The sequence below is a fragment of the Amycolatopsis sp. SB7-3 genome (assembly GCF_041021335.1).
Lineage (GTDB): Bacteria > Actinomycetota > Actinomycetes > Mycobacteriales > Pseudonocardiaceae > Amycolatopsis > Amycolatopsis japonica.
The window spans coordinates 1-56,645 of record NZ_JBFPJQ010000005.1; the positions used below are offsets into that span (position 1 = coordinate 1).

General features: G+C 68.1%; 48 protein-coding genes, 1 tRNA gene and 2 pseudogenes (1 of these 51 running past the window's edge). 28 read left to right on the plus strand and 23 right to left on the minus strand.

The genetic code is table 11. From position 1 onward, the window contains the following. On the plus strand, positions 1 to 859 hold an 859-nt coding region (locus AB8M46_RS30420), incomplete at its 5' end, for a DUF222 domain-containing protein (RefSeq protein ID WP_394362437.1). Between the two features lie 357 nt (positions 860 to 1,216). Here the strand turns inward: AB8M46_RS30420 and AB8M46_RS30425 are convergent. The 3 genes from AB8M46_RS30425 to AB8M46_RS30435 form a co-directional block, all read right to left on the minus strand. Continuing rightward, a complete protein-coding gene (locus tag AB8M46_RS30425) occupies positions 1,217 to 2,290 on the minus strand; it encodes a SagB/ThcOx family dehydrogenase (protein ID WP_394362438.1) in 1,074 nt (357 codons plus the stop codon). 54 nt (positions 2,291 to 2,344) lie between these two features. Then, complete coding sequence (locus tag AB8M46_RS30430; protein ID WP_005155025.1) at positions 2,345 to 2,467, minus strand: hypothetical protein; 123 nt, start codon at positions 2,465 to 2,467, stop codon at positions 2,345 to 2,347. A gap of 87 nt (positions 2,468 to 2,554) precedes the next feature. Next, the gene (locus AB8M46_RS30435; RefSeq protein ID WP_394362439.1) at positions 2,555 to 5,461 is read right to left on the minus strand and encodes a BTAD domain-containing putative transcriptional regulator; all 2,907 of its coding nucleotides are present in this window, start codon (positions 5,459 to 5,461) and stop codon (positions 2,555 to 2,557) included. 440 nt (positions 5,462 to 5,901) lie between these two features. On the opposite strand from AB8M46_RS30435, the gene AB8M46_RS30440 reads away from it, so the two are divergent. After that, the gene (locus AB8M46_RS30440) at positions 5,902 to 6,831 is read left to right on the plus strand and encodes a Ku protein (RefSeq protein ID WP_037344992.1); all 930 of its coding nucleotides are present in this window, start codon (positions 5,902 to 5,904) and stop codon (positions 6,829 to 6,831) included. Here AB8M46_RS30440 and AB8M46_RS30445 read toward each other — a convergent pair. Both AB8M46_RS30445 and AB8M46_RS30450 read right to left on the minus strand, forming a co-directional pair. After that, complete coding sequence (locus AB8M46_RS30445; protein WP_394362440.1) at positions 6,818 to 7,465, minus strand: B3/4 domain-containing protein; 648 nt, start codon at positions 7,463 to 7,465, stop codon at positions 6,818 to 6,820. The genes AB8M46_RS30440 and AB8M46_RS30445 overlap by 14 nt on opposite strands. A gap of 11 nt (positions 7,466 to 7,476) precedes the next feature. Beyond that, positions 7,477 to 8,088 (minus strand): LysE family translocator, encoded by a 612-nt coding sequence (locus tag AB8M46_RS30450; RefSeq protein WP_037344995.1) that lies wholly within the window; start codon positions 8,086 to 8,088, stop codon positions 7,477 to 7,479. A gap of 138 nt (positions 8,089 to 8,226) precedes the next feature. On the opposite strand from AB8M46_RS30450, the gene AB8M46_RS30455 reads away from it, so the two are divergent. The 4 genes from AB8M46_RS30455 (at position 8,227) to AB8M46_RS30470 (ending at position 10,358) form a co-directional block, all read left to right on the plus strand. Continuing rightward, positions 8,227 to 8,727, plus strand: a complete 501-nt coding sequence (locus tag AB8M46_RS30455) for a hypothetical protein (protein WP_037344996.1) — start codon at positions 8,227 to 8,229, stop codon at positions 8,725 to 8,727. After that, positions 8,727 to 9,608 (plus strand): alpha/beta fold hydrolase, encoded by an 882-nt coding sequence (locus tag AB8M46_RS30460; RefSeq protein ID WP_394362441.1) that lies wholly within the window; start codon positions 8,727 to 8,729, stop codon positions 9,606 to 9,608. The genes AB8M46_RS30455 and AB8M46_RS30460 overlap by 1 nt, the downstream gene beginning before the upstream one ends. A gap of 28 nt (positions 9,609 to 9,636) precedes the next feature. Continuing rightward, on the plus strand, positions 9,637 to 10,053 hold the full coding sequence (locus tag AB8M46_RS30465; RefSeq protein ID WP_394362442.1) for a VOC family protein: 417 nt from the start codon (positions 9,637 to 9,639) through the stop codon (positions 10,051 to 10,053). Positions 10,054 to 10,151: 98 nt separating this feature from the next. Beyond that, positions 10,152 to 10,358: a CsbD family protein gene (locus tag AB8M46_RS30470; RefSeq protein WP_016335858.1), complete on the plus strand. Its 207-nt coding sequence runs from the start codon at positions 10,152 to 10,154 to the stop codon at positions 10,356 to 10,358. 45 nt (positions 10,359 to 10,403) lie between these two features. Here AB8M46_RS30470 and AB8M46_RS30475 read toward each other — a convergent pair whose 3' ends face one another. Continuing rightward, complete coding sequence (locus AB8M46_RS30475; RefSeq protein ID WP_394362443.1) at positions 10,404 to 11,510, minus strand: cytochrome P450; 1,107 nt, start codon at positions 11,508 to 11,510, stop codon at positions 10,404 to 10,406. Positions 11,511 to 11,596: 86 nt separating this feature from the next. Here AB8M46_RS30475 and AB8M46_RS30480 point away from each other — a divergent pair, with 86 nt between their 5' ends. The 3 genes from AB8M46_RS30480 (at position 11,597) to AB8M46_RS30490 (ending at position 13,460) form a co-directional block, all read left to right on the plus strand. Next, entirely contained in the window at positions 11,597 to 12,064 is a 468-nt protein-coding gene (locus AB8M46_RS30480; protein WP_394362444.1) for a MarR family winged helix-turn-helix transcriptional regulator, read from the plus strand. A gap of 95 nt (positions 12,065 to 12,159) precedes the next feature. Then, a complete protein-coding gene (gene sigK, locus AB8M46_RS30485; RefSeq protein ID WP_016335855.1) occupies positions 12,160 to 12,756 on the plus strand; it encodes an ECF RNA polymerase sigma factor SigK in 597 nt (198 codons plus the stop codon). Continuing rightward, complete coding sequence (locus tag AB8M46_RS30490; RefSeq protein WP_394362445.1) at positions 12,753 to 13,460, plus strand: anti-sigma factor domain-containing protein; 708 nt, start codon at positions 12,753 to 12,755, stop codon at positions 13,458 to 13,460. The genes sigK and AB8M46_RS30490 overlap by 4 nt, the downstream gene beginning before the upstream one ends. On the opposite strand, the gene AB8M46_RS30495 is transcribed toward AB8M46_RS30490, so the two are convergent. Genes AB8M46_RS30495 through AB8M46_RS30520 form a run of 6 tightly spaced genes read right to left on the minus strand, consistent with a single transcriptional unit; the run spans position 13,447 to position 16,613 of the window. Further along, complete coding sequence (locus tag AB8M46_RS30495; RefSeq protein WP_394362446.1) at positions 13,447 to 14,391, minus strand: SDR family NAD(P)-dependent oxidoreductase; 945 nt, start codon at positions 14,389 to 14,391, stop codon at positions 13,447 to 13,449. The two genes, AB8M46_RS30490 and AB8M46_RS30495, sit on opposite strands and share 14 nt — an antisense overlap. 60 nt (positions 14,392 to 14,451) lie before the next feature. Then, positions 14,452 to 15,018, minus strand: a complete 567-nt coding sequence (locus tag AB8M46_RS30500) for an alkaline shock response membrane anchor protein AmaP (RefSeq protein ID WP_394362447.1) — start codon at positions 15,016 to 15,018, stop codon at positions 14,452 to 14,454. Then, positions 15,015 to 15,542, minus strand: a complete 528-nt coding sequence (locus AB8M46_RS30505; protein WP_394362448.1) for a DUF6286 domain-containing protein — start codon at positions 15,540 to 15,542, stop codon at positions 15,015 to 15,017. Before AB8M46_RS30505 ends, AB8M46_RS30500 begins: the two co-directional genes overlap by 4 nt. After that, complete coding sequence (locus tag AB8M46_RS30510; RefSeq protein ID WP_016335850.1) at positions 15,539 to 15,925, minus strand: Asp23/Gls24 family envelope stress response protein; 387 nt, start codon at positions 15,923 to 15,925, stop codon at positions 15,539 to 15,541. Before AB8M46_RS30510 ends, AB8M46_RS30505 begins: the two co-directional genes overlap by 4 nt. 5 nt (positions 15,926 to 15,930) lie before the next feature. Further along, a complete protein-coding gene (locus tag AB8M46_RS30515) occupies positions 15,931 to 16,107 on the minus strand; it encodes a hypothetical protein (RefSeq protein WP_016335849.1) in 177 nt (58 codons plus the stop codon). Between the two features lie 41 nt (positions 16,108 to 16,148). After that, the gene (locus AB8M46_RS30520) at positions 16,149 to 16,613 is read right to left on the minus strand and encodes an Asp23/Gls24 family envelope stress response protein (protein WP_037345013.1); all 465 of its coding nucleotides are present in this window, start codon (positions 16,611 to 16,613) and stop codon (positions 16,149 to 16,151) included. Positions 16,614 to 16,858: 245 nt separating this feature from the next. Between AB8M46_RS30520 and AB8M46_RS30525 the strand changes: the two genes are divergently transcribed. Genes AB8M46_RS30525 through AB8M46_RS30540 form a run of 4 tightly spaced genes read left to right on the plus strand, consistent with a single transcriptional unit; the run spans position 16,859 to position 21,741 of the window. Further along, positions 16,859 to 18,304 carry an alpha/beta hydrolase gene (locus AB8M46_RS30525; RefSeq protein ID WP_394362449.1) on the plus strand — a complete coding sequence of 482 codons (1,446 nt, stop codon included), beginning with the start codon at positions 16,859 to 16,861 and terminating at the stop codon, positions 18,302 to 18,304. Between the two features lie 16 nt (positions 18,305 to 18,320). Next, positions 18,321 to 19,823: a sensor histidine kinase gene (locus AB8M46_RS30530; protein WP_394362711.1), complete on the plus strand. Its 1,503-nt coding sequence runs from the start codon at positions 18,321 to 18,323 to the stop codon at positions 19,821 to 19,823. Continuing rightward, on the plus strand, positions 19,820 to 20,473 hold the full coding sequence (locus tag AB8M46_RS30535) for a response regulator transcription factor (RefSeq protein WP_037345015.1): 654 nt from the start codon (positions 19,820 to 19,822) through the stop codon (positions 20,471 to 20,473). The genes AB8M46_RS30530 and AB8M46_RS30535 overlap by 4 nt, the downstream gene beginning before the upstream one ends. A gap of 50 nt (positions 20,474 to 20,523) precedes the next feature. Beyond that, entirely contained in the window at positions 20,524 to 21,741 is a 1,218-nt protein-coding gene (locus AB8M46_RS30540) for an alkaline phosphatase (RefSeq protein ID WP_394362450.1), read from the plus strand. A 52-nt stretch (positions 21,742 to 21,793) separates the two neighbouring features. On the opposite strand, the gene AB8M46_RS30545 is transcribed toward AB8M46_RS30540, so the two are convergent. Beyond that, positions 21,794 to 22,405: an ANTAR domain-containing response regulator gene (locus AB8M46_RS30545; RefSeq protein ID WP_005157321.1), complete on the minus strand. Its 612-nt coding sequence runs from the start codon at positions 22,403 to 22,405 to the stop codon at positions 21,794 to 21,796. 173 nt (positions 22,406 to 22,578) lie between these two features. Here AB8M46_RS30545 and AB8M46_RS30550 point away from each other — a divergent pair. Continuing rightward, positions 22,579 to 22,655: transfer RNA gene (locus AB8M46_RS30550), tRNA-Leu, on the plus strand. Positions 22,656 to 22,964: 309 nt separating this feature from the next. Here the strand turns inward: AB8M46_RS30550 and AB8M46_RS30555 are convergent. After that, positions 22,965 to 23,894, minus strand: coding sequence for a helix-turn-helix domain-containing protein (locus AB8M46_RS30555; protein ID WP_394362451.1), 930 nt, complete (start codon positions 23,892 to 23,894; stop codon positions 22,965 to 22,967). Positions 23,895 to 24,272: 378 nt separating this feature from the next. On the opposite strand from AB8M46_RS30555, the gene AB8M46_RS30560 reads away from it, so the two are divergent. Together AB8M46_RS30560 and AB8M46_RS30565 are read left to right on the plus strand one after the other, a co-directional pair. Further along, positions 24,273 to 28,901: a LamG-like jellyroll fold domain-containing protein gene (locus AB8M46_RS30560; RefSeq protein WP_394362452.1), complete on the plus strand. Its 4,629-nt coding sequence runs from the start codon at positions 24,273 to 24,275 to the stop codon at positions 28,899 to 28,901. Positions 28,902 to 28,927: 26 nt separating this feature from the next. Next, complete coding sequence (locus tag AB8M46_RS30565) at positions 28,928 to 34,705, plus strand: RHS repeat-associated core domain-containing protein (protein WP_394362453.1); 5,778 nt, start codon at positions 28,928 to 28,930, stop codon at positions 34,703 to 34,705. A gap of 154 nt (positions 34,706 to 34,859) precedes the next feature. On the opposite strand, the gene AB8M46_RS30570 is transcribed toward AB8M46_RS30565, so the two are convergent. The 3 genes from AB8M46_RS30570 to AB8M46_RS30580 form a co-directional block, all read right to left on the minus strand. After that, entirely contained in the window at positions 34,860 to 38,537 is a 3,678-nt protein-coding gene (locus AB8M46_RS30570) for a CARDB domain-containing protein (RefSeq protein ID WP_394362454.1), read from the minus strand. An 11-nt stretch (positions 38,538 to 38,548) separates the two neighbouring features. Continuing rightward, complete coding sequence (locus AB8M46_RS30575; RefSeq protein WP_394362455.1) at positions 38,549 to 39,535, minus strand: hypothetical protein; 987 nt, start codon at positions 39,533 to 39,535, stop codon at positions 38,549 to 38,551. 303 nt (positions 39,536 to 39,838) lie between these two features. Further along, positions 39,839 to 40,537 (minus strand): alpha/beta hydrolase, encoded by a 699-nt coding sequence (locus tag AB8M46_RS30580; RefSeq protein WP_394362456.1) that lies wholly within the window; start codon positions 40,535 to 40,537, stop codon positions 39,839 to 39,841. Here AB8M46_RS30580 and AB8M46_RS30585 point away from each other — a divergent pair. The 3 genes and pseudogenes from AB8M46_RS30585 to AB8M46_RS30595 form a co-directional block, all read left to right on the plus strand. After that, a pseudogene (locus tag AB8M46_RS30585) lies at positions 40,536 to 40,985 on the plus strand (cupin domain-containing protein); the annotation flags it as partial. The gene AB8M46_RS30580 and the pseudogene AB8M46_RS30585 sit on opposite strands and share 2 nt — an antisense overlap. 50 nt (positions 40,986 to 41,035) lie before the next feature. Further along, entirely contained in the window at positions 41,036 to 41,740 is a 705-nt protein-coding gene (locus AB8M46_RS30590) for a hypothetical protein (protein ID WP_378421105.1), read from the plus strand. A gap of 250 nt (positions 41,741 to 41,990) precedes the next feature. After that, the gene (locus AB8M46_RS30595; RefSeq protein WP_394362457.1) at positions 41,991 to 42,812 is read left to right on the plus strand and encodes a tetratricopeptide repeat protein; all 822 of its coding nucleotides are present in this window, start codon (positions 41,991 to 41,993) and stop codon (positions 42,810 to 42,812) included. 261 nt (positions 42,813 to 43,073) lie between these two features. On the opposite strand, the gene AB8M46_RS30600 is transcribed toward AB8M46_RS30595, so the two are convergent. Further along, a complete protein-coding gene (locus AB8M46_RS30600; RefSeq protein WP_394362458.1) occupies positions 43,074 to 44,012 on the minus strand; it encodes a helix-turn-helix domain-containing protein in 939 nt (312 codons plus the stop codon). A 142-nt stretch (positions 44,013 to 44,154) separates the two neighbouring features. On the opposite strand from AB8M46_RS30600, the gene AB8M46_RS30605 reads away from it, so the two are divergent. Both AB8M46_RS30605 and AB8M46_RS30610 read left to right on the plus strand, forming a co-directional pair. Beyond that, positions 44,155 to 44,955 (plus strand): hypothetical protein, encoded by an 801-nt coding sequence (locus tag AB8M46_RS30605; RefSeq protein WP_394362459.1) that lies wholly within the window; start codon positions 44,155 to 44,157, stop codon positions 44,953 to 44,955. A gap of 13 nt (positions 44,956 to 44,968) precedes the next feature. Further along, entirely contained in the window at positions 44,969 to 45,193 is a 225-nt protein-coding gene (locus AB8M46_RS30610) for a hypothetical protein (protein WP_394362725.1), read from the plus strand. Here AB8M46_RS30610 and AB8M46_RS30615 read toward each other — a convergent pair. Further along, positions 45,169 to 45,357, minus strand: a pseudogene (locus tag AB8M46_RS30615) (hypothetical protein); the annotation flags it as partial. The gene AB8M46_RS30610 and the pseudogene AB8M46_RS30615 overlap by 25 nt on opposite strands. Before the next feature lie 724 nt (positions 45,358 to 46,081). On the opposite strand from AB8M46_RS30615, the gene AB8M46_RS30620 reads away from it, so the two are divergent. From AB8M46_RS30620 to AB8M46_RS30630, 3 genes are read left to right on the plus strand one after another with little or no spacing between them, the layout of a single operon-like run. Beyond that, a complete protein-coding gene (locus AB8M46_RS30620) occupies positions 46,082 to 47,272 on the plus strand; it encodes an NAD(P)/FAD-dependent oxidoreductase (protein WP_394362460.1) in 1,191 nt (396 codons plus the stop codon). Continuing rightward, on the plus strand, positions 47,269 to 48,165 hold the full coding sequence (gene sigJ / locus AB8M46_RS30625; protein WP_037345024.1) for an RNA polymerase sigma factor SigJ: 897 nt from the start codon (positions 47,269 to 47,271) through the stop codon (positions 48,163 to 48,165). Before AB8M46_RS30620 ends, sigJ begins: the two co-directional genes overlap by 4 nt. Positions 48,166 to 48,186: 21 nt before the next feature. Beyond that, positions 48,187 to 49,704, plus strand: coding sequence for an FAD-dependent monooxygenase (locus AB8M46_RS30630; RefSeq protein WP_394362461.1), 1,518 nt, complete (start codon positions 48,187 to 48,189; stop codon positions 49,702 to 49,704). Between the two features lie 57 nt (positions 49,705 to 49,761). On the opposite strand, the gene AB8M46_RS30635 is transcribed toward AB8M46_RS30630, so the two are convergent. Continuing rightward, positions 49,762 to 50,529 carry an SDR family NAD(P)-dependent oxidoreductase gene (locus tag AB8M46_RS30635; RefSeq protein WP_394362462.1) on the minus strand — a complete coding sequence of 256 codons (768 nt, stop codon included), beginning with the start codon at positions 50,527 to 50,529 and terminating at the stop codon, positions 49,762 to 49,764. Positions 50,530 to 50,589: 60 nt separating this feature from the next. On the opposite strand from AB8M46_RS30635, the gene AB8M46_RS30640 reads away from it, so the two are divergent. Then, on the plus strand, positions 50,590 to 51,537 hold the full coding sequence (locus tag AB8M46_RS30640; RefSeq protein WP_063777635.1) for a LysR family transcriptional regulator: 948 nt from the start codon (positions 50,590 to 50,592) through the stop codon (positions 51,535 to 51,537). Between the two features lie 67 nt (positions 51,538 to 51,604). Here AB8M46_RS30640 and AB8M46_RS30645 read toward each other — a convergent pair whose 3' ends face one another. From AB8M46_RS30645 to AB8M46_RS30655, 3 genes are all read right to left on the minus strand, one after another. Next, positions 51,605 to 52,315, minus strand: coding sequence for a type 1 glutamine amidotransferase domain-containing protein (locus AB8M46_RS30645; RefSeq protein ID WP_350592442.1), 711 nt, complete (start codon positions 52,313 to 52,315; stop codon positions 51,605 to 51,607). 59 nt (positions 52,316 to 52,374) lie between these two features. After that, complete coding sequence (locus AB8M46_RS30650; protein WP_394362463.1) at positions 52,375 to 53,304, minus strand: acetoacetate decarboxylase family protein; 930 nt, start codon at positions 53,302 to 53,304, stop codon at positions 52,375 to 52,377. A 105-nt stretch (positions 53,305 to 53,409) separates the two neighbouring features. Further along, positions 53,410 to 53,919: a TetR/AcrR family transcriptional regulator gene (locus AB8M46_RS30655; protein ID WP_394362464.1), complete on the minus strand. Its 510-nt coding sequence runs from the start codon at positions 53,917 to 53,919 to the stop codon at positions 53,410 to 53,412. A 134-nt stretch (positions 53,920 to 54,053) separates the two neighbouring features. On the opposite strand from AB8M46_RS30655, the gene AB8M46_RS30660 reads away from it, so the two are divergent. The 3 genes from AB8M46_RS30660 to AB8M46_RS30670 form a co-directional block, all read left to right on the plus strand. Beyond that, positions 54,054 to 55,235: a saccharopine dehydrogenase family protein gene (locus tag AB8M46_RS30660; protein ID WP_394362465.1), complete on the plus strand. Its 1,182-nt coding sequence runs from the start codon at positions 54,054 to 54,056 to the stop codon at positions 55,233 to 55,235. Between the two features lie 32 nt (positions 55,236 to 55,267). Then, complete coding sequence (locus AB8M46_RS30665; RefSeq protein ID WP_394362466.1) at positions 55,268 to 56,227, plus strand: NAD-dependent epimerase/dehydratase family protein; 960 nt, start codon at positions 55,268 to 55,270, stop codon at positions 56,225 to 56,227. Between the two features lie 88 nt (positions 56,228 to 56,315). Continuing rightward, positions 56,316 to 56,645, plus strand: the 5' portion of a protein-coding gene (locus tag AB8M46_RS30670; protein WP_037345033.1) for an RIP homotypic interaction motif-containing protein. 72 nt of this gene lie beyond the right edge of the window; 330 of the gene's 402 nt are visible here — the first part of the coding sequence; the start codon lies at positions 56,316 to 56,318; its stop codon lies off the right edge, out of view.

Sequence of the window (56,645 nt, forward strand, 5' to 3'; positions counted from 1 at the left end):
CTCGGACGAGGACGCCCGTGCGGTGGACGCGGTCCTGGAGGATCGGATCCCGAATCGGAACTCCGATCAGATCCGGAAAGCGGCCAACCATGCGGCGATGATGGCCGACCGCGAGGGCGCCTCCCGCCGGGCCGAACGCAACCGCGGCGGACGTCGTTTGACCGTACGACAAGGTGACACCGGCGTGGCGTCCATCGAAGTCGAAGACGGGCCCGTCGAGAAGGTGGCCGCCGCCTACACGCGGATCGACCGCGAAGCCCGCGCCCTGCGCGCCGGCGGGGAGACCCGCACCCTGGATCAGTTGCGTGCGGATGTCGCCCTTGATCTTCTGCTGGGTGGTCAGGGTGGGAAGAGTGAACGGTCGGAGGTGTTCCTCTATATGGACCTTCAGACGTATTTGGGGTTGAACGATGATCCCGCCGAGATGGCCGGGCATGGGCATATCCCCGCCTCGCTGGCCCGGGAGATCGCGTCCGGGGCGAATACGGTGCTGCGGCGGATCATCACCGACCCGCTCTCGGGACAGGTTCTCGACCTCGGCCGGGATCGGTATCGGCCCACGGCGGGATTGGGCGAGTTCGTGCGGGTGCGGGACCGTGAGTGCCGAAGACCCGGGTGTCATCGTGTGGCCCAGGCTTGCGACCTCGACCATTCCCTGCCCTGGCAACACGGCGGCCACACCTCCGATACCGAGCTGATCGATCTGTGCCGCCGCGACCATCGGTTGAAGGACGAGCCTGGGTGGAACTACCGGTTGGGTTCCGATGGGACTCTCACGATCACCACACCCACCGGGCAGAGCTACGACAGCACCCCACCCCCACTGCACGAACCCCGCGACGAAGCACCACCGTTCTGAGCCCTCGCCGGAAAACGGCAACGGCGCCTGACATCAGGCCTCACTGTGACCGGTCGCCAGAAAATGGCCACGGCTCGCGAGCGTGAGCCACCCGAGGTCCCGATTGCTTGGCTAGACCCGACCAGGCGGGACTGCCTTGGGAACCACTTCTGGCTTCGTCGCCGAAATCCGGCCACGGCTTGAGTGAAGATCACCAGCAGGCATTCGGCGCCGTGCTTGGCGGTGCCGTGGATCCGCTACGTCGCCGGGAATCGGCGATCGCTCAACGATGCTCGCGCGGGGACCGCGTCCCCCGGCCGGCTGGCCGCCGCGGTGAAGCCGTCGCCGAAATCCGGCCACACCCCATCACCGAAGCCATCACAAGCGATTGCCCACCACCGACATACCGAGCACCAGCTCGTTCGCCGGATCACACCCGATGAGGTCCTCGACCAGTTCGTCGCGGAGCGCGGCGGTGAACGTGACGTTCAGGCCCAGCGCGGTCGCCAGCAGGTACACGGTTTGGCTGAGGTGGCCGACGTCCATCAGCAGCACGCGATACGTGCGGCTCACCGGGTACTTCCACTGGTTCCGCTCGATGACGCTCGTGTAGATCAGCAGCGCGCCGGCGTTCCCGGTCCACTGCTGGTCGCCGGCGAGCGCGATCAGCTGGTCGTCGTCGATCTTGCCGTCCAGCGGCGTGAGGCCGTGCCGGAAGCCGTCGTAGTGGTAGACGCCCCGGGGCAGATCCTCGACGTTCCTCGCGTAGACGTACACCTCTGTCGGATGCCGCGCCCCGCCGGACGGGCTCGTCTTGAAAACGTTCCCGGTGGCGGGGATGTCGGGATGCGTTTCCGGCCTCGTCGGCCTGGCCGCGGTGAGAAGCGCGCTCAAATCGCGCAGCCGCAAGGGTTCTTCACCGAACTCGCGGACACTTCTGCGCCGGCTCAGCGCCTCGCCGAGCCCGATGGTGTTCAGTGGTTCCGGTGACGGTTCGGGCAACGCGATCGTGTCGTGCTCACCCGCCGGCCTCACCGGAGAAGGCGGAGGGCTGACCTTCGCCTTCTCCAGCAAGGTTTTCGCCGTCGTTTCGCTGGTGGTGAACTCGGTCTCGCGCAACGAACGCGTGCCGAAGTGAAACGCCCGCGCGGACGTTCCCCAAGGGCCCCAATCCCGAAGGATCTCTTCTTCACGTTGTTGCCGGTGAGAACCTTTGACCACCAGTACTTCGTACCGGATCATCGCTCGCGCGATACGGACGAGCCTTTCCCCGATCTCGGGATTCTCATCCGCTTCGCGGACCGATTCCGGTTCTCGCCAAGAACTGAACCAGCGCAGGACGCGTTCGGTTCCATCGGCGAGTTTGAGCTGGCGATGTCCGAGGTGATCGTCCCAGACGACGTCACCATCGGACCAATAGAGCGTTCCGCAAGAGGAAACCCTGACCAGCATCGAATGTCTTGTGCCCCAGTCCCCAGTAAATACTTTCCGAATACTTCAGGTGATTCAGTGTCGCGAGCGGAAAGGAGGCCCGCCGTTCGGCGGCGGCTCGAACCCGCCCCAGGTGCTCTGCGCCTTGTACTCCGCTTCGAGCTCGTACAAGAACTCGTCGTCGTCCTCATCGTGCATGCCGTCGATCCTCTCCGTGAACGGTTACTCCGGTCAAGCGAATATACCTACGCCAACAGAGTACCGGAGCAGAACGGCTAATTACGCCTAGTAATCGTTCAGGCGCTGTTTGAGTTCGCGAACCTCTGGCGACTCCGAAATGCCGAGATCGGTGTAGAGGCGCAATGCGAACCGGCGATGACGGTCCGCATTCAGTCGCTCACCGAGAATGTCGAACGCGAACGCCATCTCCTTGTGGGCGATGGGCAGCATGCTGCGATTCCCGGTCGATTCCAGCACTTCCACCGCGGTCGTCAACTGACTGACCGCGAGCGCGCCGTCACCGAGTCCGCGCGAATTGATACCGAGGGCGAGAAAGCATTCCGCCTCGAGATCGGGCGATTCGTTCTCCTGCGCCAGCCGCAGTGCCTGGTCGAGTTCCTCGGCGGCTTCGGGATAGCGCCTGCTCTCGGTGTGGATCAGTCCGATCCGGTGCCTGGCGCGGGCTTCGATGAGCACGCTGCCGTGCGCGTGGGCGGTCTCCCGGACCCAGCCGAGGTGCTCGATCGCCTCGTCCGACTCGCCCTTGAGCCAGTGGGTGACCCCCGAATTGCCCCTGGCCCGGCACTGCATCCGGATGTCGCCGGTGGTCGCGGCCAGTTCGAACACCTCGTTGAACAGCCGGTTCGCCTCGGTGAACTCGTTGAGCCGCCACAGGGTCAGCGCGTACATGTGCAGGGCCTGGTACTCGAGGACCACGTTCCCGGTGACCCGCGCGGCGGACAGGGCGAGGGTCTCCAGCTCCCTGGCCTGCCGGTAGTAGCCGCGGTTGTCGAAGTAGCGCCACACCGCCGAACAGAAGGGCACGAGGTCGGAGTACTGCTGATGGTTGTTCATCGCGACGGCCACCGGCAGCACGTTCTGCCATTGCGCGTCCATCCAGTGCGCGGCCTGGTCGTAGTCGGCGAAGGACTGTCCGAACTCGCTCTTCGGCACCTCGAGGCCGCCCGGTTCCTCCTCGGAATCCGGGTCGATGAACTCCATCGCGGCCGCGACGGTGCTGCGGTAGTAGTCGAACAGCCGCCGCATCATCGCCTCGCGCTGGTGCTCGGGCTCCTCGGCGAGCAGGAGCTCGCGACCGTAGCTGCGGAGGAGGTCGTGCATCTCGTAGCGGTCCATCGACGGCTGACGCAGGAGGTTCACGTCGACGAGACGTTCGGCGAGCCGTCGGGCCTCGGCGAGGTCGACTTCCGCCAAGGCCGCCGTCGAGTGCAGATCGAACGCCGCACCGGGATGGTGGCTCAACCGGCGGAACACCCGCCGTTCGGTCTCGGTCAAGTTCAGATAGGACACTCGGAACGCGCCCGCGACGTCGCGTTCGCCGGCGGTGAGCTCGCCGAACCGGTTCCGCTCGTCACGCAACTGCCTGGCGACGAAGTCGAGCGTCCACGACGCCCGCGCGCGCAGCCTGCTCGCCGTGACGGCCAGCGCGAGCGGGAGATCACCGCACAGGCTCGCGACCTGATCGGCCGCGTCGGGCGATTCCCGCTTCAACCGGGAGGGCCCGACGATCCGGCCGAGCAGATCCACCGCGTCGGCCCGGCTGAACGGTTCCAGCGAGAGCAGTTCGGCGCCGTCGAGGTCCACGAGCCGGGTACGGCTGGTGATCAGCACGCAGCAGCTCGCCGCACCGGGCAGCAGCGGGTTCACCTGCGCCGCCCCGATGGCGTTGTCCAGCACCAGGAGCACCCGTTTGCCGGCGAGGCAGCTGCGGAACAGCGCCGCGCGCTGCTCGGTCCCGGCGGGGATGTCCGAACCCTGGATGCCGAGCGACCGCAGCAGCGCCTCGAGCGCGGTCCCCGGATCGACGGGGTCTCCGGCGGGCGAGAACCCTTCGAGGTTCACGAACAGCTGCCCGTCCGGGAACAACGGGGCGAGCCGGTGCGCGGCGTGGACGGCCAGCGCGGTCTTCCCGACCCCGGGCATGCCGTCGATCGCGATCAGCCGCGGCCCCGCCGAGGAGTCGTCCTGGCCGATTTCGAGGACGGTCCGCAGTTCCGCGGCGCGGCCGCCGAACGCGGGGAGGTCCGCGGGAAGCTGCGCGGGACGGGGGAAGAGCGCCTTCTGCGCGTCCGCGTCCTCGCGTCGCCCGCCGGTGTCCATCCCGGCCCGGAGCCCGCCGACGCCGTACCGGACGAGCGCGCCGTCCTCCATCAGTTCGGCGTCGGCGCGCAGGATCTGCTGGTGGAGCGCGCTCAGCTCGGCGCTCGGGTCGACGCCGAGTTCCTCGGCGAGCGCGATCCTGGTCCGGTCGAACGTCCGGAGCGCGTCGGCGGCGCGGCCTGCCCGGTAGAGCGCCAGCATGGTGAGGCATTGCAGGGTCTCGCGGGTGGGATGCCAGGCGGCGAGGTCGAAGGCCTCGCGAGCCGCCGCCTCGGTCTCGCCGAGCCGGAGCCTGGCGCCGATGAGGAGCTCACTGGCGGCGAGGCGTTCTTCGTCGAGGCGTCGCGCCGTCTGCTCGATGGCGTCGCCCTCGAGACCGTCGAACGCGGGGCCGCGCCAGAGCGCGAGCGCGTCGGCCAGTTTGGCGGCCGCCTGGGAGATCAGCCCGGCCGCGAGGAGTTCGGCGCCCTGGTTGTAGTCGGCTTCGAAGCGGACCGAGTCGAGCGAGGCGCTGCTGATGACGACGCGGTACGCCGATCCGGTGGTGACCACGGCGGACCGGGCCACCCCGAGGTCGTGCCGGAGCCGCGCGATCGCGTTGCTGACCTGGCGGACCGCGGTCTTCGGCGGATTCTCGGGCCACATCGTGCCGATCAGGTACGACACCGGGACCAGCCGGCCCGCGTTGATCAGCAAAGCGGCGAGGAGACGCTGTTCGCGGCGCCCGCCCAGCCGGACGGGGACGCCGTCGACTTCGGCTTCGAGCGGGCCGAGAACGGAGAAGCCGAGCTGGGAACTCTGGACGGCGGTTCGAGGCGATCCCGCCGAATCGGGTAGACGATCAGCGGTCATATGCGACTATGTCGTCCGAGGCCGTGAGCGTGCTCACGCACTACCTCCAGTCCGTTCGCCGGCTGATCGGCACCCTAGCCCACCGCTTCGGCCTCCAGCCAGGTCGGCGCGGGGCACGCCGTACTGCATTCGGCCTAACAGGCGTGCGCGGGCCCGCCCTGAAACCTTTCCGATTCTACGCCCCGCGGCCCCTGAACTGCGCGGATGTCCGGCGGTGGAGAGCCGATGTAATTCCGATGCAGGCCCTTGGAAAGCTGAAGGCACAGCTGCGGCTCGGCCCGACGGGGCAGCGCGCCGAACCGCGGGTAGGGGCTCCGCGGCGGTTGGCCTTCGTACTGGGGGTGGCCAACCGCCCTGGTAGCCCCCTTCTCCGCGTCCATGACCAGGTGTGATCCTCCGCGATCACGGGTACCAGGTCGGTGGAGGAGAGGAGTGTGCCCATGCGCCCGGTCTGGAGCGGTTCGCTTTCGCTCGGTCTGGTGACCGTCCCGGTCCGCCTGTACAGCGCGGTCGAAGACCATACGGTGCACTTCCGTCAGTTCCAGCGCGGCACCGAAGACCGCATCCGGTACCGGCGGGTGAACGAGCGCACCGGCAAGGAAGTCGGCTACGAAGACATCGTCAAGGGCTACGAGCTCGACAGCGGCGAGTACGTCGTCGTCGAGCAGGAGGAACTGGACGAGATCGCGCCGGGTCGGTCGAAGTCGCTCGACATCGAGAGCTTCGTCGAGCTGGACGCCATCGACCCGATGTTCTTCGACAAGACCTATTGGCTCGCGCCCGCGAAGGACGAGTTCGAGCGTCCGTACGCGCTGCTGCTCGAGGCGATGGACTCGTCGGGCAAGGCGGGGATCGCCAAATTCGTCATGCGCGGCCGCGAATACCTGGCGCTGGTGCGCTCCGGTGACGGCGTGATGGTGCTCAACACCCTCCATTTCGCGGCCGACCTGCGGGATCCCGCCGAGCAGCTGCCGGACCTCCCCGGCAAGGCGAAGGCGCGCGGCAAGGAACTCGACATGGCCGTCAACCTGATCGACGCGATGAGCGACGACTGGCGGCCCGAGGAGTACCGCGACACCTACACCGACCGTGTCCGGGAGCTGATCAAGGCCAAGAAGAAGGGCGACACCATCACGCCCGCCACCGAGCCCGGGGAGCCGACGAAGGTCGTCGACCTGTTCGAGGCGCTTTCGAAGAGCGTGGAGAGCGGAAAGGCCAAGAAGAAGTCCGGGGCGAAGAAGCCGGCAGCGAAGAAGGATCTCTCTTCGCTGTCGAAGGCAGAACTGGACAAGCTGGCCAGGGAGCGGGACATCAAGGGGCGGTCGAAGATGAACCGCGCGAGCCTGGAGAAGGCGCTCAAAGCCTCGTGACGACGCCTGCCGACGAGAGTTCGCCCGCGATCGCCTCGATCAGCAGCCGGACGTCCTCCGCCGCCGTCGCGTGCAGCCCTTCGGACACGATCAGCACGTCGGACGTCGTGGCGGAGACCGCGGAGTGCCCGCTCTGCCGGTTCGTCCATCGCCGCGCGTGGGCCTGACCGTCCTCGTCGGCGAAGATCACCTCACCGGGGTTCGGCTGTTCCACCGTGCCGGCGAAGGTCACGTACTTCTCGTCGCCGCGCGCGTGCCGGACTTCCAGCGAGGCGCTGATCTTCGCGATGTCGAGCACCGCGACCGGGATGGCGTAGGCGACCGAAACCGCGTTGCAGAGATCGATCACCGGATGGATGCGGGGGAGCGTGCCTTCCTTCCGCAGCCTGCGCAGCAAAGACTCCGACGCGCAGCGGTACTGCGTCGGCTTCAGGCCCATCCTGGCGAACGCCCGCCGCCACGCCTGGATCTCGGGGAACTCCGATTCCGGGCCGTCGGCGAGCCGCCGCGTCGCCCGCGCGACGAACTTCTCGAGATCGACCGGCAGTTCCGGGGTGATCCCGGTGGCTTGGAGCGTGCCGACGGCAAGGCCGGGGTGGGCGGATCGGATGTCCGGGTGGTGCTGGAGTCGCATGCTGGACCTGTCTACTGGGTGGTGAACGCGAGTTTGGCGCCGAGCGCGGCGAAGGAACCGGCGAAGATCCGCCGGAGCCAGGCGAGCACGCGCGGCCGGGACAGAACGTGGTGCCGCACGCCGGCGGCGAGGACGCCGTACACGCTGAACACCACGAAGGTCGCCAGCATGAACACCCCGCTCAGCAGCAGCATCCGGAGGAGCGAACCGGGCTCGCCCGCCGGGACGAACTGGGGCAGGAACGCGAAGAAGAACAGTGTCAGCTTCGGGTTCAGGACGTTGATCAGGACGCCGGAGGTGATCGTCCGCAGCGCCGAGGTCGGTTCGGGATCGCCCTCCACGACGATGGCTTCCCGGTCCTTCAGCGTCGCCCACGCCATGTAGAGCAGGTACGCCACACCGAGGTACTTGAGGATCTCGAACGCCACCGCGCTGGCGTGCAGCAGCGCGGCGAGGCCGGTGATCGCGGCGATCATGTGGGGGACGATGCCGAGGGTGCAGGCGGTCGCGGCGAGGACGCTCGCGCGTCTTCCCCTGGCCAGCCCGGCGGAAAGGGTGTAGACCACGCCGGTGCCGGGCGTGGCGACCACGACCAGCGTGGTGATCAGGAAGGCGATGCTCACGAGGTCACTGTGCGCGTTGTTTGGCCTCGTGGACAGAGCCAAACCCGTGCCGCTCCACTGGACCAAAGGGTTGATCGACGGGTTCACCGGATGGAGTGGCATGATGCACGCTCGCACGTCGACGAGGAAGGCCTTGGTTTGAGCGCGCGCACTTCCCAGGTGGACGACCTCCGGCTGGTGGCACAACCGAACGCCGTGTTGTGTTCCGAGCTCTTCGTCCGTCTCATCTTGTCGGATTGGTCCTTGCGGCCGTTGCTCGATCAGGCGAAGACCGCCGCCGCCAGACTGGTGGGCACGCTGGTCGACGCGGCCGATCCGAAGGAGCCGCCGTTCCTGACGCTCAGACTGCGCCTGCGGTCGGACGTGCTGGTCATCGAGGTCGACCACGAACTGGACGGCCTTCCGGTGCCGACGCCCGCGCCGGGCGAGCGGACCGGGGTGGCGCCGAGTGCGACCGGCGGCGTGACCGTCTGGTGCGAGCTGCCGCTGCCCGGCGGCCTGTCGGCCGGACAGGTCCGGCTGCCGAGGCGCGGCGACCGGCGCACGCTGGTGGACGAACCCGTCTCCGGTGAGCCCGTCGGCGCCGATCCCGAAGTCCTGGAACGGCTTTTGACGAGGTTGAGCGGCTGGTCCGGCTGATGGCGACGAAGCGCGTCACCACGCCGGTCCTGGAGATCGAATACGAACACCTCGGCGAGGCGGGCGGGCCGCCGGTGATCCTGCTGCACGGGTTCCCGTACGACGTCCGGGCCTATGACGAGGTCGCCGCGGTCCTCGCGGCGGGCGGCGCCTCGGTGTACGTCCCGTATCTCCGCGGGTTCGGGGGGACGCGGTTCCTCGACGACGCCACGCCCCGCTCCGGGCAGCAGGCCGCGCTCGCGCAGGATCTGCTCGACTTCATGGACGCGCTGGCCCTGGAAAACGCCGTCGTCGCCGGATACGACTGGGGCGGCCGCGCGGCGTGCATCGTGGCGGCGCTCCGGCCCGAACGCGTGCGCGGACTGGTGTCGGTGGACGGCTACAACGTCCAGAACCTCGCCTACGCCGGGGAACCGGCGCCGCCGGAATGGGAACGCACGTACTGGTACCAGTATTATTTCCATTCCGAGCGCGGCCGCCGAGGGCTGACGGAGAACCGCGATGAGCTGTGCGCGTTGTTGTGGCGCACCTGGTCGCCGACGTGGACCGGCGCCGACGCGGCGTTCCCGGCAAGCGCGCGGAGCCTCCACAATCCGGATTTCGTCGACGTCGTCATCCATTCGTACCGGCACCGGTTCGGTCTGGCGGAGGGTGATCCGCGGTATCAGGCGCTCGAAGACCTGATCGCGCGGGAGCCCGCCATCACAGTGCCGTCGGTGGTGCTGGAAAGCGGGGACGACGGCGTCGGCGGGCCCAGCGCGGCGGGCGACCGCGAGCACTTCACCGGGCCGTACACGCATCGGGTCCTCCCGGGGGTGGGGCACAACGTTCCTCAGGAGGCACCTGAAGCGTTCGCCGCCGCGGTGGCGTCTCTGCTTTAGTGAGACCCCTCCCGCGAAAGGAACGACCGTGACCGACCCCCAGCCCGCGCCCCCGGTCCCGCCGGGAACGTTCCTGCTCGAACTCGTCCCGGTGCCGGTCAGCGACATCGACCGGGCGAAGGAGTTCTACACGGAAAAGCTCGGTTTCCACCTCGACGTCGACGTGCGTCCGGCCGACGGGGTCCGGATCGTCCAGCTCACTCCGCCGGGTTCGGCCTGCTCGATCACCTTGGCCACCGGGATCGCGTCGCTGGACATGCCGGCCGGATCCCTGCGCGGGTTGCATCTGGTGGTCGCCGACATCGAGGAGGCGCGCGCCGCGCTCATCGCCAAGGGGACCGAGGTCGGCCCGGTCAAGGACATGGGCGGCGTCTTCTACGCGGCGTTCAGCGATCCGGACGGCAACACCTGGACACTCCAGCACATGCCGTGGCGAGTGGGGTGAGGGCGATCACCCGTCCGTGTGCGTGACGAATCCCGATCTTCGTCTGTCCTTCGGACGTAGGGCGCACGATCCGGGCGCCACGGACGGAGGAGGACCCGATGTCGTTGGGCGACAAGATCAGCAACAAGGCCGAAGAGTTCGGCGGTAAGGCCAAGGAGGCCGCCGGCGACGCCACCGGTAACGACGAACTGCGCGCGGAAGGTCAGGCGGACCAGGCGAAGGCCGGCCTCAAGGGCGCCGTCGAGAACGTGAAGGACGCCGTCGGCGACGCGGCGGACAAGATCCGCGACACCTTCAAGAAGTAGCGGTCCTTTCGGGCCGGGGCGGCGGTTTCCGCGCCCCGGCCCGGTTCAGCCGCGCAGCCGCACCGGCAGGCTCGTGAGCCGTGTGCCTTGGATGCCGCCGAGGAACGTCTGCCGGAGTTCGCCGTACGGCACGGCGAGCCGGGCTTCGGGGAAGTCCGTGCGCAGCACCGTCGCCACCGCGCGCAATTCGAGCTGTGCGAGCTGGGCGCCGACGCAGAAGTGCGGCCCCGCGCCGAAAGTCAGATCCGGGCCCGGTTTCCTCGCCGGGTCCGTGTTGATGCCCTGGATGTCGACGAGCACCGGCGCCCCGGCGGGGAGCCGGATCCCGGCGAGGTCGAGCTCCACGGTGGTGAACCGCCACAGCGTGAACGGCGCGGGCGGATGGTCCTTGAGCGTTTCGCGGACGAGGTCGTTCACGGATGCCTTGTCCCCGTTCAGAAGCCGCGAGATCAGGAAGCCGATCGAAGCGTCGGTGGTCAGCTGCCCGGCGAAGATCAACGCGAACAGGTGATACCGCAGGTCCTTTTCGGACGTTCCGACCGGGAGACTGTCGCGTAGTTCGGTCGCGAGCCCGTTCCGGTTCGGCGTCAGCCCCGCGGCGGCCAGATCCGCGATCGCGGCGATGGCCTTGCCCTGTGCACCCGGTCCGGGATCCGACATGCGGCGGCAGGCGTCCACGGCCGCGTCGAGCAGCTGGAGCGGGATGCCGAGCAGGTCCAGCAGCACCGTCAACGGGAACCGGGTGGAGAACCCGTCCATGAGATCGACGGTCTCGTTACCGAGGTCCGTCAGCAGGGCGCGCGCGATCCGGTGAATCCGGTCCGCCTGCGCCTGGATCCGTTTGGCGCTCAGCAGCGGGGCGTGCGCTCGCCGCAGACGGGTGTGTTCGGGTCCGTCCAGCGTGGTGAGGGACGGCTGTTCGGCGGCGGTCTGTTCGAGTGCGGTCCAGCCCGCGGGGGCCAGCGCCGGATCCTTGGCGATGCGGGGATCGGAGAGGACTTCGCGGGCCAGCTTCTCCTCGGTGACGATCCACGCGCTTCCGCCCTCGGGGGCGGCCACTTCCACGAGCGGGCCGGCGGCTCTCAGCGCGGGACGGACGAGGTCGGGTTCGGTGATGCCGCGGGTCGACGCGGCGAACGGATCGGGGAGCAAAAAAACTCCTTCATGAGAAAGTAGCTTCACCATGAAGGTATATTCGTGGCCGGTAGGTTGTCAAAGCACGGAACCGAGGAGGGGTGATGGCGGACGATGTCGCGGCGCGGAGCGCGTCGCTCCTGGACGGCCTCCGGAGTTTCGGGGCGAACTACACCGAGTTCACCCGGCGGTTCGCGGACTGGCTCGGCCTGCACGCCACCGACGCCGCCGCACTGGTGGAGATCCTCTACGCCGAAGACACCGGCTCGCCGCTGTCCCCGGCCCGGCTCGGCGAACGCATCGCCCTGACCTCTGGCGCGACCACGAACCTGCTCAACCGGCTGGAGAACCTCGGCTATGTGGTGCGGACCAGGGAGAACACCGACCGCCGGGTGGTGACGCTGCGCAGCGGTGCCGACATCCAGGCGCCCGCGCGGGAGTTCTTCGGCCCGTTCAGCGCCGGGCTCGCGGCCCTGGTGGCGCAGTACCCGCCGGAAGAGATCGAGCGTTTCGAGGGCTTCCTCCGCCAGCTGAAGTCCACAATGGACAAGGTGCTCGACGAACAGGCTTGACTGGCGGACCAGTCCGATCCGCTCTCGGCACCGAATCCCTCCCGGACGCCCTGGTAACCGCGTAGCCGGGCGTCGGGTGAGGTGGAGGCAGCTTGATGGTCGAGGGTGTGCGGACGAGTCCGCGCGGAAGCGGCGGCACCGGAACGGAGCCCGCCGAGACGAGTTTGATGCAACGGGTCGCGGCCGGCGACGAACAGGCGTTCGCCGACCTGTACGACGTCGTGGCGGGACCGGTGTGGGGTGTGGTGAACAGGGTCGTGCGCAACGGCACGTTCGCCGAGGAGGTCACCCAAGAGGTCCTGGTGGAGGTGTGGCGGACGGCCGCGCGATTCAAGCCGGGCAAGGGGAGCACGCTGGCCTGGGTGCTCACCATCGCGCACCGGCGGGCGGTGGACAGGGTGCGATCGCATCAGGCCGCGCTCGACCGGGACGACCGTGCGGGCCGACTCGATTTCCGGCGGCCCTTCGACGAGGTCGCCGAGTCCACGATCAGCAACCTGGAGCAGCAGCGGGTGCGCCAGTGCCTGTCCGCGCTGACCGACCTGCAACGCGAATCGGTGGTGCTGGCCTACTACAACGGCTACACGTACCCGGAGGTCGCGGAGGTGCTCGACACCGCGCCCGGCACGGTGAAGACCCGCATCCGCGACGGCCTCATCCGGCTGCGCGACTGCCTGGGGGTGGGGCAATGACCGCCGAGCTGCACACGTTGACCGGGGCTTACGCCCTGGACGCCGTCCCGGCGGAAGAGGCCGCGGCGTTCGAACGGCACCTGCGGGGTTGTCCCGCGTGCGGCCAAGAGGTCCGGGAGCTCCGGGAGACCGCCGCGCGGTTGGGAAGGGCGCTGGCCGCCGCGCCACCACCGAGGCTGAGGGAAGCGACACTCACGCGGGTCGCCCACACGCGTCAGTGGCCGCCCTCGCTCGCGCGTCGCGGCGGGGTCGTGAAGACCCGGGTCGCTCTTTGGGGTGCCGCGGCGGCCGCCGTCGGAGCGCTGGTGTTCGGTCTGGTCACTACGACCACCGATCCAGGGGCCGACCCCGCGCAACAGCAGCTGGCCTCTGTCAACGCCGTGCTCACCGCGCCCGACGCCTCGACGGTCAAGGGTGCCGAACGCGGGACGACCACGGTCGTGACGTCGCGGAGCCAGGGCAAGATCGTGGTACTGGCCGGTGAACTCCCGCCCCTCGCGGCGGGCAAGGCGTATCAGGTGTGGCTCATCGGGGCGAGCGGCGTGCATTCCGCCGGTCTGCTGGCGCCGGACGGTCCACATCGGACTCAGCCGGTGCTCGCGGAGCTGCCGGGCGGGATCGACCGGGTCGGCATCACCGCGGAACCGGCCGGAGGTTCGCCCGCGCCGACGGTTCCGGCGGTCGTCATGGTCAATCTGTCCTAGCGCCGGTCAGCCGCTCGCAGGCATGCCAGAGTTCCTGGCGCTGCGCGGCGGTTTCCCGGGTCTTGCCGAGGTAGTGCGTCGGGCGCTGGACGCGGTCGTGCCAGAACATGCCGTTGTACCGGCCCGGTTCCGCGGCGGCGGCGAGCCAGACGAACGTGTCCGCGCCCTGCTCCGGGTTCCGCAGGAGCGGGCCGGTCAGCTTCCGGAACGTCGGCAGGGAGGTCGCGACCCCGGGCGTGTCGGCCCAGCCGGGGTGGGCGCAGTGCACGGTGACCCCGGAGCCGTCCAGCCGGTCCGCCCAGAGTTCGGCGAGCACCACCTGCATCCGTTTGGTGCGCGCGTAGCCGGCGGCCGGTTTGTACTCGTCACGGCGGTACTGCAGGTCGTCGGCACGCAGCGGCTGACCGTACATGCCACCGGAACTGACCCAGATCACCCTCGCGCCGTCGGCGAACTTCGGCCGGAGCGACGCGGTCAGCAGATGGGGGCCGAGTACATGTGTGGCCAGCATGAGTTCGTTGCCCTCGGCCGTTTCCGTGCGTTCGGCGGGCATGACACCGGCGTTGTGCACGAGGATGTCGACCTCGCCGTCGAGTTTCTTGGCGTAGTCGCGCACGGACGAGATCAGGCTGACGTCGCAGTGGTCGGCGATGATCCGCGAACCGGGGACGGCGCGCTCGATCTCGGCGCGGGCGGCGTCACCGTCGCCGCGGATCGCGATGCGGACGGTCGCGCCCAGCTTCGCCAGGCCGATGGCCGTGGCCTTGCCCAGGCCCGCCTTCGCGCCGGTCACCACGGCGACCTTGCCGGCGAGCGCGTCCGGCGCGGGATCCTCCGGCCACCAGGTCCGGCGCAGGAGGTATCCGATGTTGCCGTACCCGAGCAGGGTCCGGTCGAGCACGGTGTCGGCGGCGCGGGTCACGATGGACATGCGGATGCTCCTCCTCGGTCGTGGTAGGCGACTTCCCGGCGAGGCCGCCGCGGAAACCTCTTACCGGATGCGGGGCCCGGCCTTCGCGGAGAAACGGAACTCGATGGTCATCGGAAGCTCGTCGAGATCCAGTGCCTGACGCAGCCTCGGCAAGCCCTCTTCGGTGATCCGTTCACGGATCGCGGCCAGATCGCCGTCCTGTTCGGCGCTCAGCACCACGGCCAGCACCGGCGCGTCCTGGGTGCCGCCGAGCGTGGCGTGCGCCGCGTGGACGCCGGGGTAGGTCGCGACCTCCGCCGTGAAGGGGTCCACCGCGGTGTTCGCGGCCAGCGCGGTCCGGCCGGTGTCCTGCTCGAAACGCCAGGTGTGGGATTTGGGTTTGCGGACGGGCTGCGCGACGAGCCAGCGCAGGGCCAGCAGCCCGAGGAGCACCGCGCCCCCGGCGACGGCGTACCAGACCCACGCGGGCGGCATGGCGGTGCCGGGGACGAGCGTGGTGCCGGGATCCAGCAGCGGGATCCGGCCGAAATGGGTGCCGACGGCGAACCCGCCACCGGCGATCAGCACGAGCCCGGTCAGCACCAGCAGGGTGCGGTTCAGCCGGGCGGGACGGTTGAGGTCGGTCATGACGCGCTCCTGGTGGCCTTGACCCGGACCCGCACGGCGGGAACGGTGGCGGGGCCGATCTGGGCTAGGCGGTGCTCGATGGCGGAGCGGACGGCGTCGGCGAGCCCCGCGGTGTTCGTCCGCCCGGTGGTCACCACCGAGACGATCGCGCGCCGCTTCACCTTGAGCTTCGCCGCCGAGACACCGTCCACAGTGGATGCGGCGGTGCGCAGGGTCGATCGGTAGCTGCGGCGGGAGGCGCCTGAATCCGTGCCGCCTTCGAGCGGCAGCACCGTCGGTTTCCCCGGGACGACCGCGCTCACGAGGAGCAGCAGACCGAGCAGCGCGACCACGCCGCCGGCGATCGCCGGAAGAGGATCACTCCATCGGAGATCGTGCAGCGCGGACGCGACGGTGTCGTAGCTGATCCACGGTTTCTCCCCGATGATCGTCTGGACCGCGACGGCGGCGGCCAGGACACAGCCGGCGAGCACCACGAGGGCGACCAGCACGGCCGGGACGCTGCGGCGTGGACGCCGTTTCATCGGACCCTCCTCGTCTCGGTCTCCCCGGAATGCAGGGCGGTGACGGTGATGTCGACCCGCGTGACGGTCAGGCCCGAGAGCCCGCCGACGCGGCGGATCAGATGCTCGCGCACGGCCTCGGTGGTGGCGCGCACCGAAAGCGGGTACTTCACCGAAAGCCGGACGTCCAAAGTGGTCGTCGAACCGGTGACGTGCGCGCTCACCTTGGCACCCTGGTCGAGGTCTTCGCCGCCGACCGCGATCCCGAGCACCCGGGAAGCCGCGCCGCCGACGCCGTCGACCTCGGTGATCGCCCGCGCGGCGATCCGTTCGACGGCGCCGTCGGCCACGGTCAGCCCGCCGCGCCCGTCCGTTCCGGGCGCGGCGGCGGTCATGGTCGTCATGGCGATCAGCCCCTGTCGCGGCCCGCCAGGGCCGAAAGGTCGAGCTTGCCGTCGAGGAACCTGCCGACCAGCAGGCCGAGCGCGGCGAGCACGAGCACGACGAGGAAGGCGCCGAAGCCGCCGAACGCGCCGGCCACGCCGAGCACGAGACCGGTCAACAGGCCGAGTTGGGTGGCGTTCATGAACGTTCTCCTTGCTGTCTGGCGCGGACCGGCGCCGATGGTCACTGGACGCGGCCGGACTCGGCGTTGTCGTCGGCGTCGTCGTCGCCCGGGATGTGCACGTCGGACACGTTGATGTTGACCTCGACGACCTCGAGTCCTGTCATCTGCTCGACCGCGCCGATCACGTTGCGGCGCACCGATTTCGCGAGATCCGCGATCGCGACGCCGTATTCGACGACGATCTGCAGGTCGACCGCGGCCTGGCGCTCGCCGACCTCGACGGAGACGCCCTGCCCGGCGGACGCGGTGGCGCCAGGGATGCGCTCGCGCAGCGCGTTGAACGCCCGCACGGCGCCGCCGCCCAGCGCGTGGACACCGGTGATCTCCCTGGTCGCGAGGCCCGCGACCTTCTGCACGACGGTGTCGGCGATCGTGGTCACGCCCTGGGTGGAGACGAGCGCGCTGTTCTCGGCGGGGGCGGTGGAGTTCGAGTTCGGCTTGGCGGTGGTGGCGGTGTTCGTCATCGCGATCTCCTCAATTCGGATTCCGTTGCCTGCGGTGGAAGTTCTTCGCTTCCACACTCAATAGACCCAGCCGCGCGAAGATCGTCACGACCCGATCGTGTGGTCTGGATCTCATCGCCGGCGGGTATGTCTTTCGGCCTAGTCCCCGCGGCCGACACCGTCGCCCTTTTCCCTCCCGTCGAGGGTCGTGCACGCGGCGGGCGGCGGGGTTGGATCGTCAGGTGTCTCCAAGAAAGAGGTTTCGAGTGAGCTGGAAGTGCGTGCTGGTGTCGCTCGCGCTGGTCGCCGGATGTACTCCATCGCAAGGAACTCCGGCGGCGGTGACCAAAGTGGACGAACCGGAGCGCGAGCCGGCGTTGGCGTCGTTCTACCGGCAGACCCTGGACTGGCGCCCCTGCGAAGCCCTGCAGTGCGCGAAGCTGACCGTGCCCGTGGACTACCGGCGGCCGGACGGGCCGAAGTTCACGCTGCCGGTGATCAAGGCCGCGGCGACCCGGCCGGGGGAGCGGATCGGCACGCTCGTCGCCGGTGCGGGCGGCCCCGGGCAGTCCGGCGTCGCCATGGTGAAGGACATCGCGGGCACCTGGCCCGCCCCGGTCCGCGCCAGGTTCGACCTGGTCGGCTTCGATCCGCGGGGGATCGGCGGCAGCGAACCGCGGCTCCGCTGCGACACCGAGGGAGAACCCGCTTCGAAGGCTCCAGAGGGCCTGCCGCTGATCGGCGCCGAGGTCCCGAGCACCCGGCAGTACGCCGAGGCGTGCCTGAAGAACACCGGGGAGAACGTGCTGCGGCACCTGGGCACCGACGACGTCGTCAGCGACCTCGACGTCCTGCGGGTGGTCACCGGCCAGGAGAAACTGACCTACCTCGGCTACTCCTACGGCACGCGGATCGGCCAGCTGTACGCCGACCGGTTCCCGAAGAAGATCCGCGCCATGGTGCTCGACGGCGTCGACAACACCTACCTCGATTGGCGGGCCGACACCGTCGAGCAGGCGAAAGGCGTGGAAGACACCCTGCTGACCTACGCGAAGCAATGTGCCACGAGGACCGGCAAACCGTGCCCCGGCCGCGACGAGACCGAGATCCTCGCCACCGTGGACCGAGTACTGGCCAAAGCGGACAAAGCGGGTGAAGGGAGCGCTCTTCGTTCGGAGATCTCCGCGAAGCTCACCTTTCCGGCGGACTGGGCGGAGCTGTCGGAAATCATCCTCGGCGCCGACGCTCCCTCGGACGGCTCGTCGGACGAGCCCGCCGACGAGCCGGAGACCTCGACCGACACGACCGACGCGCTCACCGTCGTCAACTGCCTCGACCGGACCCATCCCACCGATCTGGCGGCCTACGAGGACGCCGCGCGAGAGCTTCGCCGCGTTTCCCGGCTCTCGTCCGGCACGGAAGCGCTCGGCTGCGCCTTCCTGCCCACCGGCGCCGCTCCGTCCAGGACGATCCGGGCGGACGGCGCGCCGCCCATCCTGCTCGTCGGGACCACGAAGGACGCCGCGACACCGTATGGCTGGGCGCGGCGGCTGCCGGAAAGCCTCAAATCCGCGGTGCTTCTGTCCAATGAGGACGTCGGGCACGCCGTCTTCGGCGGCGGATCGTCCTGTGTGGACGATGCGGTGAGCCGGTATCTGGTCGATTCGACGATTCCCGCCGCCCCGGCCCGCTGTACCGGCGGTCCCGTGTGATGCTGGGAGCGTGAAGATGCTCGACCGGCGGCTCGCCGAGGTACTCCTGGCCGGATTCGTCGGGGGCGTGACCGTCTTCCTCGCCGATCTGCTGCCCGCGTGGGGCTGGCCGGAGGTGTTCCCGCCGTCGGTGCCGGTGCTGGCCGCCGTGATCGCCTGCGCCGTCGTGCTGGTGCTGCTGCGCCGCCGGTTCACGGTGTCCGCGCTGCTCGCCGCGACCGTGCTGTTCGGGCTGTTCCCCGCGACCGGTGTCGCACTCGCGGTCGTCGCGCATACGGCGGGAGTCCGGGGGCGGCGGTGGCCGCTGTTCGGTCTCACCGCGCTGCTGCCTGCCGCGGTCGTGCTGCTCACCCAGCCGGCCTTCCGCTGGCAGTACGTCCTCGTGGTGATCGCCGTTTCGACGGTCTCGTGCCTCGTCCTGCCCGCGCTGGCCGGCGCGATGCAGGCGCAGCAGGCGAGGCTGGTGGTGGCGTTGCGCGACCGCGCCCGCCTGGAGGAACGGTCGCGGCTCGCCGAGGAGATGCACGACCAGCTCGGGCACCGGCTCAGCCTCATCACGATGTTCTCCGGTGCGCTGGAGGTCGCCGCCGAGGGCAAGGATCCCGAGTTGCGGCAGGCGGCCGGGCACGTCCGGTCGACGGCCAAGATCGCGCTCGAGGAACTGCGGGAGTCGCTCGGCATCCTGCGGCCGGGCGGGGAACCGGCCGAACCCGCCGAAGCCACGGACGCCGCCGGTACGAAGGCCGATATCGAGGGCTTGGTGACGTCGTCGCGCGATGCTGGCCTCGAAGTGGCGTTCGACTGGCGGGGCTCCGACCTCGACGGCGTCCGCCCACCGGTCCGCCGGGCCGTGCACCGCTTGGTGCGCGAGGCACTGACCAACGTGCACAAACACGCCGCCGGCGCGTCGGTGATCGTCGTCGTCGATCATGGCGACGACCTGGTGCAGGTCGTGGTGCGCAACAGCGCCGAGCAGGTGGCGGCGGAGCGGCTGCCCGGCACCGGACGCGGGCTGGGCGGCCTGCGTGAACGGGTCCGTCTCCTCGGCGGGACGTTCACCGCCGGGCCGGATCCCGAAGGCGGCTTCGCCGTCACGGCCGGCCTGCCGAAACGGGCGAACGCGCCCCTCGCGGAAGAGACGGGCGAAGAGCGGCCGGGCCGGATCCAGTCGGGTCTGCTCCTGACGACCGGTCTGGCCGCCGTCGCCGCGCTGCTGCTGACCACGCTCGCATTCGTACCGCCGCTCACGCCCGCCGACCACGAGGATCCGCTGGCCAGCGTGAAGATCGGGATGACACCCGAAGAGGTCGAGGCGTGGTTCGGCCCGAACGAACCCGCCGCGCACGCCGCCGCGGAGGGTCACGAGCCGCCGATACCCGGCGACAGCTACTGCGTCTACGTCGCGGCCGCCGATCCGCCCGACGCGGAAACCGCCGCGATCTTCCGGTTCTGCTTCGGCGACCGGGGGTTGGTGGAGAAGACCTGGTTCGAGGTCCCCGTACCGGAGGAGGCGCCATGATCCGGGTCCTGCTCGCCGACGACGAACCGCTGCTCCGTGCCGGCGCGCGGCTCCTGCTGAAGCAGGCGGGCGACATCGACGTCGTGGCCGAGGCCTCGGACGGCGCGGAGGCGATCGACGTCGTCCGGCGGATACCCGTGGACGTCGCGCTGATGGACATCCGGATGCCCGGGACGGACGGGCTCGCCGCGGTCGAGGAGATCGCGCGTGAGGTGCGGGTCATCATGCTCACCACGTTCGGGGACGAGGCCTACGTGGCCCGCGCCCTGCGCGCGGGGGCGGCCGGGTTCCTGCTCAAGGACACCGATCCGGCGCAGCTCATCCAGGCCGTGCGGTCCGCGGCCGCCGGTGAGGCGGTGCTGTCGCCCCGGATCGCGAAGCAGGTCATCGACCGGTTCCGCGACGCCGACGCGGCGGACGCCGACAACGCCGCACGGGCCAGGCGGCGGATCGAAGCGCTGACCGCGAGGGAGCTCGACGTCCTGGTTCGGGTGGGGCGCGGCCTGGGCAACGCGGAGATCGCGGAAGAGCTGCGGCTGTCGAACGGCACGGTGAAGATCCACGTCAGCCGCATCCTCGCCAAGCTGGGCTGCGCGAACCGCGTCCAGGCCGCGATCCTCGCGCACGATGCGGGCATTCTGCGTGGTTGAACGAGCCTCTCATCTCTGTTAGGAAAGGTTCCTAACTAATGGGAGGCGATGTGCGCGGACGTGGTCTTGCGGCGGCGACGGTTCTGGTGGTCCTGTGCGGTGGCTCGGCCGCCGTCGCGGACACGACGACGGCGGGGTCCGGCGCGCGGTCGGCGCGCAACATCATCTACATCCAGGGCGACGGCCTCGGCCTCGGTCAGCGGGACCTGCTCCGGCTGGCGCTCAAGGGCAAGAACGGCAGGCTCGCGATGGACGGGCTCGCGGCCACCGGGCTGGTGCGGACGGCTTCGGACGATCCCGACGAGATCGTCACCGACTCCGCCGCGGCGGCCACCGCCCTCGCGACCGGGCACAAGACGCGCAACGGCGCGGTCGGGGTGGACGGCCACGGGCGCCCGCTGGAGACGATTCTCGAACGGGCGAAGCGGGCGGGGAAGTCGACCGGCCTGGTCACCACCGCGCAGGTGACGGGCGCGTCGCCGGCGGCGTTCGCGGCGCACGTGCCCAGCCGGGACTCGCAAAGCGACATCGCGAAGCAGTACATCGAGAACAGCCGTCCGGATGTCCTGCTCGGCGGCGGCGAGGACTGGTGGTATCCCAAGGGGAACCCCGGGCTCTGGCCGGACAAACCGGGGGAGGAGAGCCGCAGTCCCTACGGCAATCTGGTCGAACGCGCGCAGCGGACGGGCTACACCTACGTGCGCGACGGCGACGAACTGCGGACCACGCGGGCGAACCGGATCCTCGGCCTGTTCGCGAACGAGGACATGGTCGACTACGGCCCCGACGGCGTCGGGAAGTACGCGCCGCGGGTGCCGCTCCAGCAGATGGCGCGCAAGGCGCTGGACACCCTCTCGAAGAACCCGCGCGGCTTCTTCCTGTTCCTGGAGGAAGAGGGGACCGACGGCATGTCGCACGAGAACAACGCGCACGGCGTGATCGACGCGGGCCGGTCGCTCGACGCCACCGTCGCCGAGGTCCTGCGCTTCGTCCGCACGCACCCCGACACGCTGGTGATCATCGGCGGCGACCACGAAACGGGCGGGTTGAGCATCGAGAACTACGACGCGTCCGACACCGACCCTGACCAGGACGGTCCTTTCGACGTACCGGGTTCGAAGCTTCAGTTCACTGTGGACTGGACGACTCACGACCACACCGGCGCCGACACCCCGGTCACCGCCGAAGGCCCCGGCTCCACCCGTCTGGGTGGCACCGTCGAGAACACCGACGTCTACTGGGTGATGCGGCTGGCGAGCGGCCTCTGAGCACGAAAAAGGCCACCTCCGACAATGGAGGTGGCCTTTTTCGCGGGTTTCGTCAGCCGATGCTCTCGACGACGGCCTCGGCGACCGCCTTCATCGTGGTCCGGCGGTCCATCGCGGTGCGCTGTATCCACCGGAACGCGTCCGGCTCGGTGAGCCCCTGACGGCTCATCAGCAGCCCCTTGGCACGGTCGATGACCTTGCGCGTCTCGAGCCGGTCCGTGAGGCCAGCGACCTCGGATTCCAGCGCCTGCAGCTCGGCGAACCGGCTCACGGCAAGCTCGATGGCGGGCACCAGGTCGCGTTTGGCGAACGGCTTGACCAGATACGCCATCGTGCCCGCGTCCCTGGCCCGCTCGACGAGGTCGCGCTGGCTGAACGCGGTCAGGATGACGACCGGCGCGATCCGGTCGCCGGTGATCTTGGAAGCGGCCTCGATACCGTCGAGCTTCGGCATCTTGACGTCGAGGATCACGAGGTCGGGCTTCAACTCGGTGGCCAGGTTGATGGCCTGCTCGCCGTCCCCGGCCTCACCGACGACCTCGTAGCCCTCTTCGCGGAGCATCTCGACGAGGTCCAAACGGATGAGGGCCTCGTCTTCGGCCACGAGCACCCGCCGCTGGGGTGCGGCGACGGCACCATTGGCCTCGGCAGCCTGCTCGGTCACCGGGGTCCTCCTGAAGGTCGTCGGGCAGTTCGGCTCGCGGGCTGTCCGCGAACCTGAAGCCTACCGGGAACGATCCAGACGGCTAGATGGCGTTCACCACGTCAGACGGTCGTCACACTCCCGGGCCCGGCGTACGGCGCGCTCCCGTGATCCCGTAAAGTTCACCGCGCGCCGCCCCCGTAGCCCAACTGGCAGAGGCAACGGATTCAAAACCCGTCCAGTGTGAGTTCGAATCTCACCGGGGGCACCACAGGATGCACGACAACTACCCCATATGCAGATCCGGCTCGCGTCCGCCCGTCTGGCCGAACCGTGCGGGGTGCGACGATCTCGTCCGAGCCGGAGCGGATTTCGCCACGGAGGACCATCGTGGACGAGAATGCACAGCGTCCGCGCACTCTGCCACAGGTGTTGAAGAACACCCTGAACCGCTCTCTGGCGGCGGTACCACGGGGCCTCGTCGCCGAAATGACCTACGGCGAAAGAGTGGACTGGTACCGCACAATGTCGTGGCCGCCGGCCGCTCGATGCGTTCTCACACGTCGTACGGGAGCCTGTTCTAGAAAAGCGGACGCCCAGATTCCAGCTTTGTGCCGGTGAGCGGCGCTGGCCGCAGGCTGATGAGGCTGCCGAGGTAGAGGTCTGTCGCGTTCCCGGCGCGGAGCAACGCGGTCGGGGTGCAGCCGATCAGCAGGCGGAAGTCGCGGTTGAGGTGCGCTTGATCGGTGTATCCGCACAGTGCGGCGAGTGAGGGCAAGGGTGGCGGGTTGGTGCCGGTGAGAAGCCGGATGGCGCGGTGACATCGGGCGACCCGTGCAACGGCTTTCGGAGGCAAGCCGACCTCTCGGTGGAAGCGAGTGGTGAAATGTTGCCGGGTGAGGCCTGCCTGCTCCGCGAGGTCGTCGACCTTGACCATCCGCTCCGCGAGGGTGAGGTTGCGCCAGCCCTGGTCGAGCGAGCGGGGCAGTTCCGGTTCGTTCAAGATCCACTTCGCCAAGCGGCAGTCGAGAATCCGGAAGCGATGGTCCGAATCCTTTGCCTCCCGCAGCTCTTCCGTGAGAACTCGGGCACGTGTACCCAAGAGGTCGTCGAGTGTCACGGTGGTGGCACTGATTTCCCGCAGTGGCAGGCCGAACAGCGCTCTCGCACCCAGCGGGGTCAACTCGATGACGATCCCTCGTTCCACGCCCGTTCGCTCGTAAGTCATCGGCTGGTTGGACAACCCGACGACGGGGGAGATCGTCGCCAGCGGTGACCCGTCGACCTGACGGCGAACCGGCGTATCGAGGTCGATGATCACCACGACCGAGTTCAGCGCGGCGACGGTCCGAATCTCGGGCACCGGCGTGAACCGGCGGAACGCCAGGTAGAAACTCACCCATCGGGACAACCGGCGTTCCGGTGACCGGGTCTTCCAGAACTCACCGTCGGATGACGGAGTCTCCTCCACCGCGCTCCCCCTGCTCCTGACGATTGTGATGATCGACATTCACCCGAAGGAAAGCATGGCGCGGACAAGCCGTCCTGAAGAGGCTCGGCTCGAAAAGAAGCGGCAACGCCACGTGGTCGTGACAGAGCAGTACGGCGTCGGTAGTCATCTGTGCCGCCGTATGGGGCAACGGGCTCCGGAAAACGGTGCTCGTTAGGCCGGCGGGCGCCTTACATTTTTACAATCCATGATCTCCGTTCGTCGCTAGCCTTGACCCCGCCGGAGCCTTCCGGGGACGCGGCACCCTGTTCCGACGCAGGGACCGTCTATGGCCTTTCCGGAATCACGTGAACCGAACCAGGGGGATGACTCATGCGCGTCTTGAGGAATGCCGGTAGATCGAGGGCGCATGTTCTTCTGCTGTGCTTGCTGTTGATCGTGAGCTCATCCTCGGTCACGGTGCCCGACGCCGCCGGCGTGCCGGAGCGCGAAGAGAAATCCGTCGTCAAGGAAGCCCCCGACGACGCGACCGCGGTGGCCGCCGCTCTGCGGCAGGGCACCCGAGTCGAGGTGATCGATCAGCGTTCACCCACCTCGACGGTGTACGCGGAGCCGGACGGGGCCAGGACGACGGAGATGACCGCGGTCCCGACGAGATTCAAACGCGGCGACGCTTGGATCCCGCTGGACCGAACCCTGGTGCCCCGGGGGGACGGCGCGGTCGTGCCCCGGTCGGTGGGGGAGGACGTCGTGCTGTCGGGCGGTGGCGACGGCGCGCCGCTGATCCGCATGACCGCCGGCGACAAGGAGCTGGCGTTGCACTGGCCGTCCACGCTGCCGAAGCCGATCCTGGCCGGTACGTCCGCGACTTATCCCGAGGTCCTTCAGGGGGTGGACCTCGTGATGCGGGCGGACGCCGGAGGCTACCGGCAGTTGCTGGTGGTGAAGAACGCTGACGCCGCGAAGAATCCCGCACTGTCCAAGGTCCGGTTGCGGATCGCCGCCAAGGGTGTGCGCGTCACCGCGGAATCCTCAGGGGCGCTGAAGGCGGTGGACGACAAGGGCGTCCAATTCTTCGGTTCGGCGTCGTCGATGATGTGGGACGCGAACGGGCGGGCCGAAAAGGTCGGAGTCGAAGTCTCGGGTGACGTCCTGACGCTGAAACCGGACCAGAAGTTCTTGGCGGGTGAGGGCACGGCTTATCCGGTGACGGTCGATCCGGCCTACTTCGCACAAGGCCACAACTACTGGGCGACGGTGCTGTCCGGCGATCGCTTCCGCAACCAAGCCTTCGATCGCCGGAGCGCGGACGCGACCCATCCGGACTGGGCACAGGTAGGGCAGTGCTGGAACGAGCACAACGAGTGCAACGGCATCGGTGAGGGCCGCGCCTACTTCTCGTTCTACGACACCGGTCAGCTCGCGGGTAAGGACATCCTGGAGGCGAAGTTCTACACCACGGTGGCCTACAGCCCGAGTTGCCAGGTCCGCAACCATCACCTCCGTCCGGTGTTCCACTCCATCGGAAACGGCACGACGTGGAACAACAAGCCCGAGAATCCGGGACAATGGATCGAGTTCGCCGCGCCCACTTCGTGCAACGGTGCCCACGGCGTCGAACTGGACATCCGCAACGCGGTGAACCAGAGCGGTGCGACGACCTTCTATCTGCACGCCATGGATTCCAACGATCAGTTCGCGTGGCGGAAGTACGCCTCGGCCGAGACCCGGATCTCGATCAAGTGGAACCGGGCCCCGAACCAGCCTGCGAACCCGCGAACGGACCCGCCGTTGCCGACGCCGTGCAAATGGTGCGCCGGCGTGCCTTACACCGCCAACCAGCATATTCAGCTGATCACCACGGTCTCGGATCCGGACAACGAACGGGTCCGGCCGAAGTGGCGCGTCCGGCCCACAGGACGCCCTGAAGAAGCGTCGGACGGAGAGTTCGTCCCCTCCGGTGTGGCGGTGAGCCGTGGCCTGTCGCTCACGGACAAGGACGGGCTGCAGGTCAGCTGGTGGGTACACGCGGAGGACGACGCCCCGGCGAGCAGTGCGGCGGCCCACGGTCAGCTGTTCGCGGTCGACTTGGTGAAGCCCCACGCCACGCCGACCGTGGAATCGAGGATCTACACGAAGGACAACGACTGGCACGGCGGCACCGGAATCCCGGACATGTTCACGTTCGGTAGCCAGGGCGTCGGCGACATCGATCATTACCTGTACGGCTGGCAGGATCCGCCGAACGAGAAGGTCGACGCGACGGCGCTGGGAGGGCCGGCGCAGGTCAGTATCGCGCCACCGGGGGACGGCCCCCGGACCCTCTTCGTCCAAAGCGTGGACAGGGCCGGAAACAAGAGCGACTCGACGCACCACGACTTCAACGTCCGTGCCGGCGACGGCGCACGGCACCAGTGGTCCTTCGAGGGGAACGCCAAGGACAGCGCTTATCAGGGCGACAAACACGGTGCCCTGAACGGCGCTGCCTCGTACACCTCAGGAGCCGTCGGGACCGGTCTGTTGCTGGACGGGCAGTCCGGGAGCGCGATGACCGCGCCGACCACCGTCCGGACCGACACCAGTTTCTCGGTGTCGGCGTGGGCCAGGCCGGACGTGTTCCGCACGGACCCCATGGGTGTGGTGAGCCAGGACAACCCGCAGAACGGATACAGCGGCTGGCTGCTCCACCTGCGTGACGACGGCCAAGGACCGAAGTGGGCGTTCTGGCTGCCAGGCGGGACCCCGGCGAATCCGGGAGCCGGAATCGCTCTCGAGACGTCCGCGGCCGCCCACCAGCCGCAGCAGGGAAAGTGGGCCCACGTGGCAGGCGTGTTCGATCGCGGAACCGCTGAAGCCAGGCTGTATGTCGATGGTGCGTTGGCCGCGAAGAAGACAGCGCCGGCCGGATGGACGCCGTGGCAGGCCGGCGGTGAGCTGGCCGTCGGCAGGCTGCAATGGGCCGGTGTCAAGGGACATCACTGGCAGGGCGCGCTCGACGAGGTGCAGGTCTTCGACCGGCCGCTGTCCGACGCCGAGGTCGGTGCGAAGGTCAGCCGAGACAATGTCCGCACGGGACACTGGCGGTTCGACGACCGGCCCGCGTCCCCTGGTGCACCGAACACCAAGGCACGCAACGAGATCCCCGGCGCCAGCGCAGGAACGTTGATCAACGGCGCGACCTTTGTGGACAATGGTGAACTCGGTCGCGCGGTGAAGTTCGACAATCCGGATACACCGAAGGCCCAGGTGGTGACCGACGGCCCGGCCGTGCGGACCGACCGGAGCTTCACAGTCTCGGCCTGGGTGACCGCGAACAGATTCGTCGCCAAACCACTGGCGATGACCGCGGTCAGTCAGGACGGCGTGTTCAACAGTGGCTTCTACCTGCAGTACAACGCCGATCAGCATAGATGGGTGTTCTTGAAGTTCTCCGCCGACATCGCCGACGGCGCGGCCCTGCGGTGGCACGGCGTCGTCGCGAAGCAGACCCCGGCGCTGGGTGTGCCGGTGCATCTGACCGGGGTTTACGACGCGCTGACCAAGGAAATGCGGATCTACGTCAACGGCGAATTGGGCAACGACGAGAAGTTCGTCTACCCGGGCACGGACTGGAACGCAGGCGGGAAGCTGGTCATGGGCCGTGGCAAGTTCAACGGCGCCGAGAGCGACTTCTGGCCGGGCACGGTCGACGAGGTCCGCACCTACAGCCGGGTCCTGTCGCCCGATGAGATCAAGGCAGTGGTGAGCCAGAACCGTGTGTCGTCCGGTAGTTGGAAGTTCGACGGTGACCTCGGTGACTCTTCCGGTCGCGGTTTGACGGGTACCTGGGCTGGCACGCCCGCCTACACCGAAGGCCAAAGCGAGGACCCCGACGCCGCTGACAAGGCATTACGCTTGGACGGAACCAACGCTGTCGAGACCGCGAACGCCGTCGATTCGACGGAAAGCTACACGGTGTCCGCGTGGGTCCGCCCCGACGTCGCCACGGATTGCTCCTGCACCGTCCTGTCCCAAGACCACAGCGCCCTCTCTTCGTTCGCGCTCGCCGCGGGAGCCGACGGGAAATGGCGGATGGCCGCGGCCGGCGATTCGGCGGTCGCGGGCAAGGTCCAAGCCGGAGCCTGGACCCACGTGACCGGCGTCCACAACAAACCGCGCGGACAAATCGAGCTGTACGTCAACGGGACGTTGGTCGCCACCGCGAAACACGCCGTTCCGGTGCACAACAACGGCAAGCTGCAAGTCGGCCAAATGAAGTCCGGCGGGACACCGGGACAACGCTTCAAGGGCGCGATCGACGACGTCCAGGTCTACAGTCGCGCGCTGTTCGCCGACGAGATCCGTGTCATGGCAGGCCGCGACATGGCTCTGGTGCACAACTGGAAGCTCAACGACAGCCCCACGGACTCGATCGGCGCCCGTATCGGCGCGTTGGTCGGAGGCGCGGGCTACGGTCCCGGCAGGGCGGGCAAGGCCGCCCGGCTGGACGGCGTGGACGACGCGGTCACCGCGAGCGGGGCGGACCTCCGGACCGACCGGAGTTTCACGGTGTCGGCTTGGGCGAACCTGACCAAGCCCGCTCCCTGCGAGGACGAGTGCACCCGCGACGCGGTCAGCCTGTCCGGCGGTGCGGACGGCAAGGGGCCGGTGAAATTCCGTCTTGGACACCGGATAGACCAGGACCAGGCATCGGGCAACGGGAAGTGGATCTTCGAGATGCCGGAGGAGAACGGGACCGTCACCGAGGCCGCGGTATCGGTGCGCCCCAGCCAATTCGGCAACTGGGTCCTGCTCGTCGGGGTGTACGAGGCGGGTTCCGGGCAGATCGAACTGTACGTCTACAACGACGATCCACTCAGTGAACCCGACCTCGACGCGGGCAAGCTGCTACGGCCGTGGCAGGGGGCGGGGGCCGTTCAGATCGGCCGCGCCGTGGCCGGCCCCGGTGCCACAGCCTCCGAGTTCTGGTCCGGAGGTGTGGACGACGTGCGTCTCTACACCGGCTCGCTATCACCGGACCGGCAAAAGGCGCTGCGCAATTCCTATCCGGCTGTGACGAGCTCGTGAGAGGCCTCCCGATGAGAGCACACCGCGTGAGATCACAGTGGACGATTCGCGGACTGGTCGTCGTCCTCTTCGCGTCATTGGTTCCCGTACTGGCCGTCACGCCACCCGCCGCGTCCGGGGCGCCCGCGGCGAGCGAGCCGTCGATACCGCCGCCGGCGCCATCGGTATCCGTCACCAAGGAGACTCCGCGGACCCGGGAGCCGGATCAGACATCACGGCGCGCACTGGCGAACAACCAGCAACCGGTTTCGGAGCGGCCGGGCTCCGGCCGCCCCGCGGCCTCCCCGTTGTCGCCCACCGCCACCTGGGACATCAACACCCACACCGGTGACTTCACATGGTCCTACCCGATGCGGGTACCTCCGGCACCGGGCGGTTTCGAACCCAAGGTCGCGCTCTCTTATCAGTCGTCCGCCGTCGACGGCGCGACCAGCGAGACCAACAACCAGCCATCGTGGATCGGTGACGGCTGGAGTATGTGGCCAGGTTTCATCGAGCGGTCCTATTGGTCCTGTGCCGACGACGACGCCAAGACAGGAGATCTGTGCTGGCGCAGTGACAACGCCACGGCCATGTACGGCGACGGAGGCGGCATGCTGGTCTGCTGCGACGGCGGCGGCAAGTGGCGTTCGAAGGATGACGACGGCGCACGGATCGAACGCCGGACCGGTCTCGCGAACGGCGACAAGTTCGGCGAGCACTGGGTGATCACCACGGTCGACGGAACCCAGTACTGGTTCGGCTCGCAGCTGGACTCGAAGTCCACCTGGACCGTCCCGGTCTTCGGAGACGACGTCAACGAGCCGTGCCACGGAGCCACGTTCGACACCTCGCATTGCGACCGGGCCTGGCGATGGAACCTGGACAAGGTCGTCGACCGCAACGGCAACGTGATCCGCTACTACTATGCGCCGGAAACGAACTCCTACGGATTCAACACCAAGGACGTCGCGAGGTCGTACACCCGAGGCGGGACCCTTGAGCGCATCGACTACGGGATCAACAAATCCGTCACTGGCCCGGCGACCGGCAGGGTGGAGTTCACCACCGCGAAAAGGTGCGTCGCCGGCTCCGTCTGTGCCGAGGATCAGCGCGGGAACTGGCCCGACACACCGTTGAAGATGTCCTGCGGCGGTCCGTCGTGCAACGAACACTCGCCCACTTTCTGGACGACCCAGCGTCTGGACACCGTGACGACCAAGGTCTGGCGCGGCTCGTCCTACGAGCCAGTGGATCGTTGGACCCTGGATCAGACCTTTCCGCGGCTGGGCGACGTCAACATCGAACAGAAGGAAAGCGCGGTCTTGTGGCTGAAGGGCATCAAGCACAGCGGCCTGGTAGGCGGTTCCCTGGACATGCCGCCGGTCACCTTCGACGGAACGCTGATGCCCAACCGGGTCGACGGTGGCAAGGACGGCTACGCCCCGCTCAACCGGTACCGCATCACCGGCGTGATCTCCGAGTACGGGGGTGTGGTCGCGGTGGACTACGCGCCGCCGGACTGCAAGGCGGGCGTCGCGATGCCCGCCAATCCGGAGACCAACCAGATGCGCTGCTTCCCGGTCAGGTGGGCACCCGCCGGGCACGAGCCGCGGGTGGACTACTTCCACAAGTATGTCGTCTCATCGGTGACGCGAACCGACATGATCGCCACCAACCCCGAACACACCACCCGGTACGAGTACCTGGACGGAGCGGCCTGGCACTGGAACACCTCCGAGTTCGTCAAGGATGACAAGAAGACCTGGAACGAGTTCCGCGGCTTCAAACGCGTGCGGATCACGACGGGCGCCGATCCGGCGCAAGACCCGGGACGCAGTCCGAGAACCATGTCGGAGTTGCGGTACTACCGCGGAATGGACGCGGACCGGCTGCCCGACAACCGCAGGCGTACGGAATCGGTCGTCGACTCCGCAGGCGATGGCCAGAGCACCCGCAAGGACGAAGACTGGTTGCGGAGCTTCAATTTCGAGACGACGACCTACGGTTCCGATTCCGCTTCGAACCCACCGGTGGTCAGCAGGACCGTCAGCCACCCGGACTGGCGAGGGCCGACGGCGAGCCGAGGCGAGTACCACGCCTACTTCGTCCGGCCCGGCCGAGCACGGACCTTCACGGCTCTCGCCGCGGGCGGCTGGCGAACCACGGAGACCGTCACCGGCTACGACGACCGCGGACTGCCCGTACAGGTCAACAACCTCGGGGACATCGCTACCGCGGAAGACGATTTGTGCACGACCGCGACCTACTCGCGTGACGAGAACACCTGGCATCTCCGCCGAAAAGTACGCGAGGAGACCGTCTCCGTCGCGTGTGGCGCCACCGCTCGTTTCCCGGAGCACGCGGTTTCCGACGCCATCTTCGGCTACGACGGCAAAGGAAACCTGAACCGGACGGAAGTGGCCAAAGACCGACCGGCGGCAGGACCCGTCTACGTGAAGACCGGGGACTTCGCCTACGACGCCCATGGCAGGGTGACACAGTCGACCGACGCGCTGGGCAACGTCAGCAAGACCGCCCATACCCCGGTGACCGGCGGCCCGGTCACGCAGATCACCACGACGAGTCCTCCGACGGTGGCGGTCCCAGCGGGGCTGGTGACCACGAAGACGCTCGAACCCGCGTTCGGAGCGCCCGTCAAGGTGGTCGATCCCAACGGCCGCGTGACCGAGACGGCCATCGACGCGTTGGGTCGCACGGCGCAGGTCTGGCTACCCAACCGGCGACGCGCGAACAACCCGGAAGGGAGTTTCAAGTTCGGCTATCTGGTGCGGCGGGACGACGCGACCGTCGTGACCACCTCGAAGATCGGCCCGAACGGCGTGTACGTGACGAAGAACGAGGTGTACGACGGCCTGCTGCGCCTCCGGCAGACCCAGACACCCGGTGTGGGGATGCGGGAGGAGAACGGCAGGGAAATGCCGTTCGAACAGGGTCGGCTGATCACCGACACGCGGTACGACTCCCATGGCAGGCCGTACAAGCAGACGAATCCGTACTTCAACGACGGACAGGTCGACACGAGTCTCTGGCGAGCCGCCGACGCCGAAGTGCCGGGCATGACCAGGAAGAAGTTCGATGGCGCCGGCCGGGTCGTGGAGACGATCCACCAGGCGGGCTCCGCTGACAAGTGGTCGACCTTCACCGGCTACGACGGTGATCGTGTGCACACCACGCCCCCGGACGGCGGGACGGCGACGACGGTCATCTCCGATGCCCGCGGCCGTACCACCGAACTTCGCCAGTATCACGGGCCCAAACCGGAGGGCGGTCACGATGTCACCCGCTACCGGTACACCTCGGCGGGCAAGCTCGCGCAGGTGACCGGACCGGACAACGCGACTTGGTCCTACGGCTACGACTTGCGGGGGAGGAAGACGACGGCGACCGATCCTGACGCGGGCGCGGTCACCATGACCTACGACGACCTCGACCGCATGACCAGTACGAAGGACGTCCTCGGGAAGGTTCTCGCGACCGTCTACGACGGGCTCGGTCGCAAGACCGCGTTGCACGCCGACGGTCCCGGCGGCCCGAAACTGGCTGAGTGGACCTTCGACACGGCGCCGTTCGGAAAGGGCCTGGCGGCATCCGCGACCAGGTATGTCTCCGGAAACGCCTACAGCTCGGCGGTGAACGGATACACGGCGCTCAACAATCCACTGTCCACTTCGGTCACCATCCCGGCAGCAGAGGGCAAGCTGGCGGGCACGTACCAGACCAACATGTCCTACGGGCAGGACGGAACGCTCACCGGCGAAACGTATCCTCCGGTTCCCGAGGCTGGCGTGACGGAGACCTCACTCGAGCAGACCGTCAGTTATCTCATGGACAACAGTGGGCATCTCGTGTCGACTCAAACCGGTACAGGTACCCAGCTCGTCTTCGAAACGCACTACACCCGTTATGGGGAAGTGCAGCGTCTCGAACACGGGACGGTCGGCAATCGCGCATGGCAGTCGTTCTACTACGACTCGAGCACCCGTCGTCCCAACAGGTTCGTCACGCACGCGGAAGTTCCGCACCCGATCCAGTCGGATGTCCAGTACACCTACGACCCGGCGGGCAACATCACGTCGATGGCCGACATACCGATCGGATCTCCCGCGGACGTGCAGTGCTTCCGGCACGACGGCTTGCGCAGACTGACGGAGGCGTGGACCGCGGCCCAGAGCGACTGGTCGGCCGGCGGCGGCTGCGCGGCGGAGCCCACGGCTGCACCGGGGCCGGCCGCGTACTGGAACTCGTATCGCTACGCGCCGGGCGGGAACCGGTTGGGAGAGACCGAACGCGGTCCCACCACGTCCGCCGGTCGTGCCTATGCCTACACGGAAAATCCGCAGGCACAGCCTCATGCGTTGCGTTCGGTCAGCGACCCGGCAGGTACAGAGACCTTCGAATACGACGCCAAAGGCCAAACCACGAAGCGAACGAAGCCCGGCCTCGATCAATCCATGGTCTGGGACGGCGAAGGCCACCTCGTCTCGATGACGGCCAATGGCGGGACGACGTCGTTCATCTACACCCCCGGCGGCTCCCGATTGCTGCGCAAGGATCCCGCTGGAACCACGCTCTATCTGGGGAAGCAGGAGATCCGCCTGCCTGTGGGGGCCACGAAACCCGTTGTCAGCCGCTATTACACGCACGGCGACAAGACCATCGCGATGCACGACGGCAACGCGTTGCACTGGCTGGCCAGTGATCACCAAGGCACGGCCCAGGTCTCCATCGACACCAAGTCCGCGACAGTGTCCAAACGGCGCCAGGATCCCTTCGGCTCACCTCGGGGCGATTCCGGCACATGGCCGGGCGAACGCGGTTTCGTGGGAGGAACGCGGGATGCCTCGACCGGGCTGACTCACCTGGGCGCCCGCGAGTACGACACCTCCACCGGAAGGTTCCTGTCCGTCGACCCGATCATGGACCCGTCCGATCCACAGCAGATGCAGGGCTACGGGTACGCCAACGGCAGCCCGGTCACCCTCAGCGACCCGACAGGGTTGTCGCCGTGCAGCGGCCCCGACGGAGTCGGATGCAGAATGGACGACGAGGTCGCGCGATGCTGCCCTGGCCCGGAGCAGGTCAGGCACAACGTTCCCCCGCCGCCTTCGCAGGACTCGTTGCGGGAGAAGAGCAAGAAGTCCAATGACGCCAAGAACCGCAGAGACGACCCGAGGCGTTTCGGCACCACGCTCCGGAACCCTGTCAACATCACGACCGACACTTCGCCTTGCCCGTGGGCGGGGCCGGGTTCTCGGATAGTCGAGTGCGGCCCATCGGTGAGGTACTCGGTGTGTGACGACTACCGCTTGCTGACCGGGACTTGCCTTTCGGGCGAGGAGGCGTACCGCGAGATCCAGCGGCTGGAACGAGAGAAGGCCGCCCTCGCCGAGTACGAGGAGAAGGAACGGAAGCGCAAGAGGGAAGTCGCCCAAGGATCCAGCGGTTCGTGTGTCGGGATCGATGCCCAAGCGATCGTCGTCGTAGGGTTCAAGCGCTGCACCATGACAGACGATCAGGGCAACAAGAGGACGGTCTGGTCCTTCAAGGTCGGCATCGGCATAGGCGTGGGCGTGAACGCCAGTTCCACGCGATCGTTCGACAACAAGCGGGTAAGTCAATTGGGTGGCAAAGCCGCGTTCGTCGAGACCGGCGGGTCGCTCGGGCCCATCGGATTCGGAGCGTCCGCCTCCTTCGACATCGATGATCAGGGAACCATAGACCCGGTTCCCGCGATCGAAGCCGGCAATTCGGTGGGTGTCGGAGGCGCTCTCTGGAACACGGGGGTCGAGTTCAGTTGGTGAGGTCTTACGGAGCGGGGCGAAGGCATCTTCAGCGTTGCTGTGCTGACAGCTCATGACGATGCCTTCGGCCTGGCCGATCACTTCTAGGCTCCGGAGAACTGCACGCGGCCTGGTCACCGAGCCAACTACTCCACAAGCAGATCCGGTCCGCTGTTCAGCGACGGATCCGGCGGCGGCCGAAGAGCAGCATCCAGGCTCCGGCGAGTAGGGCGGCGAGTGCCAACGCGAGCAGTTCGCTGGTGTGCGAACCGGTCGAGGCCAGCGGCCCGGTGCCGGGCGGGCTCGTCGGCGGTGTGTGGTCGCCAGGCGGGATCGGTGGCGGCGTCGGGTCGCCGGGCTGTGGTGTCGGAGGTGTCGGCGGCTCTCCGGCGGTGATGGGGGTTTCGGTCGAGCAGCCGGGCTCGGCCGGGGTCAGGCAGTTGCCACCGGGAGAGGTTGTGGTGACGGTGTTGCGCAGCCTGGTTCCGCCTGAATCGGGGTTGGTGGTGACCGAGTACGTCACGACGATCTTCTGGCCGACGGCGAGTTTTCCGTGCCAGCGAAGCGTTTTCCCGGCGACAGCGACGGATCCGCTCGTGGCTTTCGCGTTGTCGTTGTAGGTGGCGGCACCGAGAACGCCGGACAGGTCGTCGGTCACGGTGGCGTCGTCGTAGGTGGCGGCGCCGGTGTTGGTGATGGTGAGGGTGTAGGTGACTTCGCCGCGAGGGGCGACATCCCTCGACGGCGACGCCGTCTTGGCGACGGTCATCGACAGCACCGGCGTTCGGGTTCCGCAGGCGGGATCCGTGCCGGCGGGCGGGCAGTTGGTCTCGTCGCCGCCGATGACGGTGTTGTCCAGGAGATGGTTTCCGCGTGCGGGTTTCGTGGCGGTCACCGAATAGGTGATGGTCGCCGCCGCGCCGGGCGCGATCGTGCCGGTCCAGGTGAGCCGCGGCCGGGTGTAGGCGATGGTGCCGAGATCGGCGACGGCGTCGTCGTTGTAGGTGGCGTCGTCGAGGACCTTGGTCAGGTCGTCGGTGATGGACGCGCCGCGATAGGGCGCCTGCCCGGTGTTGCGGACGACGACGGTGTAGGTGACCTTGCCTCCCGGTGCCACGGTGGCCGGGGCCGCGGATTTCGTGATCCGGAGTGCGGGGGTGGGCAGTTCGTTGCGGCAGTCGGGGTCTTCGGAGCCGTCCTCGCAGTTCGAGCCCGCTCCGGTGACCACATTGACCAGGCGCTTGTCGCCCTTGTTGGTTACGACGACGGTGTAGGTGACGGTGGCTTTCGCGCCAGGAGCCAGCGAACCGGTCCAGGTCAGCGTCAGTGGTGTGAAGGTGATCGTGCCCGTATCCGCCTTCGCGTCCCCGTTGTAGGTGGCGTCGTCGAGCACATCGGTGAGGTCGTCGGTGAACGACGCCGCGGGGTCCGTTGCCGCACCGATGTTTTCGACGGTGACGGTGTAGGTGACCGTGTCGCCGGTCTTGACCTCGGCCGGGGTGGCCGTCTTGCGGATCTTCAGCGCGGGCAGTGGCGTGACCGTCCCGCAGTCCGGGTCGGCCGAGTTCGGCGGGCAGTTGCCGTCCGGCGTACCGGTGACGGTGTTGGCCAGCTTCTTGTCCCCATCGGGCGGGCGGTTCACGGTCACGGAGTAGGTGATCGTGACGGTGGCCCCGGCAGCGACGTCCCCGGTCCAGGTCACCACCGGCGCCGCGTAGCCGGTGGTTCCGCCCGTCGATGTCGCGTCGTCGTTGTAGCTCGCGTCGTCGAGGACGCCGGTCAGGTCGTCGGTGAACCGGGCGTCCGGATAGGCGGCGGTCCCGGTGTTCTGGACGCGCACCGTGTAGGTGGCTCGGTCGCCGGCGCGGGGAGCGGCCGGGACGGCGGACTTGACGATCCGCAATGCGGCGAGCGGGGTGACCTCGGAACACTCTTGGGCCGTCGTTCCGGGCGGGCAGGTCGAGTCCTCGGTGCCGGTCACGGAGTTGCGCAGGGCCCGGTCGCCGGTGGGTGGTTTGTTCACCGTCACCGAGTAGGTCACGGTGACGGTGGCACCCGCGGGCAGGTCCGCCGCCCAGGTCAGCCGCGGCGCCGAGTAGTCGACCGTGCCCGTGTCGGCCCGCGCGTCCCGGTTGTAGGTCGCGTCGTCGAGGACGCCGCTCAGATCGTCGGTGAACCGGGCGCCGCGGTAGGGACCGGTGCCGGGGTTGCTCGCGGTCACGGTGTAGGTGACGACGTCGCCGGGCTTCGCGGTGGCCGGGGCGGCGGTCTTGGACAAGACGAACGAGCCGAGCGGGGTTTCGGTCGAGCAGTCCGGAACCACCGCGCCGGGCGGGCAGGTGGAGCCCTCCGGGCCGACGACGGTGTTGGTCAGGCGTCGGTCCCCGGCGGGCGGTTTGCCCACGGTGACCGAGTAGGTGACCGTCACTGCGCCACCCGCGGCGACTTCGCCCGTCCAATCGAGCTTCCGGCCCGGATCGTCGAACGTCGTGACGCCGGAGGTGGCGGTGGCGTCGCCGTTCCAGGTGGCGTCGTCGAGGACACCACTCAGGTCGTCGGTGAACGAAGCACCCGGATAGGCGGCGGTGCCGGTGTTGGTCACCTTCACCGTGTAGGTGACCTTCTCGCCCGGCATCGCGGAGTCCGGGTTCGTCGTCTTCGAGATCGACAGGACACCGATCGGGGTCACCGTGCGGCAGGCCGGGTCCGTGCTCGCCGGTGGACACGTCGAGCCCTCGGGCCCGGTGACAGCGTTGCGCAGCACCTTGTCCCCGCCCGGTGGCGAACCGACCTTCACCGAGTAGGTGATCGTGACGGTCTGCCCGGCCGGTACGTCGCCGGTCCAGCGCAGGGTCGTGGTCGAGCTGTCGTAGGCGGGCTGGTTCGGAGTGGGGCTCCCGCCGACCGATGCGGCGGCGTCACCGTTGTACGTGGCGTCGTCGACGACGCCGGAGAGATCGTCGGTCAGGGTGACGGCGCTCGCGGCCGAGCCGTCCAGGGTGCGCGCCGTGAGGGTGTAGGTCACGACGTCGCCGGGTTTGGCCGAGGCCGGCGCCGCGGACTTCGTGATCACCAGACCGCTGACCGGCTCGTCCGTCCCGCAGTCGGGATCGGTGCCGTCTTCGGGACACGAGGAACCGTCCGGGCCGACGACGACGTTGGTCAGCCGCTTGTTCCCGCGTGGCGGGTCCGCGACGGTCACCGAATACGTGATCGTGACCGTGCCGCCCTTGGCGACGGCACCGGACCACCGCAAGGTCGTGTCGGCCTCGGTGTAGGCCACGGTGCCGGTGGTCGCGGTGGCATCCCGGCCGTAGGTCGCGTCATCGACCACATCGGACAGATCGTCGACAGCCGTGGCGTCCGTCCAGTCGGCGGTGCCGTCGTTGGTGAGCTTGACGGTATAGGTGACTTTCTGGCCGGGCATGGGTTTCTCCGGCGTGGAGCTTTTGACGATCTTCAACGTCGCCACCGGGACGCGCACCGCGCATTCCGCCGCGGGTGCCGCGCAGTTGCTGCCGGGGACGGTCACGACGTTGTCGAGCGTCTTGTCCCCGCCCGGCGGCGAGCCGACGGTCACCGAGTAGGTGATCGTCACCGTCGCGCCGGGGGAGAGGTCGCCGGTCCACGTCAACCGTTCGTCGGTGGGCGAATAGGTGGGTTCCGCCAGTTCGGCGCCGCCGGAAACAGCCTTCGCGTCGCCGTTGTAGGCCGCGTCGTCGACCACGCCGGACAGGTCGTCGGAGACGACGGTGCCCGGCGCCGGCGCCGTTCCCTCATTGGCGACGGTGACGGTGTAGGTGACCTTGTCGCCCGGTTTGGCGCTCGTCTTGTCCGCCTTTTTGGTGACCACGAGCCGTTTCGTCAGATCCGGCGCGATCGAACAGCTGGCCAGGTCCGTGATCGGCCAGGAGCCGCCGGATTCGGAAGTGATCCGCCGACCTGGTTGGTCTGGGCGTTGCCGCCGGGAACCTGCACCGAGACGCCGGTACGGGGATCGACCTTGTACAAGGCGCCGCCGTAGTAGCCGAGATAGATCGAACCGTTGAGGTAGGCCATGCCGTAGTTGGAGAATCCGTTCGACGATCCGGGCCCGGTGACCTTCACCGCTTGGGTGGTCTCGCCGGTGTCCGGGTCGAAGCGGTAGACGTAGCTCTGTCCGCCGTAGACGATCCCGTAGTACACGCCTCCGTTGTCGTCGACGAACAGGTCGGGGACGAGCGTTCCGCCGGCGAACACGGGATCGTTCGCCGGAACGGGCTTCAGCGTCGAACCGCGGGAATACGTCTTGGTGTCACCGCTGGCGAGGTCCATCGCGAACAGCACCGGTGCTCCACCGTTCTGCGCGCCGTAGAGCGCCCCACGAGCGGGATCGGCGCCGAGCCCGCCCCAGTTCACCCCGGCGGGCAACCGGCGGGGCTGACCGCCCGCGATCTCGTCGGTGACGGTGTTCGTCCCGGAGACGTGCTTGTACAGAGTGAGGTTCCCGGTGGTGTAACTCGAATAGAAGGCGGCGACCCGGCCAGAGTCCGGATCCTTGCCCAGCGCCATGTTCGTCGACCAGTAGTCCGGCGGGCCCGCGCCCGTCCGCTTGCTGATCACCGTGTTCTGGATCTCGGCATCGCCTTCGGCATCGGAACGGAACTGCATGCCGGACCGGAAATTGCTGTAGTACAGATGATCGCAGTCGAAGGTCGACGGGTCGTTCTCTCCTTGCACCGGCCACGTGGCGGCTTGCGCGACACCCGCCGGCGTGAGGCCGGTGAGGATGACGGCGACCACCATGCCGAACGTCAGTGCCCGGCGCGACACCGAATTCAAGGCACGGCGCCGACGCTGTGCGACGACCATGAGGAGCCTCCCGAGGAGAGCCGACTCAGCCTGACGCTACAAGCGGCACCTCGACACTCAACTCGAACCGCGGGCTACCACCTGAACGTGTCGAGTCACCTGCCCCGCCCGGGTTAGTCGCACGGCACGTGTCGTGACAAAGCACTTGCCGGCACGTCCCGTTCCCTCCGCCAGGACCACCGGCGCCCGCGCATCCTATTGTGCATGTCGGTAAGCCTCTGATCGGCGCTCGGCTCATTCTGCTGTCGCGTTCGCGCCCGGGCCATTGCGCGGCGATGCACGGCTCGGAGCCAGTCCTCGAGGTCAGGCGTCGGCGAGATCTCGGACGGTGGTGTCGATGAGGTCGGTGACCGGACCGGGTTGTGACGCGAGCGACGCGTGGCCGGCGTCGAGTTCGATGATCCGCCGAGGGTTCATCCGTTCGGCCATGCGGCGTTCGTTGTCCGGGTGGATCATGCGGTCGGCGGTGGACACCTGGTACCACGACGGTTTGGCCTTCCAGGCCGGGCTCGTCACGGTGTCGCCGAAGGTCGATCCCAGCGGTGCCTTCTGCGTGACGGCCATGACCAGGGCCTCGTCTTCGGTCAGGTCCTGCGCGAAGCTCTCCCGGAACTTCTCCGGTTTGATCCACAGGTAGCCGTCGGAGTCGGGGGCGATGTTGTCGAACGCGGCGGGCGGGTGCTCCTGACTGATCTGGCCGGGGCTTTCCCCGGCGTCCGGGGCGAACGCGGCGATGTAGACCAGACCTGACACGTTGGGCAGATCGCCGGTTTCGGTGATGACGGCGCCGCCGTAGGAGTGCCCGACCAGCACCACGGGGCCGTCGATCTGCTTGACCATTTTGCGGGTCCGCTCGGCGTCGTCGGCGAGCGAGGTGAGCGGGTTCTCCACCGCGTGCAGGGAGTCGTAGCCTCTCCGGGCCAGCTCGAGGATGACTTTCTCCCAGTGGGCGGCGCCGCCCCAGAAGCCGTGGACCAGAACGATGGCGGGTTTGTCGGACATGACTCGTGGCTCCTCGGTTCGGGAGGCGGTCGGACCTGACGTGCTGTCCGACGTGCTCGCCACGATCGGGCTACGGGGAGACCAGCTGTCCCGTACTTCGCTGGGCCACGGGCAAACAGTCACGGTGTCCGGCGGGCCGTGTGTCCTGCACCTGGTCGACCACGGGAAGGTCCACGTCACCGTGCCCGGCCGCGGTGCGAGCGTCCTCCACCAAGGCGCCCTGGTGCTGCTGCCGCACGGCGATCCGCACAGCCTCCATGTCCCGGGCGAGGGGGCACGCTGGATGACCGGAACCCTCACGTTCGACGCCAGCCTCGCCGACCACCTGCTTGCGTCACTGCCGCCCATGCTCGTCCTGCCCGCTTCGGCCGGCGAACGACGGCAATGGCACGAGATCAGCCACCAGCTCCTCGCGCTCGAAGTCACCGACCCTCGGCCCGGGGGTGCCGCCATGGTGTCGCGGATCCTGGACCTGCTGTTCATCCAGGTCCTTCGTGCGTGGGCCGCGGCCACACCCGACCGGACCGGCTGGCTCGTCGCGGTGATGGATCCCGGCATCGGCCGCGCGCCAGGGCGTACTGCAATCTCGCCGACGGCTTCTCGTGGGTCGGTGACCTCCCCGCGGCGCATGACCAGCTGCGCGTCGGGCTGGATCTGGCCACTGGTGCGGGTGTCCCGTTCGTGGTCGGGACTGCCGAAGCAACCCGGATCCGCCTTGATTGGGCCGCCGGTCAATGGGATGGCATCGACGAACGCGCGGACCGGCTTGAGCGGGCATACCCTGGCCTGCACCCGGTCGTCAGCGAACTCAAACTGGTCAAAGGGTGGTACGCCATCGCCCAGGGAAACCGGGGAGAAGCCCGAAGACACCTGCAGGAAGCTGGGCTCGGCGACACCCGCAACGCCATCTCGCCGGTCGCTATCGCCGCCGCTGGTGCGCTGGTACGCATGCTGCTGCCCGGCGACACGGTCGACCAGGCCCGCAGCTACGCCAGCCGTGCCGTGGAACTGTTGCGGGCCAAGCAGATTTGGACGTGGTCGGGTGAAGTCGTCCCGTACGCCGTCGATGCCTACCTTCGCACCGGCAACGTCGAGGACGCCGAGCAAGGCCCGCGCCTCGGTCGGCCGACTGAAAATGGCATTCGCCAAAAAGAAGAAGCTGCCCTTGAACCAGCAAGGACGAAAGCCGCACGAGACCAGTAAAAGCAAATCATCTCGTGACAAGCATCAGGGAGCTGCCAATCACGGCGGGCGCAGGAAAATCCCGCTGCACCCGAACAAACGGAGAAATCCGCCGAAGATGGCGTTCGGCTGGCGATAGGACCGGCCCTGGGGTGGGACGCGCGAAACCCTGTGCATCCCACCCCTGGCCGGGCAATCGGCACTGGGCAGTCCGTCGGGCTAGGCTCCATGGAGCAGAGCCGTACCTGTGAGAATGAGCTTGGTGATCAGCATGAGCAAGCACGATCTGACGTCTCGCGGTGTGGAGCTGCGGCACGAAGACCGGCACGAGGAGGCCGTGCGCACCCTTCGTGAAGCACTTCTCGCGGGGGAGCCCGAAGCTCCTCGGGAACTCGCCTACGCCCTGCTTGGTACCGAGCGACCACGTGAAGCTCTCAAGGTGCTCAAGCGTGCGATCAAGGCCGGACGGGTTGATCTGTACAGTCTGCTCGGGTCGTTGGCCGCCGAGCTCGGGGAAGCGAAAGCGGCCGAAAAGGCTTACCGGAACGCCATTGCGAACGGCGATGTCGAAGCGCTCAACGACTTCGCCGTTTTTCTTCAAGACGAGGAACGGTTCGACGAGGCACGAGACGTCTTGGTGCGGTCCGCCGATCTCGGCGACGTACTCGCACCTGGAAATCTTGTCGTCCTGTATTCGGAAGATCTCGATGATCTGGCAGCTGCGGCTGAAGTCGGTGAAAGATACCTTGGCCCGGAAGTTCCGGGTGTTTACGCGCCTCTCGCCGCCGTCTATGCCCGTCTCGGCCGCCTAGGTGAGGCTGAAAGCCTGTTCAGGCAGGCGATCGAACTGAACGCGCCGAGGATTCATCAGCGGTATGCCCGCTTCCTCTGGCATCACCGGAAGGAAGTCGCGGCCGCCGAGGAAGAATTCTGGGAGGGTTTCAATCATGATGAGGAGGGTTGGAGTTCGGCCTTAGGGGAACTCCTCCTCAGCCAAGGGCGCGTCAGCGAAGCCCGTGCCGTTCTCGAGCGCGGGTTGACCTGGGGCGATCTCGCCGCTCGAGATCTCTTGGACGAACTGAACCGCGGCTGAACGCCCCGGTGGAATGCCGAGCCGGATCGACTCGGCTTTCCGAACCGCGGGATTACGGCGCTTCCTGTGGTGAAGCGCCGTTTCCTCGGTAAAGAGCGGAAGTCGAACCGGATCACGCCTGCGGCGTCCGATGTACGAGTGGCCACCGGCTTTCCCTTCACCGAGCTCGAAGCCGACCGCCGCATTACCCGCGACCTCATCCACGTCGCCGCTACCGGCCACGGAGGCAAGGCCGCCTCCACAGCAGGATGCAGCCCGAGATCACCCTCGCCAGGAGAGCGGGAATCCCAGTTCAAGCTTGGTGCCCGTCGGTGGTGTGGGACGCATGCTGATCAGACTGCCGAGGTAGAGGTCAGTGGTGTTGTGTGGTCGCAGGAGCGCGGTCGGGGTGGTGCCGATCAGCAGACGGAAGTCCCGGTCGAGATGCGCGTGGTCGGTGTAGCCGCACAGGTTCGCGAGGGTGGCCAGCGAAGGCGGGTTCCGGCCTGTCAGGAGCCGGATCGCACGGTGGCAGCGGGCAATCCGGCCGACGATTTTCGGAGGTAGCCCGATTTCCCGGTGGAAGACCTTCGACAGGTGTTGCCGACTCAGGCCCGTCCTATCCGCCAGGTCATGGATTCTGACGCCTTCGTCCCGCACGGTCAGATGACGCCAGCTCATGTCGAGCGCCTTGGTGAGCTGCGGTTCGTCGAGCAGCCAGCCGGACAGGCGCCGGTCCAGAATCCGAAAACGATGATCCGTGTCGCTTGCGAGTTGCAGTTCTTCGGTAAGGTCACAGGCCCGGTGGCCGAGAAGGTCGTCGAATCCCACGCTTGTGTCGGCGATTTCCCGCAACGGCAGGCCGAGTAAAGCGCGGGCTCCCAGTGGGGTCAGTTCGATGACAATGGCGCGCTCGGTCCCGGTTCTTTCATAGCTCAAGGGCTGGCTGGACAGACCCGTCACCGGGGACAGCGTCACCTGTGAGGTGCCGGTGAGCCGCCGCCGGTTCGGCGGGTCGAGGTCGATGATCACGACGATCGAGTTCACCGCGGCCACCGTGCGTACCTCGGGGACGGGTGCGACCCGTCGAAACGCCAGGTAGAAGCTGACCCAGCGCCTCAATCGAGGTGCGGGTGTCCGCGTCCTCCAGTATTCGCCGCCGATCGTCGAAGCATCCCGCGTCACGGTTCCGCCCCCCCGGAGCATGTCGTTGATCGACATCAGCCGAAGCTCGATTCTGCCAGGTTTTCCTGCGGTGTGGAGGTCTCGGCGGTGACATTTTTCCAAGCCAGCGCATCGGATCGCGAGTTAGTCTCGGCGACCTCGTGTACCACTGCTGGGAAAGACGATCTGGGAGGAAGTCATGCGCCTGGGATTCCGACGGTCGAGATCGAGAACAGGTTTTCGTGCGGTCGCGTTGATCGCCGCGCTCGCGGGGGCGCTGACATCGACCGTTATCGCGCCTTCCGCGGCGCAGGCGGCCGTCTACTACTACAAACCATCACATCCGATGATGCTGAGCACGAGTATGCCGAACTGCACAGGTGGTTGGGGAATCCGATCGAGTTTGAACATCCCTTACTTCCTCACCGCAGGTCATTGTTTCAACGTCGGCGACATCGTCTACGGTCTGACGAGTCGGTTCGGGTTCGCGGAGCACACTTGGCGGAACAATGTGGACTCGGCCGTCATTCGCCCGGACGCCGGTGTCGATGGCTGGCAAGAAATTCCGGGGATCGGGCTGACGGTCGGCAAGTTCGGCGACGGCTACGCGATCAACGCCGGCAACGGACTGGCGATGCAAGGTGTGACCAGCGGTCTTATCTACGGCACGACGTTCTCGGGATGGTGGCTCGACCAGGACGGCCGTCGTTACGCCTGCGGTTCGTACCCGAGCAAGAACGGCGACAGCGGTGCGCCCGTCTTCGCGCACAACGAGCATGGGGTCTACGCGATCGGCGTCCATGTCGGGTTGCTGGGCAGCAAAGCCTGTTACGTCACGATCGACGACCTTCTCCGAACCTGGACCGCCACGCTCCCGGTGTTCCCGCCGCAGGCGGCGAAGGCAGGCGTGAAGGAACCGACCATCCTGCTCCGGCCGGAACATGACCCTGCGGCCGAATCAGCACCACGTCACCAGGCCGGCGAATTGATCGCCCAATAGAAATGGGAAGACCATGAGGATGTTCCAGCGTTTGGCCATCGGGATCGCTGTCGCCGCCATCGCGGTGACAGCGCCCGCAGGGGCGGTGAGCGCCGCCGATGACACGGGTGTCACCTCCATCGCCGGTCCCTACCCGGACTACGGCACTTGCGCTGCCGCGCAGAACGCCATGGGGATGTTCACCCAAGTCGGCCCCTGCACTCATGCCAGTGACGGATGGCGTTTCTGGTATCTGTAGGCACTTCGGCTAGCGGCCCCGCCGGCGCAGGACGTGGACACCGCGACCTGGAACCGTTCCGCGGCCCGCCGCAACGGCCAGTCCTTATCCACGACACAGCGGGCCAGCCGCAGCCTGCCCGCAGGAGTCAACGGTGCGTTAGCGTGAGTCGTGAGGGCCTCCAGGTAGCCGGTGCAGATGTCGCAATCCACACCGAACCCGGAGGCCCTCCCTCACGCCAAGATCATCAACATCCGTGTCGCCCCCGTTCAACAGGGTTCGCCAGCGGTCGCGGGGGAGTGCGAGGTCGATCTCGACGATCCAATGAGCATTCCGAGGGCGAGTTGTCGGCCGGCGCCCGCGTCGGTCGTGGGGGCAGCTACCGCTCGGACCAACGCGGACGAGCCAGAGCTGATTTTCATGTCCATGTTGTACAGGGCGGTGTTGCCCGCCATTCTCCACTGCTCAGGGGGTTGAGGGTCCGGTCGTCACGTCCGAGACGTCAACTCCGGCACTGCATGATCAGTGGTACGAGGGCACTGATGACCAGCGGCTTCTTGTCGATCGATGTGCATCCCGCACGTGCCATTCCGTTTCGGCGGATAGGGTGGGCACCGCAGTGCATCCCGGAGGAGTCTGTCCGGGGGCACCACAGGAATCTCGCAAATCTCCGGCAGTTTGTCTGCCGGGAGCTTGATCGTGACGGTCGGAACAAACCCTTTACCGATACGCACGATGTCGATGAATCCGAAACGGTTCTGTTGGCCTTGCGTGGAAAACCGTCGCCGTCGGTCTGGTCACCGGCGACCCGGCAGGGGCACGCGAACACCGAGCCCGTCCTATCGCGCGGTGACGCGGGTCACGGCGGGTCGTGTCACGTTTTCGGTGGTCCGCGGTGTCTTGGGAGGCATGCCTGAACACAAGACACGTCACAAGGTCGTGGTCATCGGTGGTGGTTACGCCGGAACGCTCGCGGCCAACCGTCTGCGGATGCGCGCCGACATCGACATCACGCTGATCAATCCCCGCCCGGAGTTCGTCGAGCGGATCCGGCTGCACCAGTTCGCGGCACGCAGCGGCGATGCGACGATCGACTACGGCACGCTGCTCGGCGAGAACATCGAGTTGGTCGTCGACAGCGTCGCACGCATCGACACCGCCACACGCACCGTGGAGTTGGCCTCGGGTGGCGGATTGGCCTACGACTACGTCATCTACGCGGTCGGCAGCACCGCGGCGACACCGTCGGCGGTGCCCGGCGCCGTCGAGTTCGGTGTGCCCGTCGCCGAGTTCGAGGACGCGCAGCGGCTGCGCGCCAGGCTGGACGAATTGCCGCCCGCCGCGCCGATCACGGTGGTCGGCGGTGGATTGACCGGCATCGAGACGGCCGCGGAACTGGCCGAGCGAGGACGCCCGGTCACGCTGGTGTGCGGCCGAGCCCTGGCGCCTTATCTGAGCGCGCCGGGTCGCCGGTCGGTCGCCAGGTGGATGAGCCGGCACGGTGTCACCGTGCTCGAGGCCGACGTGGTGACCGAGGTCCGGCCGGACGCGGTCGTCCTGGCCGGCGGTGCGGTCCGTGCGAGTGCGTTGACCGTCTGGACGGCAGGGTTCGGTGTGCCCGAGCTGGCCCGTGTCAGCGGGTTGAGCACCGACGATCTAGGGCGGCTGCTCACCGACGAAACGCTGACAAGCGTCGACGACGACCGCGTCGTCGCGGCGGGCGACGCCGCCGCACCGTCGGGCCGGCCGTTGCGGATGAGCGGTTATGCCGCCGGGCCGCTCGGGGCACAGGCCGCCGACACCGTGCTGAGCCGTATCGCGGGCACCGAACCGGCGTTGATCGACCTGGCCTTCACCGGCGCGTGCGTCAGCCTCGGCCGCCACGCCGGCATCCGGCAGCTCGCCCGGAAGGACGACAGTACGGTGAACCTCTACATCGGCGGCCGCATTGGCGCGTTGATCAAGGAAATGACCTGCAGGTTCGTGGTGTCGAAAAGGATTCGCCGGGAGGCTCGCGAGCCGGGCGCCATGGGCTGGCCCAGGGGCGGCCCTCGCCCCGGCAGGCAGATCACCACCGCACAGGGAGTCGCGTCGCTGTGACCACCGACGAACACGCCGAGCGGTTCACCCACCTTCGCCCGCTGCTGTTCACGATCGTCTACGAGATACTCGGCTCGGCGACCGAGTCCGACGACGTGCTGCAGGACGGCTATCTGCGGTGGGCCGAGGTGGATCTGGCGACGGTGCGGGACACCAAGTCGTATCTGGCCCGGTTGGTGACCCGGCAGGCGCTCAACACGGTGCGGGCGAACACGCGCCGTCGCGAGGACTACATCGGCCCTTGGCTGCCCGAGCCGCTGCTGCTCGACGACACCGACCCGTCGGCCGACGCGGTGCTCGCCGAGTCGGTGTCGATGGCGATGCTCGTGCTGCTGGAAACCCTTACTCCGGACGAGCGCGCGGTGTTCGTGCTGCGTGAGGTGTTCGGCTTCAACCACGACGACATCGCCGCGGCGGTGGGCAAATCGGTGGCGGCGGTGCGCCAGGTGGCGCACCGGGCCCGCGAGCACGTACAGGCGCGGCGCAAGCGCTTCGCACCCGCCGACGCCGTGACCACCGCGCGGATCACCGAGAAGTTCATGACCGCCGCGGCCACCGGAAACCTGGAAGAGCTGCTCTCGCTGCTCGCGCCGGAAGCCACCTGGACCGCTGACAGCGGCGGCAAAACCATCGCGGCGCGCCGGCCGATCGTGGGTGCGGAGAAGGTCGCCGCACTCGTCATGGACCTCTTCCGCCCCGAGCGGCGGACGGCGGACCTGCGGATCGAGATGGTCAACTGCAACAACACACCCGCGTTGATCTCCTACCGCGGCGACCAGCCCGAGGGTGTCTTCCTGGTCGAAACCACCGACGGGAAGATCACCCACTTCTACGCCATTCGCAACCCGGACAAACTCCTCGCGGTGACGGATCCGCGTCAGATCAGCCGGTAAATGATGACCAAGGAGTTGACCGTGACCGACACGCAGGTAGTGATCGCCGGGGCGGGGCCGACGGGGCTGATGCTCGCGTGCGAGTTGCGGCTCGCCGGGGTCGAGGTGCTCGTGCTCGAGCGTCTCCCGGAGCGTCGGACGGTGGAATCGCGGGCCGGCGGGCTGCACATCCGCACGATGGAGACGCTCGATCAGCGGGGCCTCCTCGACCGGTTTCTCGAGCGCGGACAGCGGAGGCAGGCCGTGCGCTTCGCCGCCGATCCGCTCGACGTGTCCGATGCGGCGACGCGGTATCCGTACGTTCTCGTCATCGCGCAGTCCGAAGTGGAACGGCTGCTGGCGGAGCGCGCGGTGGAGGCCGGGGTACGGCTGCGCCGCGGCGCCGAGGTCGCGGGGTTCACCCAGGACGACACAGGTGTCACCGTGGAGCTCGCGGACGAATCACGCGTCCGGGCGGACTATCTCGTCGGCTGCGACGGCGGGCGCAGCACCGTGCGCAGGCTCTCGGGCATCGAGTTCCCGGGCACCCCGGCCACGATGACCGCTCTGCTCGGCGACGTCGAGCTGGCAGAGCCGCCGGTGGACGACATCTTCCAGGAACGGCGCGAAAACGGGAGCTTCTCGGTGCTGGCATCAGGCCCGGACCGGTATCGGGTGCTGACCAACGACTTCGATCACGTCGCGGGCCGGGACGAGCCGGTGACCCTGGAGACCCTCCGCACGGCCTTGGCCAAGATCGCCGGCACGGACTACGGGATGCACTCGCCGCGCTGGCTTTCCCGGTTCGGCGACGCGGCGCGCCAGGCCGACCGTTATCGCGAGGGCCGGGTTCTCCTCGCCGGCGACGCCGCGCACATCCACTTCCCGGCAGGCGGTCAGGGCCTGAACACCGGTGTCCAGGACGCGGTCAACCTCGGCTGGAAGCTCGCCGCCGTCGTCCGCGGCCAGGCCGCGGGCCTGTTGCTCGACACCTATCAGGCCGAACGCCACCCGGTCGCCGCCCGGGTCCTGCGGAACACCCGGGCCCAGACCGCACTCCATCGGGTGGACGCGCACACCTCCGCTCTGTGCGAAGTGCTGGGCGATCTCATCGACATCGACGAGGTACGGCTGCGCCTTGCCGGAATGATCACGGCGACCGACATCAAGTATCCGACGGTCGGGACGGACGACCTCCTCGGCAGGCGGATGCCGGATCTCGACCTCGTAGACGGCCGTGTCTACGAGCTTCTGCACCGCGCCCGCGCTGTTCTGCTGGATCTCGGTGGTCTCCGGTCACTCGGCGCCGTCGTGACCGGCTGGGCGGGCCGCGCCGATCTCATCCGCACCCGACCAGCCCAGGGCTCCGATCTCGGCGCGGACGCCGTGCTCATCCGTCCCGACGGACACGTCGCCTGGCTCACCCGCACCGGCCAACGGCCAGATCTGAACGGCCTCCGGACCGCCCTCACCACGTGGCTTGGCCCCGCCGATCCGGACGTCCAAGGAGAACGAAAGGCAAACTCGAACGACAACGAAGTCCCAGCACGTGACCGGTGAGAAGCCTTCGCCCCAGCATCGACCCCGTCCGCGACCACGATACGTTTGCCTTACCCCTCAAGAGTTCCGGAACTCGCCAGGCCCGAGATACAGGCCGCCGGTGACATCGAGCCACTGGCCGGTGATCCAGCGGGCGTCCTCGGAGACGAGAAATGCGATGGCGTCGGCGATGTCCTCCGGCTGCCCGACCCGACCCAGTGCGGTGATGGCCGTGCTTCGCTCGACCAGGTGCGGAGCGTCCTGAATCCAGGAGTTCATATCGGTTTCGGTGACCCCGGGAGCGACGGTGTTCACGGTGATGCGCCTCGGGCCGAGTCGCTGCGCCAGGTTCCGGCCGAGCACGTCCACCGCTCCCTTCGTCATCGCGTACGCGGTCTCGGGCATGGCGATCCTGGTGGCGGCGGAGGAGACGTTGACGATCCGGCCGCCGTCCCGCAACAGCGGCAGCGCCCGTTTGATCGCGAAGTACGGGGCCTTCACGTTGATCGCGAAGAGCCGGTCGAACTCCTCGGGCGTCACCTGGTCGAGCGTGCCGGCGAAGGCGGCCGCGTTGTTGACCAGTATGTCCAGCGGCCGGCCGGTCAGCCCCTGCTCCACTCCGGCGAACAAAGTGTCCACATCGCCGTCCACGCCGAACTCGGCGTGGACGGCGAAGGCCACCCCGCCGACGCGCTCGATCGCGGCCAAGGTCTCCCTCGCCGCGGCGTCATCATGTCCGTAGTGCACGGCGACCAACGCTCCATCGGCGGCCAGCCGGGTGGCGATCGCTCTTCCGATTCCTCGGGACGCACCCGTCACCAGCGCCGTCTTTCCGGTCAGTTCCATACATTGATCTTGTGACCGGTCGGCACGCGCGTCCAATACCTGTCGTTATAACCTGCGGCTATGGATGTTCGGGTCCAGGATCTGCGGTACTTCATCGCGGTCGCCGAGGAGTTGAGCTTCACTCGGGCGGCGAACGATCGGCTGTTCATCTCGCAGCCCGCGCTGAGCAAACAGATCCGCCAGTTGGAGGCCTGCCTGCGGGTGACGCTGTTCGACCGGGACCGCCGCGCCGTCGCGCTGACCGCCGCGGGTAAGGCACTGCTGCCCCGTGCCCAGCAGATCGTGCAGCTATGGGAGCGGGCACGCCGGGAAACGGCCGAGGCATCCTCGACGCAGCTGGCCACGCTGACAGTCGGCTTCCAGACCCGAATCGGCCGGGGGCTCATTCCTGGTGTCACGGCGAGAATGAGCGAGTCGCTGCCGAGCTGGCGACTGCGGTTCCGTCAAGTCCCCTGGAGCGATCCGTCGATCGGGTTGGCTGCCGGCGATGTGGATGTGGCCATCGCCTGGCTGCCCATTCCCGATGACACCGGGCTTTCCTGGCGGGTGGTCGCCTCCGAGCAGCGATGGGTGGCGGTACCGCCGGGCCATCGCCTGGCCCGCCGCGAGGTGATCCCGTTCGCCGAACTCATCGACGAGCCGTTCATCGCGCTCCCCTCGTCGGCTGGGCCGCTGCGCGAGTTCTGGCTGGCGACCGCAAGCCGTCCGCGCCCGGCCGACGTCGCGGCCGAAGCCGAGACCGTCGAGGAGTCCTATGAGGCGGTCGCCTCCGGGCTCGGTGTCGCGCTCCTCGCCGCCGGGAATGTCGAGATCTACCAACGAAACGACGTGGTCTGTCGTCCGGTCGCCGGGCTCTCACCAGGCGAACTCGCGGTCGTCTGGCGCAGCCCGGATCGCCGGGACGCGGTGCGTGTCTTCGTGAACGCCTGCATCGGCTGCTTCTGTGGCGACAGTTCCCGTCGGGAACAGGGGGGCACCGAGCCGCTTGCGGAGTCAGCAGATCGTTGAGCCAGGGCCGCGGACCGTGGATCGATCGTCCCGGGCGTCGGCCTGCGTTCCACGGAACGGGCGCGCCTCAGGGGTGGGTCTGCGACGTGTTGCCCGCGAGGGCTTCGACGACCTTTCGTGCGGTGGCTTTGGCCGAGCCCGGGTTCTGGCCGGTGACGAGGTTGCCGTCGGTCACGGTGTAGGAGACGAAGGGGAGCGTGGCTTTCTCGTAGAGCGCGCCGCGCTCTTTCGCACGTTCTTCGGCGTTGTAGGGCACCAGTTTGTCGACGCGGGCGAGCACCTCTTCCTGCCAGGCGAAGCCGGTCATGTGCTTGCCGTCGATGAGGTAGGTGCCGTCGGAGAGGCGGGTGTCGAGCAGCCCGCAGTAGCCGTGGCAGACCGAGGAGACGATGCCGCCGCGCTCGTAGATCTCGCGGGTGATGCGCTGCAGGCCTTCGGAGCCGGGGAAGTCGTACATCACGGCGTGGCCGCCGGTGAAGTAGATGGCGTCGAAGTCGGCGGAGTCGATCTCCTCGGGGCTCTTCGTGGTCGCGAGGAGTTCCATTTTCGCGGGGTCGGCGCGCCAGGCCTTGGCGGTCTTGTCGTAGGTGGGGAACTTCAGCGACCGCGGCTCGAGCGGCGAGGCACCGCCCGCTGGGCTCACCAGGGTCTGCTCGAAGCCCGCCTCGTCGAACACGTGCCAGGCGTGCGTGAGCTCGGAGAGCCACAGCCCGGTGGCGTGGGACGGGTCGTCGTAGTGACCGACGTTGGTGACGACGTTGAGGATGCGCTTGGTCATGGCTGTTCTTCCTTCCGGCGGGTGGCGGGCCGGTGCGGCTCGTGGTGGTCATCTCGTCCTCAGCTCCGGTCCTGGACGGAGGTGGGCACCGGCATGTGCAGTGCCAGCTGGCCTTCGGTGGTGACGTCGAGCTGGATCGTCCGGATCGGCTTCAGCGAGCGCAGGTCCTGGCTCATCCGGCCCTCCCCGAGCCGCAGGTCCAGGCCGCGGGGGAACCGCGTGGTGCCGGCGGAGAGCATGTTGATCTGGCTGGTCGTGGCGTGCCAGGCGCCGTCGATCGTGGTGTAGGAGGTCAGGGTGGAGACGTGCTCGCCGGTGGGCCGGGCGGTCTGCTTCGGCGTGGGCGCCGAGAGGGCGAGGTCGAGGCCGCCCTGGTCGTTGGCGACCCTGGCGGAGGTGCGCCCGGTGTCGATGTCGACGTCGAGCCGGGTGACCCACTTGGGGAAACCGTAGCCGTCGTGGCCGCGGACCTGCGCGATCTCGGTGTTGACCGGGAGCGAGAGCACGTAGGAGTGCAGGGAGTCGTTCTTGAGTCCGGTGACCAGGTCGAGCAGGCCCAGCCCGCGGCTGTGCCGGGCCGGCTTGACGGCGATGCCGACGGCGGCCTCGGTGTAGAAGTCGATGTCGCACACGTCGTACCGGAAGGCCATCACCGAGACGATCCCGAGTCCCGGGGCGACCTCGAGCGGCTCCAGCTCCTGTGGCAGGCGGCTCCGGATCGCCTTCGTCGGCGCGAGCATCGTGAGCCGGGTCGTGGAGATGCGGTAGTAGAAGTTCGGCGTCAGCGTGGGTCCGATGCGGGAGTCCACGCGGGTCTTCGGCATCCGGCGGAAGAAGTCGACGCTGCCGACCCTCGGGTCCCGTGCGACCTCGTCGAGGTCGGTGTTCATCCGGAAGCGGTCGTAGAGGCCACCTTCGGGGACGGTGACGAGACGGCCTCCGAGGTCGACCTCGACGGTGCGGTCGGTCAGCTTGCCGGACGGTGTCATGAGCGCTCTCCTCAATGTAAGCGGCGTCAACACCGAGGGTCGCACGACATGTGAGCACTGTCAACACCGGAGGGTATGAGGCCCGCGACGAACGTTCGGCAGGCCTCAGGGGGTGACCGACGCGATCGCGAGGAAGGCTCCGCGCACCCGCTCGGCAACCTCGTCGTCCGAGGCCGCCTGCAGCTTGCCGTCGAGATACAGGCAGGCCAGTCCATGTGCGAGCCCCCATCCGGCGGACGCCAGAGCCGAGGCGTCCGCCTCGGGAAAGACGTGGTGGAGTGCGTCGGCCAGCAGTTCGTGCAAGGCGTCGGCGGCCTTGACCCGCTCGTCATCCGCGTCGTCGCACGGCTTGCCGAACATCACCCGGAAGAGGGCGGGGCGCCGCAACGCGAAGGCGACATAGGTGACCGCGAATTCGGCCAAGTCCGCGAGTGAGGTGGGCGGTGTGCGCCCGTCGCCCAGGTCTGCCAGGAGGTCCCGGAAGCCCTCGGCGGCCAGGGCGGACTCCAGTGCGTCGCGATCCTTGAAATGACGGTACGGCGCCGTCTGTGACACGCCGGCCCTACGCGCGATGGCGCGAAGCGAAAAGGGCTCGCCGGCCTCGAGCATCTCCATGGCGGACGACAGCAGCGCTGCCCGCAGATCGCCGTGATGGTAGCCACCCTTCCCTGATGTTGACACCGCTTACTTCACCCTCCTACGCTGTTGTGAGCACTGTAAACATACCGCGTCCGGAGGAATCGAGGCCGATGTCCGCACCCACGAACCCGCGTCCCTTCGACGTCGTGCTCTTCGGCGCCACCGGCTTCACCGGCGGCCTGACCGCCGAGTACCTCGCCGCCCGTCTCCCTCGTGAAGGGAGGCTCGCGCTCGCCGGGCGCAACCAGGCCAAGCTGGAGGGCGTCCGCAACCGTCTCCTCCGGATCGGTCAGCGGGGGGAGGACATCGCGCTTCTCCACGCGGACTCCTCGGATCCTCGGTCACTGGCCCGCGTCGCGGAGTCCGCGCGGGTCGTGATCACCACGGTCGGCCCCTACCTGGAGTACGGCGCACCGCTCGTGGCCGCCTGTGCCGCGGCCGGCACGGACTACGTCGACCTCACCGGCGAGCCCGAGTTCGTCGACCGGATGTACGTCGAGCACCACGCGACGGCCGAGCGGACCGGCGCTCGTATCGTCCATGCGTGCGGCTTCGACTCGATCCCGCACGATCTCGGCGCGCTCTTCACCGTCCAGCAGCTGCCGTCCGGGGTGCCGGTGACCCTTCGGGGCGTGGTCCGCACGAACGCCACCATCTCCGGCGGCACGCTGCACTCCGGTCTCGGCCAGCTGTCGCGACCGCGCGCCATGCTGCTGGCCGCGGCCGGACGCCGTCGGCTCGAGCCGCGACCGCGGGGACGACAGGTTCGCACCCGTGTCGGCCGCCCCCATCGCGACCGCGTGCTCGGGACCTGGCTGATCCCGCTGCCCACGATCGACCCCGACGTCGTCCGGCGGTCCGCGCTCGCTCGCCCGGACTACGGGCCCGACTTCACCTACTCCCACTACGCCGGGGTCCGACGCGCCACCACCGTCGCCGGCGCGGTCGCCGGTTTCGCCGCCGCCCTGGCAGCAGTGCAGGTCCCGCCCCTGCGCCGCGCCATCGGCCGACGCATCCCGCAAGGCGAGGGGCCGTCGGCGGAGCGGCGCGACCGCACGTGGTTCACCGTCGACTTCGTCGGCGAGGGCGGCGGTGAGAGCGTGCACACCCAGGTCAGCGGCGGAGACCCCGGCTACACCGAGACAGCCAAGATGCTGGCCGAGTCGGCGCTGTGCCTGGCCTTCGACGACAACCCGCCCACCGCCGGCCAGGTCACCACCGCCGCCGCGATGGGCGAGAACCTGACGCGCCGGCTCCAGGACGCAGGCATCGGCTTCACCGTGATCACCTGAGCTGCCCCCCCGACACTTCAAAGGAGACCCGAATGCAGACCGTTCTCGGCGCCGGCGGACCGATCGCCGACGAGCTCGTGAACGAGCTCCACCGCAACCACACCACAGACATCCGGCTCGTCAGCCGCAAGCCGAAGCAGGTCAACGACACCGACGAGCTCGTGGCCGCGGACCTCACCGATGCCGCGGCCACCAGCCGTGCTGTCGCGGGCAGCGAAATCGCCTACCTCACCGTCGGGCTGCCCCTGGACTCGCAGCTGTGGGAGCGGCAGTTCCCCGTCATCATGCGCAACGTCATCGACGCCTGCGCCGAACACGGAACGAAGCTCGTCTTCTTCGACAACACCTACATGTATCCCGGAACGTCGGCGCCCCAGACCGAGTCCACGGCATTCGCGCCGGGCGGCCGCAAAGGACGTGTCCGCGGCGAGCTCGCCACCATGCTGCTGGAGGCCATGCGAGCGGGCCGGGTCCAGGGCCTCATCGGCCGCGCCCCCGAATTCTACGGGCCCGGCCGGACCACGAGCTACACGAACTCGTTGGTGTTCGACCGGATCAGAGCGGGCAAGCGGCCGTTCGTCCCGGTCGACGCCCGCGCCAAGCGCTCCCTGATCTGGACTCCCGACGCGAGCCGGGCACTGGCCCTGCTCGGCAACACCCCGGATGCCTACGACCAGACATGGCATCTGCCGGTCGACCCGAACCGGCGAACGTACGCCCAGCTCGTCGAGATCGCCGGCGAGGTCACCGGCCGCAAGATCGGCTACACGGTGCTGCCGATGTTCGCCTTCCGTCTCGGGCGCCGCTTCGTCAAGCCGCTCGACGAGATGTACGAGCTGCTCGCCCGCTACCGCGACGACAACATCTTCGACAGCTCGAAATTCGCGGCCCGTTTCCCGGACTTCCGGGTCACCACGTACCGGGAGGGCGTGGAGCGGATCCTCGCGCCGACGGCTTATGGGGATACGAGAGCACCCTGGCCTCCCCGCTGACCTCCGAAGTCCTGCCAGATCGCCGGTCTGGTCGAAGGGCGGTGGTGCGGGGCAGACTGGTCGTCTGGCTCGGGCGTAGGGAGGCGCGATGGTGGGGGATCTGGTGGATGTGGTGGCAGCCGCGCTGGTCGCGGGAGCGGCGGTCGGGGCCAAGGACACTGCCTCGCTCGCGGTCAAGGATGCTTACGGTGGCCTGGTCGGCGGGCTACGTCGGCGGCTGGGGAGGAAGGCGGCCGAGGAACTCGAAGAAGCGGCCCGCGACGATTCCGTACCCGACCGGGAACAGCGGATCCGGGCCGAGCTCGCTCGAGCACTGGACGGAGTGGACCTCGAACCCGATGACGAGTTGGTCGCCGCCGCGCGAGACCTGCTTGATCGACCCGGTTCGGCCGGCGGCAAGTTCGCCGTCGATGCCCGC

Bases quoted from the DNA above. Each gene is read 5' to 3' on its own strand.
- AB8M46_RS30635 (WP_394362462.1), bottom strand. From the start codon at position 50,529: ATGGAACTGACCGGAAAGACGGCGCTGGTGACGGGTGCGTCCCGAGGA.
- AB8M46_RS30460 (WP_394362441.1), top strand. From the start codon at position 8,727: ATGGCGACGAAGCGCGTCACCACGCCGGTCCTGGAGATCGAATACGAA.
- AB8M46_RS30430 (WP_005155025.1), bottom strand. From the start codon at position 2,467: ATGCACGATGAGGACGACGACGAGTTCTTGTACGAGCTCGAAGCGGAG.
- AB8M46_RS30500 (WP_394362447.1), bottom strand. From the start codon at position 15,018: ATGACCGACCTCAACCGTCCCGCCCGGCTGAACCGCACCCTGCTGGTG.
- AB8M46_RS30595 (WP_394362457.1), top strand. From the start codon at position 41,991: ATGAGCAAGCACGATCTGACGTCTCGCGGTGTGGAGCTGCGGCACGAA.
- AB8M46_RS30535 (WP_037345015.1), top strand. From the start codon at position 19,820: ATGATCCGGGTCCTGCTCGCCGACGACGAACCGCTGCTCCGTGCCGGC.
- AB8M46_RS30655 (WP_394362464.1), bottom strand. From the start codon at position 53,919: ATGGAGATGCTCGAGGCCGGCGAGCCCTTTTCGCTTCGCGCCATCGCG.
- AB8M46_RS30445 (WP_394362440.1), bottom strand. From the start codon at position 7,465: ATGCGACTCCAGCACCACCCGGACATCCGATCCGCCCACCCCGGCCTT.
- AB8M46_RS30470 (WP_016335858.1), top strand. From the start codon at position 10,152: ATGTCGTTGGGCGACAAGATCAGCAACAAGGCCGAAGAGTTCGGCGGT.
- AB8M46_RS30425 (WP_394362438.1), bottom strand. From the start codon at position 2,290: ATGCTGGTCAGGGTTTCCTCTTGCGGAACGCTCTATTGGTCCGATGGT.
- AB8M46_RS30515 (WP_016335849.1), bottom strand. From the start codon at position 16,107: ATGAACGCCACCCAACTCGGCCTGTTGACCGGTCTCGTGCTCGGCGTG.
- AB8M46_RS30440 (WP_037344992.1), top strand. From the start codon at position 5,902: ATGCGCCCGGTCTGGAGCGGTTCGCTTTCGCTCGGTCTGGTGACCGTC.
- AB8M46_RS30640 (WP_063777635.1), top strand. From the start codon at position 50,590: ATGGATGTTCGGGTCCAGGATCTGCGGTACTTCATCGCGGTCGCCGAG.
- AB8M46_RS30495 (WP_394362446.1), bottom strand. From the start codon at position 14,391: ATGTCCATCGTGACCCGCGCCGCCGACACCGTGCTCGACCGGACCCTG.
- AB8M46_RS30620 (WP_394362460.1), top strand. From the start codon at position 46,082: ATGCCTGAACACAAGACACGTCACAAGGTCGTGGTCATCGGTGGTGGT.
- sigK (WP_016335855.1), top strand. From the start codon at position 12,160: ATGGTCGAGGGTGTGCGGACGAGTCCGCGCGGAAGCGGCGGCACCGGA.
- AB8M46_RS30520 (WP_037345013.1), bottom strand. From the start codon at position 16,613: ATGACGAACACCGCCACCACCGCCAAGCCGAACTCGAACTCCACCGCC.
- AB8M46_RS30530 (WP_394362711.1), top strand. From the start codon at position 18,321: ATGCTCGACCGGCGGCTCGCCGAGGTACTCCTGGCCGGATTCGTCGGG.
- AB8M46_RS30575 (WP_394362455.1), bottom strand. From the start codon at position 39,535: ATGGTCGTCGCACAGCGTCGGCGCCGTGCCTTGAATTCGGTGTCGCGC.
- AB8M46_RS30480 (WP_394362444.1), top strand. From the start codon at position 11,597: ATGGCGGACGATGTCGCGGCGCGGAGCGCGTCGCTCCTGGACGGCCTC.
- AB8M46_RS30610 (WP_394362725.1), top strand. From the start codon at position 44,969: ATGAGGATGTTCCAGCGTTTGGCCATCGGGATCGCTGTCGCCGCCATC.
- AB8M46_RS30650 (WP_394362463.1), bottom strand. From the start codon at position 53,304: ATGACACCGTCCGGCAAGCTGACCGACCGCACCGTCGAGGTCGACCTC.
- AB8M46_RS30435 (WP_394362439.1), bottom strand. From the start codon at position 5,461: ATGACCGCTGATCGTCTACCCGATTCGGCGGGATCGCCTCGAACCGCC.
- AB8M46_RS30605 (WP_394362459.1), top strand. From the start codon at position 44,155: ATGCGCCTGGGATTCCGACGGTCGAGATCGAGAACAGGTTTTCGTGCG.
- AB8M46_RS30660 (WP_394362465.1), top strand. From the start codon at position 54,054: ATGTCCGCACCCACGAACCCGCGTCCCTTCGACGTCGTGCTCTTCGGC.
- AB8M46_RS30600 (WP_394362458.1), bottom strand. From the start codon at position 44,012: ATGTCGATCAACGACATGCTCCGGGGGGGCGGAACCGTGACGCGGGAT.
- AB8M46_RS30580 (WP_394362456.1), bottom strand. From the start codon at position 40,537: ATGTCCGACAAACCCGCCATCGTTCTGGTCCACGGCTTCTGGGGCGGC.
- AB8M46_RS30505 (WP_394362448.1), bottom strand. From the start codon at position 15,542: ATGAAACGGCGTCCACGCCGCAGCGTCCCGGCCGTGCTGGTCGCCCTC.
- AB8M46_RS30555 (WP_394362451.1), bottom strand. From the start codon at position 23,894: ATGTCGATCATCACAATCGTCAGGAGCAGGGGGAGCGCGGTGGAGGAG.
- AB8M46_RS30510 (WP_016335850.1), bottom strand. From the start codon at position 15,925: ATGACGACCATGACCGCCGCCGCGCCCGGAACGGACGGGCGCGGCGGG.
- AB8M46_RS30645 (WP_350592442.1), bottom strand. From the start codon at position 52,315: ATGACCAAGCGCATCCTCAACGTCGTCACCAACGTCGGTCACTACGAC.
- AB8M46_RS30665 (WP_394362466.1), top strand. From the start codon at position 55,268: ATGCAGACCGTTCTCGGCGCCGGCGGACCGATCGCCGACGAGCTCGTG.
- AB8M46_RS30490 (WP_394362445.1), top strand. From the start codon at position 12,753: ATGACCGCCGAGCTGCACACGTTGACCGGGGCTTACGCCCTGGACGCC.